The sequence below is a fragment of the Nakamurella sp. genome (assembly GCF_044224575.1).
Classification (GTDB): Bacteria; Actinomycetota; Actinomycetes; order Mycobacteriales; family Nakamurellaceae; genus Nakamurella.
On sequence record NZ_JBGAKE010000017.1, the window covers coordinates 1 to 57,671 of the forward strand.

Annotated in this window: 45 protein-coding genes, 1 pseudogene and 1 riboswitch (1 of these 47 running past the window's edge); of the genes and pseudogenes, 24 read left to right on the top strand and 22 right to left on the bottom strand. The window is 68.7% G+C overall.

From position 1 onward, the window contains the following. Both ACILSK_RS17925 and ACILSK_RS17930 read left to right on the top strand, forming a co-directional pair. Nucleotides 1-147: LUD domain-containing protein (locus ACILSK_RS17925; RefSeq protein ID WP_395728631.1), on the top strand; the 147-nt coding region annotated here is incomplete at its 5' end. A gap of 222 nt (nucleotides 148-369) precedes the next feature. Continuing rightward, the gene (locus tag ACILSK_RS17930; protein ID WP_395728545.1) at nucleotides 370-1,926 is read left to right on the top strand and encodes a M28 family peptidase; all 1,557 of its coding nucleotides are present in this window, start codon (nucleotides 370-372) and stop codon (nucleotides 1,924-1,926) included. A 94-nt stretch (nucleotides 1,927-2,020) separates the two neighbouring features. On the opposite strand, the gene ACILSK_RS17935 is transcribed toward ACILSK_RS17930, so the two are convergent. From ACILSK_RS17935 to ACILSK_RS17945, 3 genes are read right to left on the bottom strand one after another with little or no spacing between them, the layout of a single operon-like run. Then, a complete protein-coding gene (locus tag ACILSK_RS17935; protein WP_395728546.1) occupies nucleotides 2,021-2,680 on the bottom strand; it encodes a maleylpyruvate isomerase family mycothiol-dependent enzyme in 660 nt (219 codons plus the stop codon). Continuing rightward, nucleotides 2,670-3,299 (bottom strand): TetR/AcrR family transcriptional regulator, encoded by a 630-nt coding sequence (locus ACILSK_RS17940; protein WP_395728547.1) that lies wholly within the window; start codon nucleotides 3,297-3,299, stop codon nucleotides 2,670-2,672. Before ACILSK_RS17940 ends, ACILSK_RS17935 begins: the two co-directional genes overlap by 11 nt. Next, entirely contained in the window at nucleotides 3,299-4,492 is a 1,194-nt protein-coding gene (locus tag ACILSK_RS17945; RefSeq protein WP_395728548.1) for an aminoglycoside phosphotransferase, read from the bottom strand. The genes ACILSK_RS17940 and ACILSK_RS17945 overlap by 1 nt, the downstream gene beginning before the upstream one ends. Nucleotides 4,493-4,633: 141 nt before the next feature. Further along, nucleotides 4,634-4,865: riboswitch (cobalamin riboswitch) on the top strand. A gap of 116 nt (nucleotides 4,866-4,981) precedes the next feature. On the opposite strand from ACILSK_RS17945, the gene ACILSK_RS17950 reads away from it, so the two are divergent. The 3 genes from ACILSK_RS17950 to ACILSK_RS17960 all read left to right on the top strand — a co-directional run bounded on the left by ACILSK_RS17950 (nucleotide 4,982) and on the right by ACILSK_RS17960 (nucleotide 8,150). Then, nucleotides 4,982-6,229, top strand: a complete 1,248-nt coding sequence (locus tag ACILSK_RS17950; RefSeq protein ID WP_395728549.1) for an ABC transporter substrate-binding protein — start codon at nucleotides 4,982-4,984, stop codon at nucleotides 6,227-6,229. 107 nt (nucleotides 6,230-6,336) lie between these two features. Further along, nucleotides 6,337-7,374 carry a FecCD family ABC transporter permease gene (locus ACILSK_RS17955; RefSeq protein ID WP_395728550.1) on the top strand — a complete coding sequence of 346 codons (1,038 nt, stop codon included), beginning with the start codon at nucleotides 6,337-6,339 and terminating at the stop codon, nucleotides 7,372-7,374. After that, a complete protein-coding gene (locus ACILSK_RS17960) occupies nucleotides 7,371-8,150 on the top strand; it encodes an ABC transporter ATP-binding protein (protein ID WP_395728551.1) in 780 nt (259 codons plus the stop codon). Before ACILSK_RS17955 ends, ACILSK_RS17960 begins: the two co-directional genes overlap by 4 nt. An 18-nt stretch (nucleotides 8,151-8,168) precedes the next feature. Here the strand turns inward: ACILSK_RS17960 and ACILSK_RS17965 are convergent, their stop codons facing one another. Further along, complete coding sequence (locus tag ACILSK_RS17965; RefSeq protein ID WP_395728552.1) at nucleotides 8,169-9,899, bottom strand: putative nucleotidyltransferase substrate binding domain-containing protein; 1,731 nt, start codon at nucleotides 9,897-9,899, stop codon at nucleotides 8,169-8,171. A 728-nt stretch (nucleotides 9,900-10,627) separates the two neighbouring features. Between ACILSK_RS17965 and ACILSK_RS17970 the strand changes: the two genes are divergently transcribed. From ACILSK_RS17970 to ACILSK_RS17980, 3 genes are all read left to right on the top strand, one after another. Beyond that, nucleotides 10,628-12,217, top strand: a complete 1,590-nt coding sequence (locus ACILSK_RS17970; RefSeq protein ID WP_395728553.1) for an amino acid permease — start codon at nucleotides 10,628-10,630, stop codon at nucleotides 12,215-12,217. An 11-nt stretch (nucleotides 12,218-12,228) separates the two neighbouring features. Next, nucleotides 12,229-13,089, top strand: coding sequence for a glutamate ABC transporter substrate-binding protein (locus ACILSK_RS17975; protein WP_395728554.1), 861 nt, complete (start codon nucleotides 12,229-12,231; stop codon nucleotides 13,087-13,089). Nucleotides 13,090-13,169: 80 nt separating this feature from the next. Further along, the gene (locus ACILSK_RS17980) at nucleotides 13,170-13,904 is read left to right on the top strand and encodes a FadR/GntR family transcriptional regulator (protein WP_395728632.1); all 735 of its coding nucleotides are present in this window, start codon (nucleotides 13,170-13,172) and stop codon (nucleotides 13,902-13,904) included. Nucleotides 13,905-14,219: 315 nt separating this feature from the next. On the opposite strand, the gene ACILSK_RS17985 is transcribed toward ACILSK_RS17980, so the two are convergent. After that, complete coding sequence (locus ACILSK_RS17985) at nucleotides 14,220-15,266, bottom strand: hypothetical protein (RefSeq protein ID WP_395728555.1); 1,047 nt, start codon at nucleotides 15,264-15,266, stop codon at nucleotides 14,220-14,222. A 334-nt stretch (nucleotides 15,267-15,600) separates the two neighbouring features. Here ACILSK_RS17985 and ACILSK_RS17990 point away from each other — a divergent pair, with 334 nt between their 5' ends. Beyond that, nucleotides 15,601-17,061, top strand: a complete 1,461-nt coding sequence (locus tag ACILSK_RS17990; protein ID WP_395728556.1) for a dihydrolipoyl dehydrogenase family protein — start codon at nucleotides 15,601-15,603, stop codon at nucleotides 17,059-17,061. Between the two features lie 17 nt (nucleotides 17,062-17,078). On the opposite strand, the gene eda is transcribed toward ACILSK_RS17990, so the two are convergent. From eda to ACILSK_RS18010, 4 genes are all read right to left on the bottom strand, one after another. Further along, nucleotides 17,079-17,720, bottom strand: coding sequence for a bifunctional 4-hydroxy-2-oxoglutarate aldolase/2-dehydro-3-deoxy-phosphogluconate aldolase (gene eda, locus ACILSK_RS17995; RefSeq protein WP_395728557.1), 642 nt, complete (start codon nucleotides 17,718-17,720; stop codon nucleotides 17,079-17,081). A 34-nt stretch (nucleotides 17,721-17,754) separates the two neighbouring features. Next, on the bottom strand, nucleotides 17,755-19,593 hold the full coding sequence (edd, locus tag ACILSK_RS18000) for a phosphogluconate dehydratase (RefSeq protein ID WP_395728558.1): 1,839 nt from the start codon (nucleotides 19,591-19,593) through the stop codon (nucleotides 17,755-17,757). Nucleotides 19,594-19,745: 152 nt separating this feature from the next. Next, on the bottom strand, nucleotides 19,746-20,348 hold the full coding sequence (locus tag ACILSK_RS18005) for a gluconokinase (RefSeq protein ID WP_395728559.1): 603 nt from the start codon (nucleotides 20,346-20,348) through the stop codon (nucleotides 19,746-19,748). A 69-nt stretch (nucleotides 20,349-20,417) separates the two neighbouring features. Continuing rightward, nucleotides 20,418-21,815: a GntP family permease gene (locus ACILSK_RS18010; RefSeq protein WP_395728560.1), complete on the bottom strand. Its 1,398-nt coding sequence runs from the start codon at nucleotides 21,813-21,815 to the stop codon at nucleotides 20,418-20,420. Nucleotides 21,816-22,313: 498 nt separating this feature from the next. Here ACILSK_RS18010 and ACILSK_RS18015 point away from each other — a divergent pair, with 498 nt between their 5' ends. Then, entirely contained in the window at nucleotides 22,314-24,332 is a 2,019-nt protein-coding gene (locus ACILSK_RS18015) for a glycoside hydrolase family 15 protein (RefSeq protein WP_395728561.1), read from the top strand. A gap of 168 nt (nucleotides 24,333-24,500) precedes the next feature. On the opposite strand, the gene ACILSK_RS18020 is transcribed toward ACILSK_RS18015, so the two are convergent. Beyond that, nucleotides 24,501-27,548 (bottom strand): polymorphic toxin-type HINT domain-containing protein, encoded by a 3,048-nt coding sequence (locus tag ACILSK_RS18020; protein WP_395728562.1) that lies wholly within the window; start codon nucleotides 27,546-27,548, stop codon nucleotides 24,501-24,503. A 326-nt stretch (nucleotides 27,549-27,874) separates the two neighbouring features. On the opposite strand from ACILSK_RS18020, the gene ACILSK_RS18025 reads away from it, so the two are divergent. Then, complete coding sequence (locus ACILSK_RS18025; RefSeq protein ID WP_395728563.1) at nucleotides 27,875-29,935, top strand: TPM domain-containing protein; 2,061 nt, start codon at nucleotides 27,875-27,877, stop codon at nucleotides 29,933-29,935. A gap of 136 nt (nucleotides 29,936-30,071) precedes the next feature. Here the strand turns inward: ACILSK_RS18025 and ACILSK_RS18030 are convergent, their stop codons facing one another. Beyond that, complete coding sequence (locus ACILSK_RS18030) at nucleotides 30,072-30,848, bottom strand: hypothetical protein (RefSeq protein WP_395728564.1); 777 nt, start codon at nucleotides 30,846-30,848, stop codon at nucleotides 30,072-30,074. Nucleotides 30,849-30,951: 103 nt separating this feature from the next. Between ACILSK_RS18030 and ACILSK_RS18035 the strand changes: the two genes are divergently transcribed. Then, entirely contained in the window at nucleotides 30,952-31,314 is a 363-nt protein-coding gene (locus ACILSK_RS18035) for a hypothetical protein (RefSeq protein WP_395728565.1), read from the top strand. Between the two features lie 66 nt (nucleotides 31,315-31,380). On the opposite strand, the gene ACILSK_RS18040 is transcribed toward ACILSK_RS18035, so the two are convergent. Then, nucleotides 31,381-32,904 (bottom strand): polysaccharide biosynthesis tyrosine autokinase, encoded by a 1,524-nt coding sequence (locus ACILSK_RS18040; RefSeq protein ID WP_395728566.1) that lies wholly within the window; start codon nucleotides 32,902-32,904, stop codon nucleotides 31,381-31,383. Between the two features lie 326 nt (nucleotides 32,905-33,230). On the opposite strand from ACILSK_RS18040, the pseudogene ACILSK_RS18045 reads away from it, so the two are divergent. From ACILSK_RS18045 to ACILSK_RS18075, 7 genes and pseudogenes are all read left to right on the top strand, one after another. Continuing rightward, a pseudogene (locus tag ACILSK_RS18045) lies at nucleotides 33,231-33,602 on the top strand (nucleoside-diphosphate sugar epimerase/dehydratase); the annotation flags it as partial. Between the two features lie 61 nt (nucleotides 33,603-33,663). Continuing rightward, the gene (locus ACILSK_RS18050) at nucleotides 33,664-34,770 is read left to right on the top strand and encodes a polysaccharide biosynthesis protein (protein WP_395728567.1); all 1,107 of its coding nucleotides are present in this window, start codon (nucleotides 33,664-33,666) and stop codon (nucleotides 34,768-34,770) included. Further along, nucleotides 34,763-35,899, top strand: a complete 1,137-nt coding sequence (locus tag ACILSK_RS18055; protein ID WP_395728568.1) for a glycosyltransferase family 4 protein — start codon at nucleotides 34,763-34,765, stop codon at nucleotides 35,897-35,899. Before ACILSK_RS18050 ends, ACILSK_RS18055 begins: the two co-directional genes overlap by 8 nt. A gap of 35 nt (nucleotides 35,900-35,934) precedes the next feature. After that, the gene (locus tag ACILSK_RS18060; RefSeq protein ID WP_395728569.1) at nucleotides 35,935-37,164 is read left to right on the top strand and encodes an O-antigen ligase family protein; all 1,230 of its coding nucleotides are present in this window, start codon (nucleotides 35,935-35,937) and stop codon (nucleotides 37,162-37,164) included. A gap of 76 nt (nucleotides 37,165-37,240) precedes the next feature. After that, nucleotides 37,241-38,236, top strand: coding sequence for a hypothetical protein (locus ACILSK_RS18065; RefSeq protein WP_395728570.1), 996 nt, complete (start codon nucleotides 37,241-37,243; stop codon nucleotides 38,234-38,236). An 11-nt stretch (nucleotides 38,237-38,247) separates the two neighbouring features. Next, nucleotides 38,248-39,471: a lipopolysaccharide biosynthesis protein gene (locus ACILSK_RS18070; RefSeq protein ID WP_395728571.1), complete on the top strand. Its 1,224-nt coding sequence runs from the start codon at nucleotides 38,248-38,250 to the stop codon at nucleotides 39,469-39,471. 63 nt (nucleotides 39,472-39,534) lie between these two features. Further along, nucleotides 39,535-40,206: a hypothetical protein gene (locus ACILSK_RS18075; RefSeq protein ID WP_395728572.1), complete on the top strand. Its 672-nt coding sequence runs from the start codon at nucleotides 39,535-39,537 to the stop codon at nucleotides 40,204-40,206. A gap of 104 nt (nucleotides 40,207-40,310) precedes the next feature. On the opposite strand, the gene wecB is transcribed toward ACILSK_RS18075, so the two are convergent. Genes wecB through ACILSK_RS18110 form a run of 7 tightly spaced genes read right to left on the bottom strand, consistent with a single transcriptional unit; the run spans nucleotide 40,311 to nucleotide 47,259 of the window. Further along, entirely contained in the window at nucleotides 40,311-41,432 is a 1,122-nt protein-coding gene (wecB, locus tag ACILSK_RS18080) for a non-hydrolyzing UDP-N-acetylglucosamine 2-epimerase (RefSeq protein WP_395728633.1), read from the bottom strand. Further along, nucleotides 41,429-42,544: an NAD-dependent epimerase/dehydratase family protein gene (locus ACILSK_RS18085; protein WP_395728573.1), complete on the bottom strand. Its 1,116-nt coding sequence runs from the start codon at nucleotides 42,542-42,544 to the stop codon at nucleotides 41,429-41,431. Before ACILSK_RS18085 ends, wecB begins: the two co-directional genes overlap by 4 nt. Next, entirely contained in the window at nucleotides 42,541-43,821 is a 1,281-nt protein-coding gene (locus tag ACILSK_RS18090; RefSeq protein ID WP_395728574.1) for a glycosyltransferase family 4 protein, read from the bottom strand. The genes ACILSK_RS18085 and ACILSK_RS18090 overlap by 4 nt, the downstream gene beginning before the upstream one ends. Continuing rightward, nucleotides 43,818-44,450 carry an acetyltransferase gene (locus ACILSK_RS18095; RefSeq protein WP_395728575.1) on the bottom strand — a complete coding sequence of 211 codons (633 nt, stop codon included), beginning with the start codon at nucleotides 44,448-44,450 and terminating at the stop codon, nucleotides 43,818-43,820. Before ACILSK_RS18095 ends, ACILSK_RS18090 begins: the two co-directional genes overlap by 4 nt. Then, nucleotides 44,447-45,070 carry a sugar transferase gene (locus ACILSK_RS18100; RefSeq protein WP_395728576.1) on the bottom strand — a complete coding sequence of 208 codons (624 nt, stop codon included), beginning with the start codon at nucleotides 45,068-45,070 and terminating at the stop codon, nucleotides 44,447-44,449. Before ACILSK_RS18100 ends, ACILSK_RS18095 begins: the two co-directional genes overlap by 4 nt. Before the next feature lie 3 nt (nucleotides 45,071-45,073). Beyond that, the gene (locus ACILSK_RS18105; protein WP_395728577.1) at nucleotides 45,074-46,207 is read right to left on the bottom strand and encodes a DegT/DnrJ/EryC1/StrS family aminotransferase; all 1,134 of its coding nucleotides are present in this window, start codon (nucleotides 46,205-46,207) and stop codon (nucleotides 45,074-45,076) included. Between the two features lie 17 nt (nucleotides 46,208-46,224). Continuing rightward, nucleotides 46,225-47,259, bottom strand: coding sequence for a polysaccharide biosynthesis protein (locus ACILSK_RS18110; RefSeq protein WP_395728578.1), 1,035 nt, complete (start codon nucleotides 47,257-47,259; stop codon nucleotides 46,225-46,227). Between the two features lie 683 nt (nucleotides 47,260-47,942). Here ACILSK_RS18110 and ACILSK_RS18115 point away from each other — a divergent pair. From ACILSK_RS18115 to ACILSK_RS18135, 5 genes are all read left to right on the top strand, one after another. Further along, nucleotides 47,943-50,858, top strand: coding sequence for a DUF4012 domain-containing protein (locus tag ACILSK_RS18115; RefSeq protein WP_395728579.1), 2,916 nt, complete (start codon nucleotides 47,943-47,945; stop codon nucleotides 50,856-50,858). Between the two features lie 86 nt (nucleotides 50,859-50,944). Next, the gene (locus ACILSK_RS18120) at nucleotides 50,945-51,583 is read left to right on the top strand and encodes a hypothetical protein (RefSeq protein WP_395728580.1); all 639 of its coding nucleotides are present in this window, start codon (nucleotides 50,945-50,947) and stop codon (nucleotides 51,581-51,583) included. Between the two features lie 182 nt (nucleotides 51,584-51,765). Further along, nucleotides 51,766-53,652, top strand: a complete 1,887-nt coding sequence (locus ACILSK_RS18125) for a M6 family metalloprotease domain-containing protein (protein WP_395728581.1) — start codon at nucleotides 51,766-51,768, stop codon at nucleotides 53,650-53,652. Continuing rightward, nucleotides 53,649-54,542 (top strand): hypothetical protein, encoded by an 894-nt coding sequence (locus ACILSK_RS18130; protein ID WP_395728582.1) that lies wholly within the window; start codon nucleotides 53,649-53,651, stop codon nucleotides 54,540-54,542. The genes ACILSK_RS18125 and ACILSK_RS18130 overlap by 4 nt, the downstream gene beginning before the upstream one ends. Then, on the top strand, nucleotides 54,539-55,459 hold the full coding sequence (locus ACILSK_RS18135; RefSeq protein ID WP_395728583.1) for a RimK family alpha-L-glutamate ligase: 921 nt from the start codon (nucleotides 54,539-54,541) through the stop codon (nucleotides 55,457-55,459). The genes ACILSK_RS18130 and ACILSK_RS18135 overlap by 4 nt, the downstream gene beginning before the upstream one ends. Nucleotides 55,460-55,478: 19 nt before the next feature. Here ACILSK_RS18135 and ACILSK_RS18140 read toward each other — a convergent pair whose 3' ends face one another. The 3 genes from ACILSK_RS18140 to ggt form a co-directional block, all read right to left on the bottom strand. Beyond that, nucleotides 55,479-55,766: a hypothetical protein gene (locus ACILSK_RS18140; protein ID WP_395728584.1), complete on the bottom strand. Its 288-nt coding sequence runs from the start codon at nucleotides 55,764-55,766 to the stop codon at nucleotides 55,479-55,481. 145 nt (nucleotides 55,767-55,911) lie between these two features. Next, entirely contained in the window at nucleotides 55,912-57,261 is a 1,350-nt protein-coding gene (locus tag ACILSK_RS18145; protein ID WP_395728585.1) for a hypothetical protein, read from the bottom strand. Between the two features lie 156 nt (nucleotides 57,262-57,417). Then, a protein-coding gene (gene ggt, locus ACILSK_RS18150) for a gamma-glutamyltransferase (RefSeq protein ID WP_395728586.1) crosses the window boundary here: on the bottom strand, nucleotides 57,418-57,671 show its final stretch. The gene runs 1,606 nt beyond the window's last position; 254 of the gene's 1,860 nt are visible here — the last part of the coding sequence; its start codon lies off the right edge, out of view; the stop codon is at nucleotides 57,418-57,420.

Genomic DNA, 57,671 nt, shown 5'->3' on the forward strand with positions numbered 1-57,671 from the left:
CACACCGTCCCCGAAGCCATCAACCGCCTCGACCCCACCCGACCCCTCACCATGATCGCCGGCCCCTCCGCCACCAGCGACATCGAACTCGAACGCGTCGAAGGCGTCCACGGCCCCCGCACCCTGTCCGTCCTCATCGTGGGCTGAGCCGGCGGCCGGACGCCGAAAGCGGCTGCCCGGCCGGGGTTCATCGGCTGCGGGCCCGACCACCCGCATCATCCGTTACCAGAGTTAACTGTCCTTCACATTCGCGGCCGGGCCGTCTAGGTTTCTCAGACGCGGCGGCAATGGTGCCGGCGCGACCGGACTGGAAGGAACCGACTGGTGTCGCTCCGCAATCGAAGCGCGATCGTCGCGACGATCAGCAGTATGGCCCTCCTCCTCGCCACGGCCGGACCGGCGACGGCCGCTCCGAACAACAACTCGGTGGCCAAGCTGACCAAGGCGGTCACGGTGGCCGGGGTGCTGCACCATCTGGAGACGCTCCAAGGCGTGGCCGATGCCAACGGTGGAGATCGAGCGGCCGGCCGGCCCGGATACCGGGCCTCGGTCGACTACGTGGTCGGCCAGCTTCGGGCGGCCGGGTACGCACCCGTCGTCCAGGACTTCCAGTTCGATTACTACGAAGAGAACTCGACACTGGCCCGGATCAGCCCGCTCCCCCGGATCTTCGCCGAAGGCACCGATTTCCTGCGCAACAACTTCGACAGCGGGGCGCCCGAGGGCACCGCCACCGGCACCCTGGTTCCGGTAGATCTGGTGATCCCGCCCGGTCCGACCGCCAATTCGAGCACCAGTGGCTGCGAGGCCGCCGATTTCGCCGGGTTCCCCGCCGGCGGGATCGCGCTCATGCAACGCGGAACCTGCGGATTCACCGTGAAGACGCTGAACGCCCAGGCCGCCGGCGCATCGGCGGTGATCATCATGAACGAGGGGCAGCCGGGCCGCACCGGTCTGGTCAGCATGATCGGTGACGCGACCGGCCTGACCATCCCGGCGATCTTCACCACGTATGACGCCGGAGCGAACCTGGCGAGCTTGCCCGGGACCACCGTCAGGGTCTCCGTCGACTATGTCGAGGACGAGCGCACCGCGTACAACGTGCTGGCCGAGACGAAGGCCGGCAACGGCGCCAACGTCGTGATGGCCGGCGCGCACCTGGACAGCGTCCAGGGTGGAGCAGGCATCAACGACAACGGATCCGGCAGCGCCGCCCTGCTCGAAACCGCCATCCAGATGCAGAAGGTCAAGCCGAACAACACGGTGCGGTTCGCCTGGTGGGGGGCCGAGGAGGAGGGCCTGCTGGGCTCGGAGCACTACGTAGCGACGCTGCCCGAGGCCGATCAGGACAGGATCGCCCTCTACCTGAACTTCGACATGATCGCGTCGCCCAACTACTTCAACGGCGTGTACGACGGCGACAACTCCAGCGGGACCGCGCCGGCCGGCTTGGTCATCCCGCCGGGGTCGGCCCAGATCGAGGACGTCTTCGAGAAGTACTTCGCCGACCGTGGTGTCCCCTCCCAGGACACCGAGTTCTCCGGGCGCTCGGACTACGGTCCGTTCATCGCGGTGGGCATCCCGGCCGGTGGACTGTTCACCGGCGCCGAGGGCTTCAAGACGGCCGCGGAGGCGGAGCTATACGGCGGCCTCGCCGGAGCGGCCTACGACCCCTGCTACCACTTGTTCTGCGACAACCTGCGCGGTGACGGGCAAGATGCCGCGATCTACGATGAGCTGCGCGACGACTATTCGCTCGTCGGCAATGTCAACACCGAGGCGTTGGACGTCAACTCCGACGCCCTGGCCGCCGCGGTGATCACCTTCGCGTTCGACACATCGACGGTGAACGGGGTTCGGGCGCCGGGCAAGTCGCATGGCGCCGGCAACAGCGCGAACGCCCACGCAGGCGAGGCCGCCGCCTAGGATCACGAGGGCGGTCGGCGCTCCACCACTCCGGCGCGGTCGGCGCCGGGGTGGTGCTTCGCCACCGTACGGTTCCGCCACGACCGCCAGACGGTCAGGCCGTGGGCCGCGGCGTCCCGCTCACCAGGCCCGCCCGCAGTTTCGGCAGACCCGGGCCGGTGAGGTTGGCAAGCCCGGTCGGCCGGCCGGTCAGCACCAGCAGCAACGCGGCGATCGGACCGGTGACGTCGCTGCCCTCGCCCACCGCCCAGGCGACGTCGGTGGCGACGAACCGAAACCCGGTGAACCGGCGACGCGCATGAAACATCGCACCATTCCGCCAGACCGCGTCGGCGGCCACCGCGGCCGCGTCCGCGGGCATCGGGATGTCCCGCCCCAGCGGCAGGGCGATGTCCTGCGCGTGCACCAGGTAGTCAATCGCGCTCTGCCGGTAGGTCAGCGTCGGCAGCGGACGCCACACCCCGATCCGGTCGCGGATCTCGGCGACGATCGTTCCGGTCGGCAACCGGGCGTGCCGCCGCGCGGCCGCGTCGATGGCCCCGGCCATCCCCCCGGACCTAATCAGATCGGGCACCGCCCGTGGCAGCTCGGACCACCCGGTGTTCTGCCGGGCCACGTGGGCCGCCGCCTCCCGGACGGTCCAGCCCGCACACAGCGACGGTTCTCGCCACTCCCGCTCCGACAGGTCCTCCAGCAGGGCGACCAGCAGACGGCGCTGGTCGTCGATCGCCATCCACACCTCGTCACGATTCATCGGCTCCTCCGATCACAGCCACTTGATGACGGGCAGCCCCTTCGACGTCACCGGACCGGGATCCGGCTCCGACGAGAGCCTGCAGCAGCGCAACGATCTGGCTGGCGGGATCGAAATGCGGGTCCGGGATGGCCAATTGGTGTAGCACCAATCCGGTCACATAATTGCCCAGCACGTGGACGTGGTAGTCCGGGTCGGTCGAGCCGATCAGCCGCAACCAGTTCGCGATCCACGCGCTGACCCGCGCGCCGGTGTTGGCCATGTGCTCCCGCAGGGCTGGATTGTTGGCCGATTCCACCAGCAGCGCATACCGGGACAGGGTCAGGGACCGGTTCGGGCCGGCACTGTCCTGCGCGACCGCACCGAGGGCCCGCCCCAACTCGGCCGGACCGACCGGGCACACGGATGCGGCCAGCTCGTCAAAACCGCGTCGTTCCCGGTCGGACACCCGCACCACGATCGCCGCGAACAACGCCTCCCGAGTCGGAAACCAGTTGGCCGTCGACCCGAGCGGCAACCCTGCCTCCGCATCCACCGCACGATGGGTGACGGCGCGCACGCCGCGCTCCCCCAGAACCGCAATGGCAGCGTCCAGCAAGGACTCTCGACGATCCGGCATCATGTGATACTACAGTTGTTGTTCGTTCGCCGGGCCGGTCCGGCGGACATCGCGAGGCCGACGTCGACCAGGTACCGGGTCAGCTCGACCCGCCGCGCCGCGAGCGCGACCAGGTCCGGGGTGACCGGCTCGGGCAGCCGATCCAGCGGCAGGGACTGGAAGGCGTTGCGCACCACCAGGGTCGCCTCGAACGCGAAGACGACCTCGGCCATCGGCACCTCGCACGACTCCAAGGCGAGCCCGTGCATGAAGCCGTCGACGATCACGTCATGGATGGCCGGCAGCGCGCCGACCGACAGGTCACCGGTGTGGGCGTGCCCGATCAGGAGCTGGCCCAGGTCGAACCCGATCGCCTCGGGATAGGGCCACGTCAGGTCGATCGCCACCAGGGTTTGCGGTTCGTCGACCGGGGTCAACAGGTTCTGCGGGCAGGCATCACCGTGTCCGAGCGATCTGGGCAGGGTGTCGAAATGGTCCAGCAGGGCGGGCAGCCGGCCAGCCAGCGTGCGCAGGTCGTGCAGCAACTCGTCCAGGGCGGTCCCGGCGAACATCGGGTGCCCGGCCAACCCGGGCTCGGCGAGGCGCGGCACAAGCCAACCGTTGATCGGACCATCGACGACCGCGCGCAGCGGGGTGCCTGGACCCGCACCGGACCGGTGCACCTCGGCCCGGCCGCGGCACCGCGCCGTCAGCCGGCCCAGGGCCACGGCGGCCCGGTGATAGCGCTCGCGATCCCAATCGCCGGGAGCGGTCTCGATCCATTCCAGCCACAGGGCGACGCGGTCGTCCCCGAGCTCGTCCCGCCGGTACAGCACGGGCAACCGCAAGCCGGGCGGCATGAGCCCGGCCACGCCGGCATCACGCATGTCCAACTCCGCCCGCCAGGGGTACCCCGCGATCCCCGCATCCCGAAACGAGTTCGGAACCTGGTTCAGCAGCGGCCAATGCCGGGGCGAGCGGATGATCTTCACCAGCACGTCCCATGGCACCGGGTCCGACCGGGAGCCGGACGACTGGGCGGTCCCCTGCAGGTGCAGCACCGCCTCCGTGCCGATCGCGTCCACCGGAATTGCCGTGGTGGAGCATCGCTCAACGACCACCGGCTCGCCCACCAGCATCCCGACCACGCAGACCAGTCCGGCGCCGCTCGGCGCCACCACATCGTGGGCCGGTACGAGTCCCTCACCGTCCATGCCTGCCTCCGAGATGTCGATGACTGCCGACGATCGCGACGAGATCTGGACTGATACTACATATGTTGTTTAATCGACAGCAAGTGTTTTGTTCATCCGACGACCTCCACTCTCCGGCTGAAGCCCTCCCGCAAAGCCAGTAGTCTGTTTCCCGCAGATGGTCCGCCGAGCCCCAGGCCCGGCGGGACAACAGGGAACCCGGTGCGAGTCCGGGACTGCCCCGCAGCGGTGATCGGGAACGACCGCCATCACCCCGCCCTCGGGCGGGGTCCAGCACTGGGTGCTTCAGGCCCGGGAAGCGATGGCCAGTAGGCACGTCCGACCGGACGACCGCCCGAGAGTCCGAAGACCTGCCATCGGTGCGTGGGCCGCCGGCCCGCTGCGTTCGGGACCGCGAGGGACGGTCGCGCGCGAACGGGTGCCCCTCGGGGCGGCCCGGGCTCGCTGGCTCCGAACCCGCCCGTATCGGAACGGTCCAGGAGCCGCCCCGTGATATTCCCCCGTCCGACCCCCCGCCGGTTGACCGGCGCCCTGCTGAGCGTTGCGCTGCTCGGCGCCGCTCTCGCCGGCTGCGCCGCCACGCCCGCCGCCCCCTCGACGAGCACGACGATGGACGCGAGCCCGAGCGCCGGCGCCGCCACCCTCGACGCCAACGGCTGCATCACGAACTACCAGGCGGGCGTCGACTACTTCCCGGTCAAGTCCGAGATCACCCACGCCAAGAACTTCAGCCTCAGCTACCACGACTCGTACCAGGTGCTGACCGTGCCGCAGCCCACCGAGGGCGGCACTCCGGAGGAGTATGTGCTGGTCAAGTGCGGCGCACCCGTCCCCGAGCTGACCGGCGAGCTGGCCGGCGCCCCGGTCGTCACCACCCCGGTGACCGCCCTGTACTCCGCGTCGACCACGCACCTGCCGTTCCTCGTCGAACTCGACGCGCTGGATGCGTTGACCGGCGTCGGCACCAAGGGCTTCATCTCCGAGAAGCAGGTGCAGGACCGGGTCGCCGAGCCGGGCGTCGTCGAGTTCTCCCCCACCGGCACGATCGATGCGGAAACCGTCATCGCCGGAAAGCCGCAGGTGCTCATCACCGCCGGCTACGACGACCCCGCCTATGCGGTCATCTCCGCCGCCGGAATCCCGGTTGTGGCCAACGCCGACTGGCTGGAGAACGACCCGCTCGGGCGCGCCGAGTACCTCAAGTTCTTTGCGGCCCTGACCGGCACCGAGCAGCGGGCGGCGGAAGCGTTCGCCACCGTCGAGCAGAGATATCAGCAGATCGCCGCCTCGGCGGCGAACGCGAGCAAGGTGGCGGTCGTGCCCGGCCAGCCGTTCCAGGGAACCTGGTACATCCCCGGCGGTGATTCGTACACCAACCGGCTGATCGAGGATGCGGGTGGCACCACCGCCTGGGCCGACGACACCACCACCGGCAGCATTCCCTCCGACCTGGAAACCGTGTTGGCCAAAGCCGGCACCGCGCCGGTCGCGCTCGCCAGCACCACCTGGACCACCAAGGCCGAGGCCCTGGCCGACGAGCCCCGGCTGGCCGAATTCGCCGCCTACCAGGCTGGCGACGCATGGAACGCGGCCAAGGACGTCACTCCGGCCGGCGGCAACAACTTCTACGAGCTCGGCGTCGCCCGGCCCGACCTGGTGCTCGGCGATCTGGTGGCGATCCTGCACCCGGAGCTGGCGCCGAACCACGACTTTGCCTTCTACCTGCAGCTGGGCTGACGTGACCAGGGTCGGCGGACGCGAGTCGGCCATACGCATGATGGGCACCGGGGCATCGCTCCCTGTCGGGGCGCGGAGCCGGCGCGCGCCCCGATGAGAGCGGATCGATGAAGTCCCGGCCGGCACTGGTGCTCGGCACCCTGGTGGTGCTGACGCTGATGTCGGCCGTGCTCGCGGTGGGGGTCGGCTCCGTGCCGATCCCGCCGGTCACCACCCTGCGCTACTTCACCGGCGGTCAGGTCGATCCGACCGCGGCCGCGCTGCTGCACCAGGTCCGGCTGCCCCGGGCGATCACCGCGATGCTGGCCGGCATCGGGCTGGCCGTCGCCGGGCTGCTGATGCAGACGATCTTCGCCAACCCGCTGGCCGATCCGTACATCCTCGGGGTGTCCTCCGGCGCCAGCCTCGGCGTGGCGATCGCGGTGCTCGGCGGCGGCACCCTGGCCGGCGGCTTCGTCGCCGGGCTGGGCCTGACCGGCCGGGTCGGCGTGGTGACTGCCGCTGCCGTCGGGGCGCTGGCGGTGCTGCTGCTGGTGCTGCTGTTCGGCCGGTGGGTGCGGTCGGTGGTGGCGCTGCTGCTGATCGGCGTGATGATCGGGTCGGCCACGACGGCACTGGTGGCGTTGCTGCTGGCGTTCTCCGCCCCCGACCGGATCCAGAAGTACGTGCTCTGGGGTCTCGGTTCGGTCGGCGGCACCACCTGGCCGGACCTGGCGTTCCTCGCCCCCGTGGTCCTGCTCGGGGTGGCCCTGGCGGGATGGATCGCGCCGTCGCTCAACGCGATGCTGCTCGGCGAGAAGTACGCCGCGTCGATGGGTGTCGCGGTGGGCCGGATTCGTGTGGTCGCGATCGTCTCGACCGCGGTGATGGCCGGGGCGGTGACGGCGTTCTGCGGACCGATCGCCTTCGTCGGCATCGCGGTGCCGCACCTGGCCCGGATGGCGGTGGGCCGGGCCGACCACCGCTGGCTGGTACCGGCATCGGCGCTGATGGGCGCGGTGGTACTGCAATTGTGCGCGGTGATCGCCCAGTTGCCCGGTTCCGAGGGAGTGCTGCCCCTGAACGTGGTGACGGCCGCGATCGGCGCGCCTGTCGTGATCATCGCGCTGCTGCGCAGCCGCACCCTGGCCGCCGGGGCGTCATGAGCCGGGACCTGGTGGTGGAGAAACTGACGGTGGGCTACCCGCACCGGCGGCGGGCCCGGGTGGTCCTGGCCGGCGTCTCGGTGCGGGCCGTCGCCGGCCGACTCACGCTGTTGCTCGGGCCGAACGGTGCCGGCAAGTCGACGCTGCTGCGATCGATCGCCGGGCTGCAACACCCGCTGGCCGGCTCAGCGGCCCTGGGCGGGGAGCCGTTGGCCGACCTCGACCCGCGGGAGCGGGCCGCGAAACTCGCGGTGGTGCTGACCGAACGGTTCGACCCCGGTCTGCTGCGGGGCCGGGACGTGGTCGAGCTCGGCCGCTTCCCGCACCGCACCCGGGCCGGATCGTTCACCGAACAAGACAGAAGAGCGGTCGACGAGGCGTTCGCCGCCGTGCATGCCGCCGACTTGGCCGAGGTGTTGCTGGCCCGGATGTCGGACGGGCAACGTCAGCGGATCATGATCGCCCGCGCGCTCGCGCAGGCGCCGCAACTGTTGCTGCTCGACGAGCCGTCCGCGTTCCTGGACGCGCCGGCCCGGATCGAGCTGCTCGCGGTGCTGCGCCGGATCGCCCGCGAACGGGAGATCCCGGTCGTTGCCTCCACCCACGACGTCGAGGCGGCCGTCCAACTCGGTCAGGACGGCTGGCTGATCGGTCCGGGTGACCAGGTGACGAGCGGGCCGGTCACCGACCTCGCCCGGGGTGGCGCGATCGGCGCGGCGTTCGACACCGCCGATGTCGAGTTCGATCGGGCCACCGGGCGGTTCGGCCTGCGCTGAACCCCGATGGAGCGCGGCTCACCACTCGTCGACGGGCACATACTGGGCGATCCGATCCATCCGGCGTTGCGCCGCGGCGACCTCCCGGACGGCCTGGGCCAGGACGCTGCGGTCGATCGGGCTCATCGCGTCCAGGTCCACCTGGTCCGACGGCTCCGCGCCGTCGCGCAGTTGGCGGAGCTGATGCTGCAACCGGAGTCGCTGGAGCACCCGGAACGATTCGATCAGGGTGTCCGCCCGGTCGGCCGGCACCATCTCGGACCCGGCGGCCGACCGCAACCGGTCGACCGTCGGCAGGGCCGTCGAGCCGGCATTCAACGCCGCCCACCGACCGATGTTCACGATCGGCAGGACGCCGTGGGCCTTGAGGTCGAACGGGCCGGACCGGAGCCGAAGCGCGTCGCGCAGGGGATGCAGCTGCGCCCGCCGGGAGAGCATCTCCCGCAGCAGCAACCGGTTGGTGCCGGGGTGCCGGCGAAGGTCGCCGAATACGCGGTTCACCTCGGACAACCCGGGGTCGCCGTGGATCGGCCGGCCGTCGACCATCAACGACGTCATGATCGCGCCGCTGTCCTTCTCGGGGGCCGCCATCCAGTCCAGCGCGGCGGCGTGCCAGTCCCGGTTGGTCCGGGCGAAGCGCGGATTCTCCGGGTTGGTGCCGTGCCGGTCACGGCGCAGTCCGGCCCCGTCCAGCAGGTCGTTCACCTCGGCGAACACCGCCCGGTAGGCATCGGCCAGGTCGGGCCCGACGGAGTCGTCGAAAGCCACCGCGCAGTCGATGTCGGAGGACAGGACGGCCTCGTGGCGGCCGTTGCTGCCCAGGGACAACCAGGTGAACGAGTCGGTGGACAACTCGGGGTGCCGGTCGAAGACCAGGCCGATCGCCCGCCGGATGATCGTGTCGATGACGGCCGAATGCACCTGGATGACCATCCCCGCGTCCAGCCCGCGGACCAGCAGGTCACCGACGAGGGCGGGCAGCCGCCGGGCCCGCTGGCACAGCTCGTCGCCGGTCTGCGCCCGGCGGATCTGCTCGTGCAGCGACACCCCGGCGGTGGTCGCGGACACCATGAAGTCCCGGGGCGCGACCACCCCGGACAGCTCGCCCGCCGCATCGACGACGAGGACGAAGTCCGCATCGCGGTCGAGCAACAGCAGCAGGGCCTGGGCGGAGGAGTCGCCACGCGCGACCGTCGGCGGATCGAGGTCGGCGACCCGGTCGACCGGCACCGGCGGCAGCGCGCCGGCGGGGTTGAGGGATCGGCGCAGCATGGCGTCGGTGACCATGCCGAACCCGCCGGACGGCAGCCGGACCGCCGCGCACGGGAGGTCACGCGCGGCCATCGCGGCGGCCACGCCGGCGACCGGTTCGTCGGCGGCAACGACCAGCGGCTGAGTGACGATCAGATCGTCGACCGCGCTGTAGGCGGTCAGCCGGGGAATCTGCCGCCCGATGGTGGGCACCCGCTCGACCAGGTACCGCGCTCCACCCATCGGGGCGAAGGCGGCGGTGACCGCCGATGCCGGGAAGGCGGCAACCCGCACCGGGGTGGCCGCCACGGCGAGCGGCCCGACCGGCCGCTGGGACAGCACCGAGGAGAATCCGATGACGCCGCCCGCGGCGCGTTCCTCGTCCGGCTGCCCGACCGGCCGGTTGTCCTCCGGTCCGATCCGAGTCCACAGGTCGACCCGGCCGTCCAGGACGAGCAGCACCTCGCGTTGCGGCGCGGAGAACGCGTCGAAAACCACCTCGGCCCGCTCGAATCGGGCGAACCTCGCTCGCGCCGCCAGCTCGGCCCGCCGAGCCGGGTCGAGCCGGGCGAACGGCGGATGGTGACGGAACAGTTCGGTGAGCTCGCTCGTATCCAGCGGGGGTAACTCCGTTTCGGGTTCGGACGATCGCGGCCGGAGGCGGTGCCGCCTACTCCGAACCGGCCGTGATCGTACCGGCCTTCGCCCCCCGGCGCCCACCGAACCGGTGCGAATCCGGACATTTCCGGACGTGCGGCCCGGGCCCCGGAAATGGTGTCGAATAGCGATAACGGAGGTTCACAATCGCCGACGGTCACCGCAGAATTGTTAAATCCAAAAACTAACCCGCACCATCGCACCATGGGCGACAACGCTGTCGGGGCTACCGGGCGTCGGCCCGGCGCAGGTCGTTACAATTCGGTAAACCATTGCTATAGAACAACTTCAGGCACCCGGCCGACCGGAATGGACGATCGTCCCAGGTAGAGATCGATCGGGAACACCGGCCCCCGCGGAGCGTTCGGTCGCTCGGACCGGCGCTTCCCCGCCATTTCCCGGCCCACCGCCGCCCCGTTCATCAGGCCGTTACAGCGAATGGTCGAGCAGGTCTTGTCCTCGAAGAGGATGGGGCACATACTCATCGTCGCCCGTGCTGACAGCCAGTCAGACAGGTAGTCGAATTGGCAGCCCGCCGAACGCCGAACCCCGGCGTCAAGGGAGGTTCCGTGACCCAGACCCAACCCCGCCCCCCGTCCGCGTCGTCGTTGGACGCCGAGAACGAGGGCTACAAGCAGAGCCTCACCCGCCGTCAGGTCCAGATGATCGCCATCGGTGGCGCCATCGGCACCGGCCTGTTCCTCGGCTCGGCCTCCCGGCTGCACAGCACCGGGCCCGCCCTGTTGTTCAGCTACGCCTTCGTCGGCGTCATCGCCTTCTTCCTGATGCGGGCCCTCGGCGAGCTCATCTTGCACCGCCCCACGTCCGGCGCCTTCGTCTCCTACATGCGAGAGTTCTATGGCGAGGCCGGCGCGTACGTCACCGGCTGGATGTACTGGCTGAACTGGGCGCTCACGGGCATCGCCGAGCTGTCGGCGGTGGGTCTGTACGTGCAGTTCTGGTGGCCGAACATGCCCGCCTGGGCGACCGTGCTCATCGCCCTGGCCGTGGTGCTGGTCATCAACCTGCTGTCTGCCAAGGCGTTCGGTGAGTTCGAGTTCTGGGCCTCGGTGCTCAAGGTGCTCGCCATCGTGGTGTTCCTTGCGGTGGGCGTGGTCGTAGTGTCTTTCGCCATGAACGTCGGCGACCACGTCGCCGGGTTCTCCAACCTCTGGAGCAACCCGGGCGGGTTCTGGCCGACCGAAAGCCCGTACTACTGGTACGGCCCGATCCTGGTGATGTCCGGGGTGGTCTTCGCCTACGCGGCCATCGAGATGGTCGGGGTCGCCGCCGGCGAGATGGAGAACCCGCGCCGCGAGGTGCCCAAGGCGGTCAACGCGGTCATCTTCCGGATCGGCGTCTTCTACTGCGGCTCGATCCTGCTGCTCGTGTGCATGCTGCCGACCAGCGAGTACACCGCCGGCACCAGCCCGTTCGTGACGGTGTTCGAACGAATGGGCTTGAGCTGGATGAGCGCCCTGATCCAGGGCATCCTGATCGTGGCCGCCATGTCCAGCCTGAACTCCGGGCTGTACTCCACCGGACGCGTGCTGCGAAGCCTCGGTGTGTCGAAGCAGGCGCCCAGGTTCACCATGAAGATGAGCAAGTCCGGGGTCCCGTGGGCCGGCATCGTCATGACGTCCGTCGTCTACGTGTTCGGCGCGGTGCTGAATGCCATCGCCCCCGACGCGTTCGAGATCGCTCTGGAGGCCGCCGCGATCGGCGTGGTCTTCACCTGGGGCACGATCTTCGCCTGCCAGCTGCGACTGCGCCGGCTGACCGACCGGGGGGTGATCCCGGCCAGCACGTTCCCGATGCCCGGATCGCCGTGGACCAGCGTCTTCGGCCTGATCTTCCTGGCCTTGGTGCTCATCGGCTTGGCCGTGTCCGGGTGGCAGAGCTCGCCGTACTTCTGGCACAAGACCGCGTTCGTCGTCGTCACCATCGGCATCCCGGTCATTGTCGTGGCCCTATGGGTCGGGTGGCTGATCGTGCGCCCGAAGGTGGTGGAGCACACCGGCGACCGGATGGGATCGGTGTGGACCGACGACGGCCCCCGGTACGGCGGCGACGACGTGGCCGGCGAACTCGACCCGGACGACCGCAACGCCCACGACGACGTCCCGCCGGACGAGTCCTACCGGGACATCAGGCCATGAGGAGGGCACCCATGACGCGACTCATCGACTCGATCCGGCGCGGCGTCGCCCTGTCCCTGGTGGTCGGGCTGACCGCAGTGGGGGCCGTTGCCTGCGGCTCGAGTGGCACCGTCCAGACGCCGACCACGGTCTCCGGCGCGCAGGAGGGTGGCAAGCTCACCATCGGCATCTCCTTCGACCAGCCCGGTCTGGGCCTGCGGGACGGCGACACCTACTCCGGATTCGACGTACTCACCGCGACCTACGTCGCCCAGGCGCTCGGCGTGCCCAAGGAGAACATCACCTGGCAGCGGGCTGACCCGGCCGAGCGGGAGAAGCTGCTGGCGGACGGCGACGTCGACCTGGTGTTCTCCACCTATTCGATCACCGACGAGCGCAAGCAGAAGGTCGATTTCGCCGGCCCCTATTTCCTGGCCCACCAGGACCTGCTGGTCCGGCGCAACGAAACCGACATCACCGGCCCGGACACGCTGGACGGCCGGGTGCTGTGCTCGGTCACCGGCACGACATCGTCGGCCTACGTCACGGCGAACTTCCTGGGCAACATCCAGCTCGTCGAGAAGCCCCGGTTCTCCGACTGCGTCGCGGCGCTGGCCAACAGCGAGGTGGACGCGGTCACCACGGACGACGTCATCCTGGCCGGCTTCGCGGCCCAGCCCGAGTACAAGGGCAAGCTCAAGGTGGTCGGCAAGGGCTTCACCGACGAGTACTACGGCGTGGGCGTGCCCAAGGGGGATGACGAGATGGTCGCCAAGGTCAACGATGCGCTCAAGCAGTACATCGCGGACGGTTCCTGGAAGGCGGCGCTGGACCAGACGGTCGGCCCGTCCGGCTACTCGATTCCGAGCCCGCCGACGCCCGGTAGCGTGTGATGCGGGGCAACGACCCAACGGAAGGGTGAGGCGTGGGAGCGACCGACGCGTTCGCCGGTCGGCCCGTCGTCGGGCAGCGGATGAGCGCGGTCGACTACGTGCTCCGCGATCTGCGGGACGCCGTCGAGTCCGGGGTGATCCACGTCGGCGAGCGGCTGCCGTCGGAATCGGCGCTGGCCACTCGCTACTCGGTCAGCCGGACGGTCATCCGGGAGGTGCTCCGCGCGCTGGAGGCGAAGGGCCTGACCGTCACCCGGGACGGCAAGGGCACCTTCGTGGTGGCCACCCACCCGCACGACGTGATGTTCGAGGGATACTCGGCCGCGCACCTGATGGAGGCGCGGCCGGGTGTCGAGATCCCGGCCGCCGCGCTGGCGGCACTCCGGCGGACCGACGAGCAGCTCGACACCATCGCGGAGCTCATCGAGCGGATGGAGAAGGAGAGGGACGAGACCGTCTGGACCCGGCTGGACGCCTCGTTCCACCTGGCCATCGCGCAGGCGTCGGGAAATCCGGTCTTCGCGGACGTGGTCGCCAGCCTCGCGGCCGCGCTGGCCGGCCAGTCGGAGATGCTCAACATCCAGCCGCTGCGGCGGGCGGCGTCCCAGGCCGAGCACCGCACCATCGCCACGGCGGTCGCGCGCGGTTCCGCCGTCGAGGCCGAGGACGCCATGCGCTTCCACCTCGAACAGGTCAGGGAAGCGGTGAGCGTGACCCTCACCGCTTCCCCCTCGGCGGCACCGGCTCCGTCGGCGGCGCGTGCCGCAGCGGCTGCGGCGCCGGTCAAGCGGTCCGACCGGAAGCGGCGGCACTGACCGTCGGATCCTCCAGGGCCGGCCGGCTCGTGCGCCGGTTCATCGACGATGTGGCCAGCCACCTCATGCGCCCGGCCGCCCGGCGCTTCGCTGATCCAAGTCCCACACGCGCACCCGCCATGTCGGTTTTCATGGGTTTTTGATCAGCGGAGCCGACCTCCCGCGGCCGGGGCAAGACCCGCCGCGCCTCCTCCCCCGGGCCGGACCACTTCGCTGATCCAAGTCCCACACGCGCACCCGCCATGTCGGTTTTCATGGGTCTTTGATCAGCGGAGGGGCCGTCGCCGAGCAGGAGGCACTCGCGAGCGCCCGGAGTCACCGCACGTACAGCGTTTTCGGTCGGGAACGAACTCCCGGGCCGAGCCCCAAGAGGGCGCGACCCTCGCTGCTGGACCATGTCCGCAGGCGACCGGTCGGCAGCGGTGCGGTATTCAGGAGCTGACGCACCTGGCCGGCCAGCGCATCCGGCGAGCCGACGGCGACCGCCCATCCGTAGCGCAACACCCGGATGCCCAACTGCTGGATCCGCCATTCTCGACGCTTCTCCTCGCGGATCGCGGCAGCGGGGTCGTCGACGTACTTGCTCAGGCCGTCGGCCTCGACGCCGACGCGGTGCGCGGCCCAGTAGTGATCGAGCCGAAACTCGGGCAGGTACTCGCCCACCCACACATTCGACGCGCTGGGCGGCAATCCGGCCTCGATGAATGCGAGCCGGCCGGCCGATTCCAGGGCCGATTCGACATCGGGGTCGCAATGCCGGACGGCCCAGGCGGCGCGGGCCGCACCCGGCCAACCGTCGATGTCCGCGAGTGCGGCCGCCAGCGGTTCGCGGGTCTGGTCGCGCGCGGCGACGGCGTCGGCGACGACGAGCGACGCCAGCCGGTCGGCGCGTCGACCGATATCGACGGCGGCGAATGCCGGCCCCACGACCGCGATCCCGTCGACCTCCCCGAGCCATCGACTCGGGACCGCTGCAAATCGGGTACGGCCGTTGACGGTTCGGTTGGAGCCGCTCTGGGCGGGACCCGGACGGACCACGCTCGGGACGTCCGGAGGATCGCCCATCGTGGACAGCCGGTGCATCGTCATCGCCGACCACTCGACGGCGTGCGCATTCGGCGGGCTCACCATCACGAACGCTCGCGTCCGGAGGCGGAACCGATCCCAGGGATCGAGCGACTCGACCAGAGCCGGATCGGCATAGATGCCGTTGGCCAAGGGCAGGAGCATGCCGTCGTGCAGCCAGCGGCTCATCGTGCTCCTCGTGACGCCGAGCCGCATCAACTCGCCGCGGCGGACCAGCCCGTCACCGGCGGTCAGGGCGCGACCGACGGAGGTGGGAATGCCGGACACTCGACGCATCCGCGAAGCTTGACGGACGGGGCGGCCAGGCAGGGCACGTCATTGCAATTCGGTGGATAAGTCCTGTGGACAACTCCGAGGTGGCCGGCTCCCTGGTTCGTGCCATCCTCGGGCCGGACCCCCGCCGCACCGAGCTCCGCTGATCGAAGTCCCACTCCGGCGCCCGAAACGGGCGATTCCGCCAGACTTGGATCAGCGAACCGGGAACCGGCACCTGGATCAGCGGACCGGGAACCTGCACCTGCGCCTGCACCGGGAACCGTCCGGCCGCCCGGGCGAGGCGGATCTCGGCCCCTACCCGGCACACGCCGCGTCACCCCCGCACACTGACGCGATGAAGCTTCTGGTGATCGGCGGCGGACCCGCCGGAGTGTCCGCCGCGCTACAGGGCGCCGAGCTCGGGGCCCAGGTGACGTTGGTCGAACGCAAGCGGGTCGGTGGCACCAGCATCAACGAGGGCCCGGCGCCGGTCCGCACCCTGGCCCGAGCCGCGCGACTGGTCCGCGACGCCCGGTCATGGGAGACGTTCGGCCTGCGCGGCAGCGCCCCGGAGGTCGACGTCGGCGCCGCGGTGGCCAATGCGATGCGCGTGGCCGACTACTCCCACGACGTCAAGCGGATGAGCGACTACATCGCCAGTTGCGGCGTCGACGTCGTCCAGGGGGTGGGTGAGGCGTGGTTCGTCGACGAGCACACGATCCGCATCGCCGACGGTCGTGAATTCACCGCGGACGCGATCGTCATCGCGGTCGGCGGGCATGCCGGGCGGTTGCCGATCCCCGGCGCCGAGCTGGCTCTGACCTACGAGGACATCCGCGAGCTGCGCGAGCTTCCGGTGTCCACCGTGGTGGTCGGCGGCTCGGACACCGGTTGCCAGCTCGCCTCGATCCTTGTCGACTTCGGTTCACAGGTCACCGTTCTCGAATTCGCCGAGCGGATCAAGCCGCGGTCCGACCGGGACGTGTCGGCCGGCCTGACGGCCGCGTTCGAGGAGAAGGGGATGCGGGTGATCACCGGCACCCGGGCCAGCGGGATAGAGCAAGCGGGTGACGTCTTCCTGGTCCACCACGTCAAGGACGGCGTGCAGCGCACCGAAGCCGCGGACCTGGTGTTCTTCGCGGTCGGCTGGCCGGGCAACGCTGACCTCCTGCGGCCCGAGACGATCGGGCTACGCACCGAGCGCGGCTACGTCACCGTCGACGACCGGCTGGTCAGCAACCTCGACCACATCTTCGCGGCCGGCGACGCGAACGGCCTGTCCATGCTCGTGCCCAGCGCCCGGCAGCAGGGGTTGATCGCCGCCGAGAACGCGGTGATGGGCACCCGCCGACGCAATACCCACGAGATCGTGCCGACCGGTTCGTTCACCGACCCCGAGTACGGCAGCGTCGGCCTGACCGAGGAACAGGCCCGCGCCCGGTACGACTGCGAGGTTGCCATCGTCCGGTACGACGACCTGCTGCGGCCGGTCGTCGACGCCCGGTCCGGCGGGTTCTGCAAGCTGATCGTCGAGTCGAACCGCCGGTACATCCTCGGCGCGCACGTGCTCGGCGAATACTCCGCCGAGATCATCCAGATGGTCGCGACCTGCATGGCGACCAACATGCGCATCGAGCAGCTGGCCGACCTGCAGTTCGCCTTCCCGACGTTCACCGAGGCGGTCGGGATGGCCGCGCAGAAGTGCGTGCGGCAACTCGGTATCGCCCGGCTCGCGCAGCAATGGAGCGAACTGCGCCCGCAGGCCGGGCCGGATTCCCCACTCGACCGGCCCGGCCCGGCCGGGTCACCCCGCTGACGCCGGCCGTCGCCCGATCATGGCCGGGACAGTCCGGCGGCCTCCCGGGCCAACGATTCGATCCGGGCCCAGTCTCCGGCCGCAACGGCGTCGTCCGGGGTGATCCAGGAGCCGCCGACGCACGCCACATTGGGCAGGGCGAGAAACTCCGGGGCGCCGGCCAGATCGATCCCGCCGGTCGGGCAGAACCGGAACTCCGGCATCGGGCCGGAGAGTCCCTTGAGGTAGGCGGTGCCGCCGGCGGGCTTGGCCGGGAAGAACTTTCCGTGATCCAGGCCGCGTTCCATCAGTCCGATGACCTCGGATGCGGTCGCCGCCGCGGGCAGCGGCGCCGCCCCGCTGTCCAGCATCGAATCGAGCAGTCGGGGGGTCGAGCCGGGGCTGACCAGGAACTGCGCGCCGGCCTTGACCGAGAGCCTGACGTCGTCGGGGTTCAGCACGGTACCGGCGCCGACGATCGCGCCGGGCACCTCCTGGGCGATGCGCTCGATGGCGTCGAGGGCACACGACGTCCGCAGGGTGACCTCGAGGACGGTCAGACCGCCGGCGACCAGGGCCGCGGCCAGCGGAACGGCAACCGAGCTGTCCTTGATCACGATCACCGGGATGACCGGCGCGCGATCGAGCAGTTCGCCGATTCCGGATGGGGATGATGACATGGTGGTCTCCACAGTGGTTGGTTGAGTGACTGGTTCAGTTGAGGTGGGTGCCGACGAGTTGCGGCTGCTGAGGGGTCGCGGCGGGCAGGCCGAAAACGGCGGCACCGGTGTCGGCATCGCCAGCCGCATGACGGAACACGTTGAAAAGTTCACGGCCGGTGCCGGCGTAGCTCTCGTCGTCCGGGGGCGCACCTGTGGACGCCCGGTCGACCAGACAATCGACCGTTTCGACATGCAGAGTGCCGGTGTCGCTGTCCAGCCGGATGAGGTCGCCGTCCCGCACACGGCTCAGCACCCCGCCGACCGCAGCCTCCGGCGTCACGTGGATGGCCGCGGGCACCTTGCCGGACGCGCCGGACATGCGGCCGTCGGTCACCAGCGCGACCCGGTGTCCACGATCCTGCAGCACCCCCAGGATCGGGGTGAGCTTGTGCAATTCGGGCATCCCGTTGGCCCGCGGGCCCTGATAGCGGACGACGACAATGACGTCGCGGTCCAGTTCGCCCCGCCGGAAGGCCTCGACGACCTGCGCCTGATCGTCGAACACGCGGGCCGGCGCGGTGACGACCCGGTGGGCGGGGGCCACGGCGGAGACCTTGATGACCGCCCGGCCGAGATTGCCGGTCAGTACGCGCAACCCGCCGTCCGCGGTAAACGGATCGTCGACCGGCCGCAGGACGTCGAGGTCCAGGCTGCGGAACGGCTCCTGCCGGTACCGGTCCAGGCCCGGCCCGGCGACGGTCTGCACGTCGGGGTGCAGCAGTCCGGCGTCCAGGAGCTGCCCGATGAGAAAGGCCATGCCGCCGGCCGCCTGGAAGTGGTTCACGTCGGCCCCACCGTTCGGGTAGACGCGCGCGAGCAGTGGCACGACGGCGGACAGGTCGCCGAAGTCCTCCCACGTCAGGCTGATTCCGGCGGCCGCCGCGACGGCGACCAGGTGCATGGTGTGGTTGGTCGATCCGCCGGTCGCGAGGAGACCGACAACCGCATTGACGATCACCTTCTCGTCGACGACCCGGCCCATCGGGGTGTACGACGTTCCCGTTGCGGTGATCTCGGTGACCCGCGCGGCGGCCGCCGCGGTGAGCGCTTCCCGCAGCGGAGTTCCGGGATTGACGAAGCTGGCGCCGGGCAGGTGCAGGCCCATGATCTCGACGAGCATCTGGTTGGAGTTGGCGGTGCCGTAGAAGGTGCAGGTGCCCGGCCCGTGATAGGACGCGGCTTCGGCCTCCAGCAGGTCTTCCCGGCTGGCCTTGCCCTCGGCGTAGAGCTGGCGGATCCGGCTCTTCTCGGCGTTCGCCAGACCGGAGGTCATCGGCCCACCGGGAACCAGGATGGTCGGCAGGTGACCGAAGGCCAGACCGCCGATCAACAGCCCGGGCACGATCTTGTCGCAGATGCCGAGAAGGAGTGTGCCGTCGAACATGTCGTGGGACAGGGCGACCGCGGTGGACATCGCGATGACGTCCCGGCTGAACAGCGACAGCTCCATCCCGGCGCGGCCCTGGGTCACGCCGTCGCACATGGCCGGTACGCCGCCGGCGAACTGGGCCAGTCCCCCGGCGTTGAAGATCGCCCGCTTCAGGGCCGCCGGGTAGGTCTCGTACGGCTTGTGTGCGGAGAGCATGTCGTTGTAGGAGGACACGATCGCGACGTTCACCTTGTGTCCGCGGCGCAGCCCCAGCTTCGTCTCCGGCTCCGCGGCCGCGAAGCCGTGGGCGAGATTCGCGCAGCCGAGCCCCGTCCGGGCCGGGCGCCGCTGAGCCGCGGCATCGATCCGGTCCAGGTACCGCCGGCGGGTGACGGTGCTACGGGCCACGATCCGGTCGGTCACTGCCGACATCACGGGATGTAAGGGCGCAGGCGCGGTCATTCTGTGGTTGCTCCTTCAAGGGTTGGGCCGGCGGCCTGCACGCATGGCGAAGCGGCAGGTGAGGGCGGGCCGGGACGATCCAGCTCGGTCGTCCGCCGGATTGACGCTGTCCGGCGGCGGGGTGCGCGGTTGCGGTCTCGCGGGCCGGCCGGCTACGTGAGCAGGTCGCCGATGGGTGGGGCGGATGAGGTGCCGGGGTGGGTGGAGCCGAGGGCGCTGGAGCCGTGTTCGGGTGTCAGCCGGAGTCGGGTGATGATTTCGGCGGCTTCTTCGGCGGGGGGCCGGCCGAGGTCGATCTGGAGGACGTTCTCGTCGGGGCTGGGGGGTTCGAGGGTGGCGATCTGGGTGTCGAGGAGGGCGGCGGGCATGAAGTGGTCCTGGCGGGCGTTCATGCGTCGGCCGATGGTGTCCTTGTCGCCGGTGAGGTGGACGAACACGACGTGTGGGCCGCGCATCCGGTCCCGGTAGATCTTTTTGAGGGCGGAGCAGGTGATGATGCCGGGCAGGCCGGCGGCGGTGTGTTCGGTGATCCATTCGGTGACCCGGTCGAGCCAGGGCCACCGGTCGTCGTCGGTCAGCGGGGTGCCGGCGCTCATCTTGGCGACGTTGGCCGGGGGGTGCAGGTCGTCGCCCTCTTCCAGGTCCCAGCCGAGTTGGCCGGCCAGGATCCCGGCGACGGTCGATTTGCCGGACCCGGACACGCCCATGATGACCAGCACCGGCTGTTGCGTGGCCGCGTCGTGGTCGATCGTCATGGCGGAACCGTGCTTTCGGGTCGGGGACTGCGGCGGGCGGGACACGTTGGGGTGGGTGGTCATCGGGGGTTAGACGACCAGGGACAGCAGCAGGACACCGACGAGGCCGCAGACCGAGATGAGGCATTCCATCACGGTCCAGGTCTTGAGGGTTTGCCCGATGCTGGTGCCCAGGTAGCCCTTGACGAGCCAGAACCCGGCGTCGTTGACGTGGGACAGGAACAGGGAGCCGGCGCCGATGGCCAGGACCATCAGGGCGACGTGCGGGCTGCTCAGTTCGGCGGCGACCGGGGCCAGGATCCCGGCCGCGGTGACGGTCGCGACGGTGGCCGATCCGGTGGCGACGCGGATCAGGACGGCCACCACCCAGGCCAGGAACAGCACGGACAGGCCGGAGCCCTGGACGGCGTCGGCGATGACCTGGCCGATGCCGGTGCTGATCAGTACCTGTTTGAAGCCGCCGCCGGCGCCGACGATGAACACGATCCCGGCGATCGGCGGCAGCGAGGTCTCCAACGTGCTGGCGATCGCGTCGCGGTTCATCTGGCCGCCGCGGCCCAGGATGAAGATGCCGGCGATGACCGCGATGAGCAGGGCCATCGCGGGCAGCCCGAGGAAGTGCACCACGGTCCGGGCGGCCGAGTCCGAGCCCGGGGCGACGACGTCCCACAGGGCGCTGGCCAGCATGAGCACGACCGGGATCAGGATGCTGACCAGGGCGGCCAGGAACGAGGGGCGGGGCTTGTGGGTGACGTCTTCGCCTTCGTCCTCGGCGGTGACGAACAGGGCGGGCACCGGCACCGGCGCCCATTTCGCGGCCAGGGTGCTGAACAGGGGTCCGGCGATGATGACGGTCGGGATCGCGACGAGCACGCCCAACGCCAGGGTCAGGCCCAGGTTCGCGCCCAACGCGCTGATCGCGACGAGCGGCCCGGGATGCGGCGGGACCAGGCCGTGCATCGCGGACAGCCCGGCCAGCGTCGGGATCGCGACCCGCATCAGCGACAGGCCGGAGCGGCGGGCGACCAGGATGATCACCGGCATCAGCAGGACCAGGCCGACCTCGAAGAACATCGGCAACCCGATCAGCGCGCCGACCAACGCCATCATCCAGGGCAGCGACCGGGTGCTGGCCCGGTTGACCAGGGTGTCCACGATCCGGTCCGCGCCGCCGGAATCGGCCAGCAGTTTGCCGTACATCGCGCCCAGCCCGATCAGGATCCCGACGCCGCCCATCGTGTCGCCGAACCCCTTGGCGAACGCGGTGACCGACGCGGTCAACCCCAGGCCGGCGGCGATCCCGACCGAGATCGCGCCGATCATCAACGCCAGGAACGCATGCAACTTGAAATACGTGATCAGCAGCACGATCACCGCGATCCCACCCAACGCGGCCACGACCAACTGCGCGTTCGACCCGGTCGGCACCACCGGATCAGGAGCGGCCATCAGAAACGGCACGGACATTGGGCCTCCTACGGCTCAGGGGTTGACGCTCGGGCGACAGGCACCAGGTCCAGCGCGAATACGCATGTGACTGACGTGAACGTGCGGCATACAACATGTGTGTTCTCGTTCTGGAACTGAAAGATACTACGAATCAGCCGAACGGGCAAGAGGCGACCTGACGCCGAACGGACCGGCGACTGAACCTGCGTTGCGCATGCAAGCGCCCGGATGCGCATCCACGGTTCAGCGACTGCCTCAGGTCGGGACCGCCGCCGTCGACGACGCCACCACCGCGAGCGGCGGTTCGCTCCTACCTGATCGACGTCCTGCCCAGCACCCGGGCCACCGGCGGCATCATCGACAACATCACCACTCGGTGCCCCCGGACCACAGATGATCATGGTGACGGCCGGACAACGGCCGGCCCCACCGGTGCAGCGAGATCACCCCAACGGCGTCATCTATCCGTGACCTGTTCGCCATACCGGCTCGGAAAACGTGACGGACAATGCACGGATGACCGACACCGACGCCGCCACCGACGTCAGCCTCGACGCCGTGACCACCTCCGCGGACGGGAACGTCCAACTCCTCGGACCGGTCGGTTCCGACGGCACCGATACCGGGGTGGCACCGCTGCACGAGATGCACCCCACCAACGGCAACTTCCCCGGCATCGGCGACTACGCGTTCCTGTCGGACTGTGAGGCCAACTGCCTGATCGCGCCGTCCGGCGCGGTCGAGTGGATGTGCGCGCCGCGCCCGGACTCACCGAGTTTCTTCACCGCGCTGCTGGACCGGGCCGGTGGGTCGTTCCGGGTCGCCCCGTTCGGCGTCGCGGTGCCCGCGGCCCGCCGATATCTACCCGGCACGATGGTGCTGGAGACCACCTGGCAGACGCCGACGGGCTGGCTGGTGGTGCGGGACGCGCTGATCATGGCCGAGTGGCACAACACCGACGAGCGGTCCAAGACCCACCGCCGCTCGCCCACCGACTACGACGCCGCGCACGTGCTGCTGCGCACCATCAAATGCGTCTACGGCAACGTCGACCTGCAGATGACCTGCGAACCGGTGTTCGACTATGCCCGCAAGGGCGCGAAGTGGACGTACCCGCGCAAGGACTACTCGGAGGTGGTGGCCACCGCGAAGGGACAGCCGACCCTGCGGCTGACCAGCTCCCTGCGAATCGGCCTGGAGGGTCGAACCGCGCTGGCTCGCACCAAGATGAAGCGGGACGAGGTGCACTACGTCTCGCTCGCCTTTTCCGACCTGCCCGGACCGGCCACGACCGCCGAGGCCGAGGACTGGATGTGGCGGACCGGCGAGTACTGGCGGCAATGGCTGTCCCAGGGCACCTTCCCCGACCATCCGTGGCGGGCGTACCTGCAGTCGTCGGCGTTGGCGCTGAAGGGCCTGTCATATGCGCCGACCGGCGCGCTGCTCGCCGCGGCGACCACGTCGTTGCCGGAAACCCCGGGCGGCGAACGGAACTGGGACTACCGGTACACCTGGATCCGCGACTCCACATTCGCGCTGTGGGGCCTGTACACGCTGGGCTTCGACCGGGAGGCCAACGACTTCTTCTACTTCATCCACGACGTGTGCCGGGACAACCCGAACGACCTGCAGATCATGTACGGGGTCGGCGGGGAGCGGCATCTCGAGGAGGGCACGCTCGACCACCTGACCGGGTACGACGACGCCCGCCCGGTGCGGATCGGCAACGGCGCGTTCAACCAGCAGCAGCACGACGTGTGGGGCGCCCTGCTCGACTCGATCTACCTGCACACCCGGTCCCGCGAGCAGATGCCCGAGGAGCTGTGGCCGATCGTCATCGCGCAGGTCGAGCAGGCCTCGGCGCACTGGCGGGCCCCCGACCGCGGCATCTGGGAGGTCCGCGGCGAGCCGCAGCACTTCACCGCGTCGAAGATCATGTGCTGGGTGGCGTTGGATCGCGGGGTGCGGCTGGCCCGGTTGCACGACTCACCGGAGATCGCCGAGAAGTGGCAGAAGATCGCCGACGAGATCCACGAGGACGTGCTGGCCAACGGTGTCGACGACCGCGGCGCTCTGGTGCAGCGGTACGGCGACACCGCGCTGGACGCGTCGCTGCTGCTGGCCCCGCTGGTCCGGTTCCTGCCACCGGACGACTACCGGATCCGGGCGACGGTGCTGGCGATCGCCGACGAGCTGACGCATGACGGGTTGGTGCTGCGCTACCGGGTCGAGGAGACGGACGACGGCCTGGCCGGCGAGGAGGGCACCTTCACCATCTGCTCGTTCTGGCTGGTCTCGGCGCTGGTCGAGATCGGCGAGGAGGAACGCGCGCACGCGCTGTGCGAACGGCTGCTCTCGCACGCGTCGGCGCTCGGGTTGTACGCCGAGGAGCTCGACCCGGTCAGCGGTCGGCACCTGGGCAATTTCCCGCAGGCGTTCACCCACCTGGCGCTGATCAACGCGGTCACCCACGTGATCCGGGCCGAGGAGCGGCGCCGCTCGCACGGGTTCGCGCCGGCCAACCGGCAGGCCTGAAGCAGTCCGAGGTCGGCCGACCGGGCGAGGCCGACCATCGGCACAGACGGAGCGCGTCACGGCAAATCGTGAACCTCGCCATGAACGTTCTCCCTGAGTTCTTCTGAGTCACCCGGGGTTTGGCCGGCGCCGGTCGGCGCGGCAGAGTCGAGCATGCGCATGGCACATCTACTGGCGAACGGATTTCCCGCCCGACAGGTGCATATCCTCGAAAGTGCCGGTGTTCCGGTCGAAAATGACGCTGACCTCGACCTTGACCGGGTCCTGGCCCGGGGCACGGCCGGTCAGGTTCAGCTTTCGTTTGGCCTCGTGCGGGGTATTCGACGTCATGTCCTCAGCGAGCTCCGCAGACCATTCGCGGCCCGGGTTCTTCCTGGTGATGTCGGCCCACAGACGGCGGCGCTGGAGGGCCCGAAACGCGCCGTCCGCCGTCAGCGACTCGGTCGGCGTCGGTTCGACCTGCGGGGGTTCCGGCAGCTGCTGTTCGATCGGGTGGAGGTCGTTGTCGATCCCATTGGCCCAGTCGCTCAGGTCCTCGACATCCGGTTCAGGGGCGTTCGATTCCTTTTGAAGTTGCTCGATCGCCTTCTGAATTTCGCGCAGGCGACGGATAGTTGCATCGCGGCCGGCTGTCTCCGGTGGCTGCGCCTCCGCCGACCGCAGGGCGGTCCGTACCCGGGCCGACAAGGACTCGACATGTCCTCGAAGGGAGCCGACAGGGTCGGCGGCCGCGCCCTTGTTGTGCACCAGAATGCGCAGGTCTGAGACGAGATAAGTGTGCGCACCGGCAACCGTGATGTTGTGCACGGTGTGCTCGTCCCCGGGCCGGCGGCTGATCTGCCGGACGCGTGCCGGCTCGCGATCGCCGCCGTACAACCCGCTGCCCTCGCGCAGGGATCCGGCGGCCGTCCAGCCGCTGTCGAGGTCCCAGAACGGGTGTTCCGGGCTGACGCCGATCGTCACGTCGTTGATCGTGATATCGAGCACGCGGTCGACGGTGGCAGTCATCGTTGCGCTGACTCGGTGCGCTTCGCGCACCCCGGTTCCGGGATCGACAGTGTTCACTATCGACCCGACGCCCAGCGATTCGATCGGTACCAGCCCCGCTGGGGTCGCGACGAGAGTGCCCGGCACGAAACAGCTCCGGGCCGGGGGCCGAGGAGTGTTGGGGTCGACAACGGGGGCGTTGGGATCAACCGCGGGAGCGTGCGGATCCACCGGAACAGGAGCATGCGGATCCACCGGGACGGGAGCATGCGGATCCACCGGGACGGGAGCGTGCGGATCCACCGGGACCGCGGGATGTACCTCCGATCCGCCGATCACCTTCTTGCCCCCACCGATCACCATGAGCGCGAGGTTCACCACGCCCTGAGTTCCGCGCTCCCAGCGTTCGAAGGTGCTCATGGGCTTCGGGGAGAACGCGCGCTGACCCACGCTCGCCTCAACGATGTAAGGGATGCCCGTGATGTCAAGGGCACCGAGCACGACCAGACCGATGCCTGCGCCCCATCCCGGACCCTCGCCACCGTGGTCGGCCTTGTACTCACTGAATCTCGAATAGATGCCGAGTCCAACCCCGACGATGATCAGCGCTGCGAGGACGCCCCAGCCGACCGGCCCGGCAGCGAGGAGCGCGATGGCGATGGCGATGGCCGGCAGCGACAAGATCAGGCCGGAAACGATTCCGCCAGCGATGTCGCCGAGTTTGTCGCGAAGCCAGGCTCGCATGGAACCGATGAATGCGTCGAATATCCGCTGGACCGGCTGTTGATGATCTCGCGACAGCCTCTCGGCCTCGGCGGCCACCCTGCTCGTTCCTGCCTCGCCCTGCCGGCGAGCGTTGGCTGTCCAGGCCTGTTGCGCCTGGTCGGCCTCGTCGACGGTGGTGGACAGGTCCGCCACGCCCTTGTCGATATGCGGCGTCAGACCTTGGGATGCGCGCTGCGGCGCCTGCTGGAGTTCGCTCGACGTCGCGGCGCGGACCGTGGCGGCATGCAGGCCGAATGCACTGGCGCCCTGGGCCATGGCGGTGCCGGTCGTGACGGCGGCCCGATTGAACCCCTGGGCGGCCTGTCCACCGACAGCGCCGACTGCTTGAGTATGTCCTTGGGTGATCTCGTCGGCGCCGTCGGCGAGGCCCTGACCGGTCTCGGCGATCGCTGCCACCACGTGGCCCCCAGCCTCTTGCAGGCCCACGACGGCACCTGCGGTGCCGCGCCGTCCCCGCCCCACCCGCCGGGCGCCGATCACCGTGGCCAACGCCGTTCCGTGCGCGACGAGCGTGCTGGCCAGCCGTTGCGCTGTCGCCCGGATTCGCGACTTGCTCTGTTCGGCCCAGGTATCGAGGTCGTTTCGTGCTGTGCTGCTGCCGGCTGAGATGGCTCCGGTCAGAGCCTTGTGCGCATGTGTGGCGGCCTGCCGAGCCTGGGCTCCGAGCTGCCCGATCTCATCGGTGGCGACGGCGCCGGCGTCGGCGATCGCAGACTCGGATTGCGTTGTGACCGTCCGGATCTGCTCACCGGCCCGCTGGCGGGACGGTGCGATCAATTGCTGCTTCATCCTGGCCGTGTGGCTGCGCACCGCTGCTGTGGTACGCGACCCCGACTCCTGGATTTCGCGGCGCGCCTTCCCCGAGACCGCATCAGCCACCTTCTGCTGGCTCGCCGCAACATCGGGGTCGGACGTCCCATTCGCCGGCCGGGAGTTCGCGACCTCCGCAGAACCAGCACTCTGCGCGCGACGGGCCTCGGCGTCGCCTTTGCCGTCGACCTTGGCCGCGCCCGCGTCGATGATCTCATCCGTGGCGGCCTGGGCGGCCTCGGCGTCGGTGCGCACACCGGCCGCCGAGTTGGCGCCCTCCGTGACGGCCTTGGCGCTGTTCGCCGCGAGCGATGCACCGACGACCGCAAAGTGACCGTGCAGCGCGGTCGTTGCCTGCTGCCGTTGGGAAGCGAAGACCGTACCCAACGTGCCGCGGCGGGTCGCAGCAGTCGCATCGATCTGCGCAACTTGCGCGGCCGCGGCCCGTTCGATCTGGTCGTGCTGCCGAGCCGTCTCTGCCAACACCTCGGGATCGGCGGCGGCCGACGGTTCGACGGCGATCTCGCCGGCGGACAGTTCCGGGAGCTCCGGCGGCGGCCCGGGGTCGAGGCGGGCTGCCCGGATTGCCCGGACCACCGCTGCGTTGCCGGCCGTCTGCTGAAGCAGCAGCACTGCCTGTCCTGGCGCTCTAGCGATCTGCGCAGGCCGGCCCACCTTCGCCGGTGGTGTGCCGGCGTCAGGACGGTGCTGATGAAATTCGGACACAGATTCCCCCACCGCACTGGCCGACCACCTGACTGTCCCATCCCGCATCGACAGCTGAGTTGTCCGGCGGCGCCGACCATGGGGTTGCCTTTGGTGCCCGAAGGGGCGGCGCCGGGGATGGCGAACTGCGCCTACCCGAAAGCGCCGCCCCGGCCGAGCCCCGCTCGGTAGGGTCGGATCACGGTGGGCCGGTCGAGCGGCGGCACCGCGGCTGGGAAGGGTCGAACATGCGCATGGCACGAGGACTGAAGCGGGCGGCGGGCGCGCTGGCGGTCGTCACGATCGTCGGGCTGGGCGGGTCCGCACCCGTGTCGGCCGAGCCGCCGTTCCGGCTGCCGAACCAGATCACCGACCAGTCCGGGGTGCTGTCCGGGTCCGACCGCAGCGACGTGCAGGCCGCACTCGACCAGCTGTCCGCGGAGGACAACATCGACCTGTGGGTGGTGTACGTCGACACGTTCGACAACCCGAGCGCCGCGACGGACTGGGCGGCGCAGACCTGGCAGGCGTCCGACCTGGGGACCAACCAGATGCTGCTGGCCGTCGCGACCGGGGGCCGGGCGTACGCGGTGCATGTGCCGAACAACTTCAAGATCAGTGACGCGCAGCTCCAACAGGTCGCCACCAACGACATCGTGCCCGCACTGAAGAACGACAACTGGGCCGGCGCAGCCATCGCCGCCGCCAACGGTTACCGCGACGCGTTGAGCGGCTCGTCGACGGTGTGGTGGTGGATCGCCGGTGGCATCGTGGTCATCGGCGTCGGCGGATACCTCATCTACCGGCGCCGCAACAAGGCCGCCGACACGGGCGGCCGCCCGGGACCGGCCGGTCCGGGCGGGGCTCCGGTCGAACCGCCGGAGCCGCTCGAGCAGTTGTCCGCGCGCAGCGTTCAGGCGCTCATCGACACCGACAACGCCGTCCGGGCGAGCGAATTCGAACTGAGCGCGGCCGAGTCGGACTTCGGCAAGGACGCCGTCGCCCAATTCCGCACGGCGTTCGACGCGGCCCGCGAGGCGCTCACCCGGGCGTTCGAGATCCGCCAGCTGGTCGACGACGACCAGCCCGAGGACGACGCCACCAAGCGCAAGATGATGAACGACATCCTGGGACTGTGCGCCCAGGCGTCGGCGAAGCTGGATGAACAGAGCGACCGGTTCGACGACCTGCGCGACCTGCGGTCCCGGCTGCCGCGGGTGCTCTCCGAACTCCCGGGCGCGATCGACACCCAACTGGCGCGGGTACCCGCCGCCGCGACCACCCTGCAACGGCTGCAGCAGCAGTTCGCGCCGGCGGCGTTGGCCACCGTCGCCGCGAACGTCGACCAGGCCCGCGAGCGGTTGGAGTTCGCCCGCACCAGCCTGGACCAGGCCCGGCAGGCGGCCACCGGCGCCGCACCCGCCGAGAGCACCCTGCCGCTGCCCGGCCAGCCACCGGCGCCGTCGACGCAGCCCAATCCGGCGGCGGTGCTGGCCGCGGGCGCCGCGCAAGAGGCGGTCGACCAGGGCAGGACGTTGCTGGACGCCATCGACCGCGCCTCCGCCGACCTGGGCACCGCGGTCAACCAACTGACCACCGCGACCGCCGCCGTCGACCGGGAACTGGCCACCGTCCGCGGCGCGCTGGACTCCGCCGACGCCGGCGCCGGTGCCGCGTCGATCCGCGCCCAACTGGACCAGATCCAGGCGATCCTCGGCCTGGCCCGCTCGCCGCAGGGTTCGGCCGACCCGATGACCGCGCTGCACAAGGTCGAGGAGGCCGACCTGGCGTTGGACGGACTGCTCGCCAGCACCCGCGACGCCCAGCAGCAGGAGCAGCGCAGTCGGGCGGCACTGACGCAGACACTGACCACCGCGCGCGCCGAGGTGTCCGCCGCGGAGGACTTCGTGAACACCCGCCGCGGCGCCGTCGGCAGCCAGGCCCGGACCCGGCTGGCCGAGGCGAAGCGGCACCTGGCGAACGCCGAGTCGATGGTGGGCGGCGCGGCCGCCGCGCTGGCGGAGGCCCAGCAGGCCGCGGCATTGGCTCGGGAGGCGTCGGACCTGGCCCAGCGGGACGTCGGCGGGTTCGGCGGGGGCGGTGGCGGATCCCGCAGCAATGGGGGTCTGGCCGGCGCTGTGCTCGGCGGGATCATCCTGAACTCGGTGCTTAACTCCGGCCGGAGCGGGCGCGGTGGTGGCGGGTGGGGCGGCGGCGGCGGCTGGGGCGGCGGCGGATTCGGTGGTGGTGGCGGAGGCTTCGGTGGTGGCGGCGGTGCGGGGGGCGGGCACAGCGGCGGCAGCGGGCGGTTCTGACCCGCCGCCGGGAAGTCACCGAGCAAGTCCGCCGGACCGGAACCGGCGGACTTCAGCGAGCTTCCCGGTCAACACACGCGAATCGGCCGGCTCCCCCGCGGAGCCGGCCGATTCTCGTCGACGATCTGTGTGGAACTCAGCCCGCGGTGCCGGATTTGGCTCCCCTGCGGCGCAGCACCCCGCGAGTTCCGAAGAACAGCAACGTCAACCCGGCGAGCAGGGCGCCGATACCGATTGCCAGCGGAGCGCCGATGCTGGCGCCGGTGGACGCCAGGCCCGCGTATCCGGAGGACACATCGCCGCTGGCATAGCCCGAGCTGTAGTTCTGGTTGGATCCGCTGCCGGACCCGGAGCCGGACCCCGATCCGGAACCGGTGTTGCCGGATCCGGTCTGGCCCGGCACTCCGGGCGGGTTGGCCAGGAACACGGTCAGATCGTCACCGCTCGGGCTACCGACGGCGCGCACGTACACGTCGCCGTCCTGGGTGAGCCTGTATGTCACGGAGAAGTTGCCGTCGGCATTCGGCTCCGCCGTCAGCGCGGCTGCCGCGCCGGCAGCGCTCAGGCCGGCGCTAGAGCGCAGCCCCGACGGACCGCCATAGCTCACGGTGATGGACGCGGACGTATCCGGTCCGCTCTCGTCACCGTAATTCGTTCCGGTGATGACGATCTGGTTGTCGCCGATGTAGACGGCCGAAAGTCCCGGCGGTGCATACACCGGGGCCGCCGCAGCGGTCCCCGCGGCGACGATCAACCCGGTCGCGGCGACCGCGACAATCGTGCCGATTCGCTTGAGCATCAAAGAAATCCCCCATCCGTCACCTTCGCGAGAACCCCTGACGGTCAACGCTGGAGCGAATCGGAGCATATGACAGAGCGTTGTTCTTCTCAGCTTTCGCGAGCGCGTGATCATGAACCGCGAATGCCCACGGTGACGGGCGATCCGGCGTTACCTATCTTACTGATGATCTCTGTGGGGCATGGCCGTCATCTCGTGATTACGCATGGTTAAGGGCATGACTGATACGGTCCGTCACCACCCGGAAGCGGCCACTGATGTGACGAACTTGCCCCCGTTCGTGGACGGACGGTGCCTTCGCCGCCGGGTGATCCATCTACCATCCGTAGTGTCTCCGAACGGCAGCGTGATTTCGGTGAAGTGCGCCGTCGACGGCGCGGCAGGCACACCCGACACCCGGCTCGGTCGGCTCACGGCAGCGTTCGACCCGCCATTACCGTCGGCAGTCTTCGCCCTCTGCAGCGGGCCTCCGAACGGCCCTGTCAAAGCCCAGAACTACGGTCGGTGGCGAGTTCCGGCCCACCCGCGGGCGTTGATGCTGATGAAATTCGTGGCCTTTCATGACCGCTACATGAATTGACGAAGAAATTCCGTCGCGCACCGCGCCCTCGGGTCCGACCGGGCCGGCACACCAGCAGCCCAACGATCAGCTGGAGGCGCGGTGGAGGGCGCCGGAGGCGTCGCCGTTGCGATGCGCCTGCAGCGGTTCGACGAGCGGTTCGGCGGTAGGCCCCGGGAGCTCTGCCTCGTCCACAAGGTCAGGGGCGCCCTCGGGATGCGCTTGGTGGTCGGGCTCGGCTTGGACGGGTGTGGTGGGGGCATATCCGTAGCCGTACCCGTAGCCGTAGGACGAGATCGCCCGCTGCGGAACGAAATTGAACACTGTCCCGAGCACCTGCGCACCGACCGAATCCAGTCGCTGCCGAGCCTGGGCGGCCTGGTCCCGGGTCGTCCGGCCGTGCCGGACCACCAGGATCGCCCCGCTGGTCTGCGCCGCGATCAACGCCGCATCGGTGACCGGCAGGATCGGCGGCGCATCGACGATCACCACGTCGTACCGCTGCCGCAGCTCGGCCATCACCGCAGCCATCGCCTTCGACTGCAGCAATTCCGCGGGATTTGGCGGCAACGTGCCGCTGGTGATCACGTCCAGCCCGGACCGTCCCCAGGGCTGAATGGCGTCGGCCAGCGTGGCCTCGCCGATCAACACCGTGGTCAGCCCGACCTCACCCTCGAGGTCGAGGTATTCACCAAACTTCGGCCGGCGCAGATCTCCTTCCACCAGCAGGGTTCGCCGGCCGCCCTCAGCCAGCGCGATCGCGATGTTGATCGATGTCGTCGATTTGCCGTCGCCCGGCAGCGGGCTCGTGATCGCGTAGGTCTTGGACTCACCGTCCACATCGAGGAACTGCAGATTCGTCCGCAACACCCGGAACGATTCCACCCGCGGCGCATGGGGGGACAAGCCCGAGATCAGCGGCTTCTTCACCGCGCCGGGGTCGAAGAACACCGAGCCGAGCATCGATGCCCCGGTGACCTTCTGCACGTCATCGATCGTCTTGAGGGAGGTGTCCAGCGTTTCCCGCAGCCAGGCGGCGGCCAGGCCGACCAGCAGGCCGATGATCGCGCCGAGGCCGATCGTGATCAAGGGCCGGGGGTAGACCGGACTGGTCGGCAGGTTGGCGTCATCCACGATGGCGGCCCGGATCGGCGAGCGCGCCGGATCCTCGGAACTTTCCAGCTCCCCGACGTACTCGGTGAAGACCTGGGCGGTGGTCTGGGCCAGCAACTGGGCCCGCGCCGGGCTGGGGTCGGTCACGGCCACCTGCAGGATCACCGAATTGGGATCCGCGGTCGCGGAGATCTGGTTGACCAGCGCCGCCGGCACCTCATCGGAACCGATTCGGGCCAGGACCTTCTCGGCCACGGTCGAGCCCTTGATCAGATCGGCATACGAGGCCACGCGCTGCTGCGAGAACAGGCCACCCTGGTACATCTGGGCGTTGGCCGTGTCGCTGCCCGGGGTCGACACGAACAATCGCACCGTGGACGAATAGAGCGGAGTCGCGCGCAGGACCAGGAAGATGCCGACGCACGTGCCGAGGAGCAGGCCGACGAGCACCAGAACCCACTGGCGCCGCAGCACACGCAGATACTCCCGAAGATCCACTACTCCCCCTTGAGCCGAAGCCGCTCATTCGACTGCCGCTTGCACCGCACGCAGCTTGTCACCCAGCGAGGCGGTGATACGCTCCGTAGTGGTCGTGGAACTGAACGTAATCAGTATGAGCCACGGGCCACTATAGGCCAAGGGGGGCCGCAGAATTGCGCCTGACCGCTAGCAGGGCGATCGAGGGTCTTTCCCGACGTCGCCACTTCTGGTTGTTGGTGTTCGACTCGGTGGTGTGGATCATCGCCGTCGCGTTTGCGGCCGTGGCTCGAATGGACTTCCAGTTCGGCAGTGTCGAATGGGGCCCCACCATGGCGATCGCCGCCATGGCCGCCTTCCTGTTCGCCGTGGTGGCCTGGGTGACCCGGCTGCACGACGGCCGTTCCCCCCTGGGCAGTCTGGACGAGACGATCCGCTTGGCGGCCTCGGCGATCTGCGTGGGTGTCGCCGTCTACCTGGCCAATCTGCTCGTTATCCACCTCGTTCCCCGTTCGGTCCCGCTGATCGCCACCCTCTGCGCCGTCGTCACGATGGCGTGGGGGCGGGCACTGGTGCGGGCGATCCGAGAGAACGCGACCCTGGTCGACCACGCCCGACGGGGACAGCCGGTGCTGGTCATCGGAGCGGGCTCGGGCGGCCGGCAGCTGGTGAAATCGATGCGGCGGGACCCGGCCTCCCGCTGGTCGCCGGTCGGCATTCTCGACGACGATCGGCACAAACGTCATCTGCAGATCGACGGGGTGCCGGTGATCGGCCCCATTGTCCGCCGAGCTGCTGCGGGACATCTCGGCCCGGGCCTCGGACGCGCACCTGACGGTCAAGGTCCTTCCCGGTGTGAACGAGCTGCTCGGCGGCCGGGTCGGCATCCAGGACGTGCGGGACATCAACATCCCCGACCTGCTGGGACGGCGGCAGATAGATACCGACATCGCCTCGATCGCCGGATATCTGACCGGGCAGCGGGTCCTGGTCACCGGGGCCGGTGGGTCCATCGGCTCCGAGCTCTGCCGGCAGATCAGCCGGTGGAATCCGGCCCACCTGATCATGCTGGATCGCGACGAGTCAGCGCTGCACGCGGTCCAGCTGTCCATCGAGGGCCGCGCGCTGCTGGACAGCAGCGACATCGTGCTCGCCGACATCCGGGACCGGGACAGGATCTTCGAGATCTTCACCGAAAATGTGTGGGGAACCCAGACCGTGCTCGAAGCCGCCGAGGCGGCCGGCGTGGAACGGTTCGTCAACATCTCCACCGACAAAGCCGCCAACCCCACCAGCGTGCTCGGCTACTCCAAGCGCATCGCCGAGGGCCTGACCGCGGCGATGGCTCAGCGAGCCAGTGGCACCTATCTCAGCGTTCGTTTCGGGAACGTCCTCGGCAGCCGGGGTTCGGTGCTCACCGCGTTCGCCGCGCAGATCGCCGCCGGTGGTCCGGTCACCGTCACCCATCCCGACGTCACCCGCTACTTCATGACCGTCGACGAGGCGGTGCAGCTGGTCATCCAGGCCGCGGTGCTGGGCCGGGGTGGCCAGGCACTGGTGCTGGACATGGGCGAGCCCGTAAGGATCGACGCGATAGCCAGGCAGCTCATCTCCATGTCTCGCCGGGATATCCCGATCGTGTACACCGGCTTACGATCGGGCGAAAAGATGAGCGAATGTCTCTTGGCGGGCGGCGAGACCGACCTACGACCGTTCCATCCACTTGTGTCGCACGTCGAGGTTCCGCCGCTGCGACATGACGAGCTGCGCCTCTTGACCCCATCAGAAGCGCTGGACCCGCGAAACGCGATGGTTTCTCTCTGCCTTCGCCAACCTGGAGCAAACGTCCAGGCTCAGTCCTCGACGGAAGAGCATTCCTTTGGGTGAGGAAGCCATCCGGCCACAGCCGCACGACGAGACCCAGAAGGCGGAACAGACCTCCGCTTTGGTCGTCTACCCATTCCTGCAGCATTACAGGAGGGGAGTCTTTCGCGAGCTCGACAGGACCGAGGGCCTGAGCGTCACGTTCGCAGCCGACACCCACGGTCGGGACGGCATCGAGAGCATGGAACCCTCGGGGCTCGAAAGATTCTACCCTATCCGAACCCATCGATTTCTCCGGGTAGAAGCCCAGACGGGCCTCATGAAAGTACTGTCAAACCAATTTGATTCCGTCGTCTTCTACGGTGATGTGAAAAGCCTATCGACGTGGGTCGCCGCAGCCTATGCTCGCCTGAGGGGGATGCGCGTCTACTTCTGGACCATTGGATGGCATCGGCCCGAGCGTGGGCTCAAACGCGCGGTACGCCTGTCCTTCTACCGCCTATCGCATTCCTTGCTGGTGTACGGTCACACTGCCCGAGAGATAGGAGTTCAAATCGGGTTTCCCGGCGAACGGATCCACGTCATCGGGAACAGCATCTCTCTGGAACACGATTGCCAAACCGATCCCGCACTGCCATGCCGGCCAGCTGGCGAACGGACGCTGACGGTCGGTGCCGTAGCGCGATTGACCGAGGTCAAGCGATTCGACCTCTTGGTCGAAGCTTGTGCGATTCTCCGGAATCGTGGCGTCGATATTCGAATTACGTTGGCCGGGTCCGGTCGCTGTCAGGAATCTCTGGAACTTCGCGCAACAAAGGCCTCGGTGCCGATCCACTTTTCCGGATCGATCTATTCCGGGCCGGAGCTCGCCCAGTTCTACGGTGACCTTGACGTGACGGTGGTGCCCCAGGCGGTCGGTCTCACGGCAATCCAAAGCCTGGGCTACGGCGTTCCGGTGATCAGCGACGATGACGTTTATGGTCAGATGCCCGAATGGGAGTCAATCGTGCCCGGAGTGACCGGTGATCTATACCGTCACGGCGATCCTGAAGACCTGGCTGAAGCGATTCTTCGGGTCGCATCGTGGACCGCCACTCCGAGTCAGATCAGTAAAACCTGCGTCACGGAGTACACGACTCGTTGGTCACCCACCGTGCACGCTAACAACATCGCCAAGGTCTTGGTGCCATGAGTCCCCGTACCCCACCCTCTCCTTTTCTCCACGATGTGGCCAAACCGACCGGCCGCACGTTGGACAGCCTCCTGGCCGCGGCGCTGAGCGTCTTCGCAGTCGGCAACCTGGCCCTCCCTGAAGCCTCCCAAACCATTCTGGGCGTCGACTACTTGGTGCTGGTCGCCGTGTCATTCTCCGCGATCATCGTTCTCCGTTTCACACAGTTGCTCGATCAGAACTACGTGTGGGTCGCCGGCTTCGTTCTCCTGCTGAGTATCGTGCCAGGCCTGCTGATGTTGGCGCCCACGGCTTACGGAAGCGAAAAAGCCCAGTCATTGCTCCTCACGGCTATTGCCATATTTGCATCGGCCTGTTTCCACGACAAGATCGCTGGAGTTCGACGGACCCTGGTCTGGACCTCGGCCGCATCGCTTCTCTTCGCCTTGTTCCTCTTGATCGACAGAACGGTAACCGCGTCCGGCCGAGTATCGGTCTTCAGCCTGAATCCGGTGGGAGCGGCCAGGATGACCGGAATCTTCGTCGTGACGGGCCTGGCGATGATCATGAGTTCGCATATCCGTGCGTCGCTCCGCCTGGCCATTCTGGCCGGCGCAGTCCTTTGCTCGATCGCAACGCTCATGACTGGTAGCCGAGGGCCCGCGCTGTCCGCCCTGCTGGCGCTCATCGCCGTGGTTACCCTCACCATGCGCTCCCGCGACGTCCGGCTCCGAACGCTGATCGTCGGGGTTGGCGCCATGGGTGCAGCGATGGTCGTAATCCTTGATTCCAATATGGCCGGTATCTCGCGAGTCCTCGACGGCGGGGACTCGGGACGCTCCGGAATCTACAGCTTCACCATTGCCCAAGCTTGGGCGAATCCCACCGGTGTTGGCTGGGGCGGCTTCGCCGGGGTCGCCTGGCGGTGGGGTTCGCGCGCCGATCGCATCTACCCCCACAACTTGATGCTGGAAGTTTTCGTCGAGGGTGGGTTTATCGCCCTGTTCGGGTTCGCCGCGATCCTGTTGTATGCACTTTGGCACGGATCACGCTCGTATCTGCGGACAAAGAATCGCGTGGAATGCATTGCGATCGGACTTTACATCTACGCCCTGGTGAATTCTCAGTTCTCATCCGATCTCGTCGGCAACCGCCTGCTCTGGGTGACTCTCGGACTGGTACTGGTTCTGTCCCATCCGATGAGGAATGCACAGCCCAAGACTGCGCCTGGTCAGCAGCCGGTGCACATCGGTCGCCCGCACGATGGGGCGACTCGTGAAACGTAGAATTCTCATCGTTGAGGAGCGATCAAGCGGTCACCTCCTCGTGTTTGTTCGTCTGATCGTGAGTGAGGCTCTCGCAATGGGCGAGGATGTGTTCCTAGCGATTGGACGCTCCGTGCCGGACTCACCCGAGTTCGCCCAGAATTTGGCTGATCTCGAGTTGCCCTGCATGATTTTCGAGGGGCCGCTGACGCGTGCGTTGATCGCCGATCTGGCGATCGACATCCGGGCAGACCTCGTCGTCGTTCCCCATGGCGACGAACTCGCTGCACGCTTGGGTGGCGCCGTCCGATCGCTTCCGAGTCGAACCGTCGCGCTCATCATGCGGGATCCGCGCTGGGAACGTCCCGCTCCACTTCGCCGACGGACTAAGAATATGGTCAAACTCGCCCTGCTGTTCGCGGCGGGGCGCCGTCGCAATGTCGACGTCGTTTGGTTACGTCACTACGGGTACTCCGGGCCTGGCCGCTACGCAATCGATCCCTTTATCCTCGACGGAACGCTCGATGACGTCGAAGCGGCCGGGCTGGCCGTCCGGGACAATCTCCTAGTCGGCAGCAACACATTCTGGTTCGTCGTGACCGGGGCGATCACCGACAGAAAGAACGTCCGGATGATCGCTGGCGCCATATCAGAAGTACAGCGCACCTCCCCGGAGAGGCAATTCGGACTTGCCTTGATCGGCCCACACCGGACGACTTACCCGATTGACCGGGAATCCGTCCGTGCGATGTCCGGATTCCGATGCCCGGTCGTGAGTGAGGACCGACTCCTGAGCAACTTCGAGATGAATGCTGTCGTCGCGAGCGCCGACGCGGTCGTCATGGCCTACGACACTCACTCACCGAATTCCACGATGCTGAAGGCACGTGCGTTGGGCACGCGGCTCGTCGTCGCTGGGCCTCCGAGTATACGATCTTTCGCCCTAGACATGGGTTTCACCATCGTGTCATGCCTGACATTGGAGAATCTGGCTCAGGCAATGCGCACGGTGGCGCTGTCACCCGCTCCCGCCTCGTGTCCCGCCGTGCCGGATGGCGTCGAATTCGCTCGAGCACTGCTCGCCGGCCGGTAGGGTAGGACAAAGTGAGGAGGAGGTACGTCACATCGGCGGCGATCAATCTCGCCTCGAATGCGACGGCCTCATTACTGTCAGCGGTCTCGATCCTGATCGTTATCCGCACGCTGAACATTGTCGACTGGGGACGTACCGCGGTGCTGCTCGGGTTGGGGCAGCTGATGGGCAATGTGCTGAGTTTCGGGACGCCGGCGCGTCTCATCCGTGAACTCAGCACTCAGACACTTGCCACATATCGAAAAGTCGCATTCAGCCTGACCCTCGCTCGGACTCTGACGGGGTCAGCGATCCTGATAGCAGGATTTCTGATCCTGACGGCAATCAACGCTGATGTCGGTTCCGTGCTGGTCCTGGCGGCAGGAGTATTCGTCAGTCTCGGATCCACTGCCGCCTTTATCGCCCGCCGTCGCTACGTCGCCGCGGCGATCCTACTCCTGAGCGAGAAGCTCTCGGCCCTCGCAAGCCTGGCCATCTTGGCCAGATCCGAGGTGCTGACTCCGGCAATGTTCCTGTGCGTCCTGGGCTTGGCGGGGGTACTAGCAGGCTGGTTGGCCGCCGGCATGCTTCACAACGGATGTCCGTCCTTCAGAGGTTTGACCAGCGCCATACGCGGCCAGTGGGTCGGGTCCCTGCACTTCGGCATCGCAGCGGTCGCACCGGCCTTTCTGCTTCTTGACACCGTCATCGTCGCTCATGCCTCCGGCGCTGCCGAGGCAGGTGCGTATGCAGTCGGATCTCGCTTGCTCGCGCCACTGTCGGTCGTTTCGACCACGCTGGCGCAGACCCTGATGCCGGTACTCGCTGTCCAGGGTCCTGCCGCCAGGCTGGCATTTCCTGCTCGCCGCCAGCTGATCATCCTCCTTACCTGCGTGCTGTGTGCATTGTCCGCGCTGACCGTGATAGTGCCGAGCCTCGCGGTCGTCGTTCTCGGCCCGGAGTACTCGGCCTCCTCCTGGCCCATCAGGTTTTTCATTCTCAATGCCATGGCCGTCTTGTTCACTCGGGCGTTGGCCACTGCTCTCCAGGCATGGCATTACGAGTCGTTGGTCTCCAAGTTGATCGGTATCAATGTCGTGGTTGCTCTGATCGCGGTGCTTCTCGGAGCGTTCTACGGCGGTGCTGGCCCCGCAGCAGCAGGTATCCTGGCCGCGAACATTGTTCTCGCGGCGTCCTTGGCGATCGCGGCTTGCCGCGTTCGCCGGCGAAGTTTGGAAACGGTTGCTTCCCCCTAAAGGACCCACCCAGGCCCCGCTGGCCGACGGCGGGCGCCTGGTCGATGGAGAGAGAGTTGAGAAATGATTATTGATTCGCGCCGAATCATTAGCGACGCACGGATGGCGTTGCTGGGTGTAAAACCTGTGGCCGACTCTCCCTACGCCACCCACCTTCCAGTCCTCATGGGCCTGGCAAGGGTCCGCCGTGTACGACGGGTGTTGGAGTTGGGCTCTGGCATCCACAGCACCTCCATCTTCCTCAACCGCTCCTTCTTCCCAGACCTCGACCACTTGGCTTCTTTCGAGGACGACCCCGTGTGGGCTGAGACTGTCGGATCGACTGCAGGAACCGACAGCCGATTGGACCTCCGGTTGGCGCCAGCCATCGCATCCGCAGTTCCCCCGGACGTCGATGTTTTCGACCTGATCTTCGTCGACGACTCCCGAACGTCCGCGGAGCGATCCCGAACGATCCGGGAAGTTGGATACCGCAATCCTTTGGGCGTTGTGGCCGTCCATGACTTCGAGCAACGCTGCTATCGGCGGGCCGCCCAGCGCTTCTCCCACAGATTTATCTTCGGATCCCTGACACCTCAGGTGGGTCTGGTGTGGTCGCGCGCCGATGTGAATCGCCGCGATTTGGCCTGGATTCGCCAGACCATCGACGACAACGCTTCACTCGCGCCCACGGATCTGGTCGGCTGGGGCCAGGTATTTGATTCCTCCGCACCTGACCATCAGGTGCGCGACTAGCATCGCCGTTGCTTCCCGGATCAGGACCGATGTGATTCCGGCGAATCCAGCTCGCTGCCGAGGTATCCGGTCCCCGGCAATTGCGAACTCAAGGCGGGCGGAGCTCAGTCTTCCCGTGCCAGCCACTCCTTGTGACGACGAGTACTCGAAAGGATGAAGCGGGAGACCCTTTCCGACGTGTTCTCGATCCTGTACGCACCGACGTCCGGTGGTCCGTCACCGAGGTCGGCTGAACGCAGCGTGGCCTGGATACCTACCGTGACCTCCGGCTCGTACACATCTGTCGTGACGATGCCACCCGCGTCGATAAACTCCGGTCGCTCGATCGCCGACCGCAGAGTGATGGCCGGAAACCTGAGGATGCTGCTCTCCTCGGAGATCGAACCCGAGTCCGACAGCACGCACCGGGCGTTGCGCTGCAACTGGTTGTACGCGAAGAAACCGAAGGGCTTGTGGAACCTCAGACTCTGGCCCGGAATCCAGTTGTCCAGTGCCTCCATCCGAGCTCGCGTCCGCGGGTGGGTCGATACCAGTACCGGCAACTGCCACCGGTCGCTGACGGCCGCCAGGGAGTCCATCACGGCGGCCAACCGGCGGGGCACGTCGACGTTCTCCTGACGGTGCACGCTGGCGAGGAAGTACCCGCCCGGGGCCAGGCCGAGCTCGTCCAGAATGGGCGATGCATCGATCGCCGGCCGGTAGTACGTCAAAACCTCACGCAGAGGGCTACCCGTCAGCACAATCCGGTTCGCCGGCAGACCCTCAGCGAGCAGATTCCTGCGCGCGTGCTCGGTGTAGACCAGGTTGAAATCCGCCACGTGGTCGACCATCCGGCGGTTGGTCTCCTCCGGCACCCGGTCGTCGAAGCACCGGTTCCCTGCCTCCATGTGGTAGACGGGTATCCGCATTCGCTTCGCCATGAGCGCGGCGATACAGCTGTTGGTGTCCCCGAGCACGAGTACGGCGTCCGGCTTTTCGAGGTTCAGAACCTCCTCGGTCTTGATCAACGTCTCACCCAGCACCGTGCCCAGGCTCGAGGTGTCCACCCCCAGCAGGTGATCGGGCCGGCGAATGCCCAGTTCCTCGAAGAAGATCTCGTTGAGCGTGTAGTCGTAGTTCTGCCCGGTGTGTACCAGCACGTGGTCGACGGTCTCGTCCAGCTTGGCGATCACGCGGGACAGCCTGATCAGCTCCGGCCTGGTGCCGACGATCGTCATCACCTTCAGCACGGTGCGGCCTCCTTGATCGGAACCGAGACCGGCTCAGGGTAGGTATCAGGTTGATCCGGGTCGAACAGTTCGTTCGTCCAGAACAATGTGACCAGGTCTTGGTCACCGATGTTGGTGATGTTGTGGACCCACATCGTCGGCATGTCGACCGCGACCGGATTTCGCCCATCGACGTCAAAATGCACGACCCGGTCCGTCAGGACCCGCCGCAAGGAGATCCGAGCCTGTCCGCCGAGGACGACGAATCTCTCGATCTTCCGCAGGTGGAAGTGCTCGCCCCGGGTGATGCCCGGCTTGGTGGTGGAGACGAAGGTCTGCCCGGCGCTGCCGTGGGCGCGCACGGTCTCCACCAGGCGCCCTCGGTCGTCCGTCCGTGGCGTCAGGGCGATCGGGTACCCGGCCGGGAATCGCGCCGCCCGCAGCGTGTTGAACAGGTCGACGTCCAGGCGGCTACGAAGCACGGGAATGTCCCCGCCGTCCGAATAGACGGCATTGAACTCCCGCAGCGTGTCAAGGACCGCGGCGACGGATGTCATTGTCGGTGCCGGGTCGGTGCGCTTCTGCTGCGAGGTCAGGCCGTCGATCAGTACCTGCGCGGCGTCCTGCGCGTGCAACAGCCCGACCGGGCGGTCGACCACGGTCGGGGCGATGCCGCCGACGACGGCGTGGACGAACGTCGCGACAAACGAGTTGTAGCGCGGCCGACCGTTCTCGCCGAACAGGTTCGGCAGCCGGACGTCGACGCAGTGTCCGCCGATGTGCGCCACGGCGTCGGCGAGAATCTCCGCGGCCATCGCCTTTCCGGTCCCGTAGGCGGACCCGTTGCCACACTGGGTGGAGTTGGCGAACACCAGCCTGGACGGGGCGCCCGACCGCCGCACCGCCACGGCGACATCGGACGCCAGGTCGATGTTGCCTCGCACCACCGCCGAGTCAGGGCCCCGGTTCACCCCCGCGACGTGGATGATCGCGTCTGCGCCGGCCACCAGGTCGGGCAGCTCGGCCCAGTTGTCCCGCGTGACCGGCACCACGTCATCGCCGGTCAGGCGCAGCCGAACGCGCAGATGCCAACCCAGAAAGCCGGCGGCCCCCGTCACCACGATTCTCACGCCGCCGCCCCCGTCGGATCTCGGTCCGGCCGCCGGACATGTGCGCGCCGGCTGTCGATCGCCGCGACGAGCATGTCCTCCAGCCGCCTTACCCCGGCCGCGGGCGAGAACCGCTCGTCATAGCACCGGCGGGCGGCCTGCCCCCACTGCCGGAGCTGATCGGCGTCCACCGCACAGAACTGCCGGATCGCCGCTGTGGTGCGCTCGACGTCGCCGGACGACGCCGCCAGGCCCGCCCCCGCCCCCACCACGAGATCGGCCACGTCACCCGGAGCATGCGCCAGCACCGGTCGCCCCGCCGCCAGCGACGCCTGCACCTTGCTGGGCATGGTGGCGCGCAGCAGCGGGGTGTCCTTCAACGACACGATCTGGACGTCCGACGCTGCGATGTACCGGCCGATCTGCGAGATGTCCTGGGGCGGTGCAAAGTGCACATTCGGCAGCCGCTGTTCCGCGCAGATTCGTTGCAGGTCGGGTTTGGCGACCCCGTCACCGACCAGGACCAATTGAGCCGCTGGACATTGCGCGAACGCTTCCACCAGCGGTTCGAGCCCCTGCAGCTCGCCGAGGTTCCCGGCAAACATGAACAGTCGACCGGCCGGCAATCCGAGGATGTCGCGCTGCTCGCGATCGGTGGTCTGCTCCGGTCGGAGATGCGCGTCGTCGATCCAGTTCGGCGTGTCGTGGATCTTCCATGGTGGGACCCCACGGTCGATCAGGATGTGCCGCATCCCCGGCGAGATCACTCCGATGGCATCCGAACGGCGATAGGTCCATTCGCAGAAGCGGGTCAGTGCATTCTCCATACCTCGCCCGAGACGGCCGCCGACAAAGCCGCTCTCGGTCACGCTGTCCGGCCACAGGTCCTGGATGATCAGGCACGACGGCGCCCGCAGCCGGCGCGGCGCGGTGGCCGCGGCGACCGCGGCGGTCGCGGGCGAGGAGTACGTCAGCCAGACGTCAGGCCGGCGGATCCGACGCCGGGACGTCCAGGCCGACGAGACCGCGAAACTGGTGTAGTTCGCGATTCGCTGGACCGGATTGGCATTGTGACTGGGGTACAGCGGGCCGCGGTGCACCGTCACCCGTTCCGCGGGTTCGTCGCGTCGATAGGGCCGCAGGGGGTAATCGGGATGGATCTTTCCGGTCGGGTAGTTCGGGAATCCGGTCACGACGTCGACCTCATGCCCCCGGCTTGCCAGCCCGTCGGCGACGGCCGCGGAGACCAAGGTCCCGCGTTCGGGTGGAAACCACTGCGTGACGAACGCAATCCTCATCGGGCCGGCACCCCCTTGACGACGCTGCCCGCGGCCACGTCTCGCACGACAACGGCGCCGGCGCCGATGACCGCGCCGTCTCCGACGGTCAGGCCGGGCAGGATCGTGGCGTTCGCACCCGCCAGGACCTCCTCGCCCAGGGATACCTCTCCGGAGAGGCAGACCTGCGGGTTGAGCCGGGAGTACGCGCCGATGCTGCTGTCGTGCCCGACGGTCGCATTCTGGTCGACGTGCACGTGCCGGCCCACCTGGACGTTCACGCTGAGGCGGGCTCCGGCGGCAATGACCGTGCCGGCCGTGACCGAGACATCCGGTCCGACGGTGGCGTGGGGGTGGATGAGCACTGGCCACTCCAGGTCGGCGCCGGCCAGCCCCTCGACGATCCGCCGTCGGGTGGTCGGATCACCGACGGCCGCCACGGCGGCGTGCTCACCCCCAGCGAGCACGTCGACGGCTCCGATCACCGCCGACCCCAGTCGCTCGACCAGACGAAGGTTGACCGGCGAGGGGTCGTCGTCGACGAAGCCCGCCACCCGCCAGCACGAGCCCGCCTCCCGTAATGCCGCCACCAGGCCCCACACCTCCCGGCCGAAGCCACCGCAGCCGATGATGACGAGATCGCGGTTCATGGCGCCGATACCAGCGCGCTGGCGCTGCCCATGAACTCGGTGGTGGTCACCTGTCCGTCCGCGGTGATGCCCTCCCGGCGGACCACCTGCCGGGCGGTGGCGACCAGGATCCGCACATCGGTCCCGAGCGACTGATGATCGACGTACGTCACGTCGAGGGCGAGCTTCTCGTCCCACCCAATCGCGTTGCGTCCCGAGACCTGGGCCAAGCCGGTCATCCCGGGCCGGACCTCATGGCGACGGGCCTGCTCGGGGGTGTAGCGGTCCAGATACTGCATCAGCAAGGGGCGTGGGCCGACCAATGACATGTCACCGCGGATCACGTTGAACAGGGTCGGCAGTTCATCCAGGCTGGTCGACCGAAGGGTGGCGCCGAAAGCAGTCATGCGGGCGGCGTCGTCCAGTCGCCCGCTGCGCGGATCGGGCGGCAGCATCGTGCGGAACTTGATGAGTTCGAACGGCTCTCCGCCGAGCCCGGGCCGCACCTGCCGGAACAGGATCGGGCGGCCGAGCTTGCGCGCCACCAGTACCGCCACCACGGCTTGTACCGGCAGGGTGAGCACCAGCGCCGGAATGGCGATGGCGAGGTCGAACAACCGTTTGCGCCGACAATGCCGCATCCGCTATCGCGCTCCCAGACCGGTCCGCACAGCCCGGATGACTCGGTCGATGTCCGAGTCGGACAGCGCCGATCCGCTCGGCAACGCCACTCCGTTGTCGAACAGGAATTCCGAGTTTCCGTTCACGAAGGCGCGCGCGGCGTCGAACACCGGCTGCAGGTGCATCGGCTTCCACAGCCGCCTGGCCTCGATGCACTCCGCCGCCATGGATTTGATCAAGCCGTCCGCCGATATCGGCGTCGCAGAGTCCAGCACCACGCAGGTCAGCCAGCAATTGTCCCGGTCGTCATCGGCGTCGCTACCGCCCAGAAACCGGATCTCGGCCAGATCCCCAAGGCCTTCCCGGTACCTCCGCCGGATCTGCCGGCGCCGGTTGATCATGCCGTCCAGGCGCGCCAGTTGGGCCCGGCCCAACGCAGCCAGGATATTCGAGAGCCGGTAGTTATAACCGATCTCGGTGTGCTCGTAGTACGAGCACGGTTGCCGGGCCTGGGTGGACAGGTATCGGCAACGCTCCAGGAATGACCCGTCATTGCTCAGCAGCATCCCGCCGCCGGAGGTGGTCATGATCTTGTTTCCGTTGAAGGACAGCACGGCGGCCGCACCGAGCGAACCGGCCGGTCCGGCGCTGGAATGCGCGCCGAGCGACTCCGCCGCATCCTCCAGCAGCGGAACAGCGCGGTCCGCGAGACCGCCGACGACTGCGCCGTAGTCTGCGCATCGACCGAACAGGTCCACGGCCATCACCGCGGCCACCGGCCGGCCCTCGGCGTGCAGTGTGTCCACGGCCTCCAAGAGCAATGCGGGATCGACGTTGCCATCGCTCAGCTGGGAATCGACGAAGACCGGCTCGGCCCCCGTGTAGGCGACGGCGTTGGCGGAAGCCGTGAAGGTCATCGAGGAGACGACAACCGCCGTCCCCGGCTTGGCTCCAAGCTCGAGCAACGCAAGATGCAACGCCGCCGTGCCGGACGACAGGGCGAGCGCACCAGCCACACCGACCCGCTCGGCCACCTCGGCTTCGAACGCGTCGACCTCGGGACCCAATGGAGTGACCCAACCGGACCGCAGAGCCGCGAGGACATACCGTTCCTCGACCTCGGTGACGTCGGCCTTCGACAGCCAGATCTGGTCCACGGATCGGGCCCGGCCGTTCACAGCGCCAGGTCGGGCAACGGGGCAAACTCCGGGAGCGAACGCAGCAGCGTCATCGTCGCGTCCACGTCGAGCCGTTCGGTGTTCTCGGACGTGAAGTCGTCGGTCCGGACGGTGTCCTGGCTGCCCTCGTCGAAGTACAGCTCGTACTGCAGGGATCGGCTGTCCAGCGGAACCCGGAAGTAGTCACCCTCATCGGTCGACTTGACCATTTCCTCCCGACTCAGCAGCGTCTCGTGCAACTTTTCCCCATGCCGGGTGCCGATCAGCTTGACGACCGGGTCGTGATAGCCCAGCACGCCCGCCACGGCGCGGGCCAGCACGTCCAGCGTCGCGGCCGGCGCCTTGCGGACGAAGAGATCGCCCGGTTCGGCATGCAGGAATGCATGCTCCACCAGGTCCACCGATTCGCCCAGCGACATCAGGAATCTCGTCATTCGGGGTTCGGTGATCGTCAGCGGTTGACCGAGCTGCAACTGCCGCATGAACAGCGGGATGACGGACCCTCGCGAGCACATGACGTTGCCGTACCGGGTTACCGACACCACCGTCTTGGATCGCGGGTTGTTCCGCGCGAACGCCTGCGCCGTCTTCTCCATCAACGCCTTCGACATGCCCATCGCATTGACCGGGTAGACCGCCTTGTCGGTGCTCAAGAAGACCACCGATCGGACCCCCGCCGCACCGGCTGCCTCCACCACGTTGTGACTGCCCACGACGTTCGTCTTGACCGCCTGCTGGGGGAAGAACTCGCACGACGGAACCTGCTTGAGTGCCGCGGCGTGGAAGACGAAGTCGACTCCCGCCATGGACGCGGCGACGCTGTCGTAGTCCCGGACGTCACCCAGGAAGAAGCGCAACCGGCCATCGTCGAAGCGCCGGCGCATGTCGTCCTGCTTGGCTTCGTCCCGGCTGAGGATGTGCACGGCCGCGACCCCACGTCGAAGCAGGTGGTCGACCATGGTGGACCCGAACGATCCGGTTCCCCCGGTGATGCCCACCGTCGCGCCGTGGACCGCATTCGTGACCGTCACACCGACTCCCCCTCGCTGGTTCACCCCTGCGTGTCCCGCTCACCCGACCGAGTCGAGATGCCCGTGCCATCTCTGCCGCGACCGGTCCACGGCGAGTGACCCGCACCCCGTGCGCACGCTGCGTTACGATCAGTGACAGTATGCATCGTGCCCGATGCTCTTTGGTACGGTCAATCCGGGTTTCGCTCAGAGTTCGGTCATTTGCTGGGGGCAATGGTTGGCGCGGCATATTTTGTCTCCGGTAGGCGGTCAGCGAAGCGATCACCGGGGCAGCCCTCAGCCGCTGGGCGACCAGTCGGAGCGGGTCCGCGCTGCGTCTCCGAGCGGATGCGAGCGCCGCACAACTCACCTCGTAGTACTGGCAGCTCAACAGCTTTGCCGGCCGACGTGGGTCAATGGGGCCTACCGGACCGGGATCTCCACGGACCGGTGCCGTTCATTCCCGTCAGGCCCCGGCCCGAACGGGTCACACTCCGGACCGCTATGACCATTCTCGAAACAATTCCCGCGCAACGAGTCACCAACATGCCGGGCAAAGACGCAGAATATCGCCCGAACGTGGATGAGCTATCGGCTTCGCCAGGAGTGCAAGCTACGTTCGGTCACCATCGCCTATCGGAGGTCTCCACGCTCCCGATCCGGTCGAGGAGTGCGCTCAGGCACACGGTGCACGGACGCCTGCGGTGACCGACCCCGTCGAAGACACCAACGCCGCCGACGGGCCGGTAGCCGAGGTCGCTCCAGTTCGGCGGCGCCGACCGATCATCCCCTGGATCATGCTCGGCGTCGGCGCAATCTTCCTGCTGACGACCGCGTGGGTCGGTTGGCGGACGTACCAGGCCTACCGCGACCTTCAGGCCGCCGCGGTTCAGGTCAGCGCGCTGCAGCAGGAGTTCGCCGACCCGTCACAGCTCGGCCCGGCGAACGACCGGCCGGCGATCATCGCCGATCTGCAGGCCGACGCGGCGTCGGCCCGGTCCGCGGTCGACGACCCGGTGTACCGCTTGGCCACCGGCGTTCCGTTCGTCGGGCCGAATCTGGATGCCATCCGGCAGGTCAGCCTGACCGTGGACACCCTGGCCAGCGACGTCATCCCGTCCCTGGACAGCATCGCGCGGACACTGGATCCGTCGGCCCTCGCGCCGAGGGACGGTGCGGTCGAGCTGGCGCCGATCGTTGCCGTCGCGCCGCAACTGCAGCAGGCGGACGCCACCGTTCAGGCCGCGCGAGCCGAGTTGGCGCAGATCGACCGGGCAGCCGTGGTGGCCCCGGTCGGCGACGCGGTGGCGTCCCTACAGCGCAAGCTCGACTCCGCGGCCGACCTCACCGAGCCGACGGCCCGGGTCGCCCGGATGCTGCCGGCCGCGCTCGGCGCGGACGGTCCCCGCAGCTATCTCGTCGTGTTCCAGAATCTGGCCGAGCCCCGGGCCACCGGCGGCATCTTCGGTTCCTACGCGCTCGTCACGGCCGATCACGGCAAGGTGTCCATGGTCGATCAGGGCCCGGCGCGGGACCTGCGGTACTTCACGCCCCCGGTCAGCGGGTTGTCCGACGACCAGCGGCGCCTGTTCGGGCCCGAGCTGGTCACGTTCCCCGCCGACGTGAACCTGACTCCCGATTTCCCCACGGCGGCGCAACTGTTCGTCGAGATGTATCAGGCCCGCGGTGGCGGCCCGGTCGACGGCGTGCTGGCCGTCGATCCCGTCGCCCTGGCGTACCTGATGAAGGGATCTCCGGCGTTGAACGTCGAGGGTGTTTCCGTCGACGCCGACAACGTCGTGGCGACCTTGCTGTCCACCGCCTACCAGCAGTTCGACGACGCCAGCCAGGAACCCCGGGACCGGTTCCTCGCCGCGGCCACCGCCGCGGCGTTCGGGCAGGTGATGTCCGGCGCGGCCGACCCCGAGTCGGTCGTCGCCGGTCTGCGCCAGGCCGGGACGGAACGTCGGCTGCTGTACTACAGCACCCATTCCGACGAGCAGGCCGACCTGGCCGCCACCGGGCTGAGTGGCGCGCTCGACGGATCGACCGAGGAATCGTCGATCGGGGTCTTCCTCAACGACGCGGTCGGCTCCAAGCTGGGCTATTACCTCACCGGCCGGGCCGATGTCTCCGGTGGCCAATGTCAGGCCGATGGATCCCAGCTGGCCGCCGTGGCGGTCACCCTCGGGTACCGGCCGACGCCCGGTCTGCCGGCCTACGTCACCGGCGGCAGTACGGACGGTGCCTACCGGACGCACGTGCTGGGCAACCGGTCAGCCTGCGGCCCGGCACGGACCGCGGCCGGGCCATGGGCATCGCGGTCGTCGACCTGCCCGCCGGTGCCGAATCCACGGTCACCTTCTACGTGCGAGTGCCACCGGGGGTCGCTGCCCCGGCGTTGGTACACACCCCCACCGTCACGGACTGGCCGGTGGCCGTCGACGGAATCGGCGGGTGCGGCCGGTGACCGCGCCCGACGGCTTCGGCCCGGGCGGGCACCGGCCGGCGCACCGATCCTTCCTGTGCACCCGGGGTCGAAGATGACGACCACCGGCCGGACCGTCCGGATTCTGGTGGGATCGGCGGGGCGACGCACGTACCTGCTGCAATGGTTCCGGGATTCCCTGGAGCGATGGGGGTATCGCGCCGAAGTCGCGATCACCGAGGCGGATCCGCGGGCCGTGGCCACGGCCTACGCCGACGCCGTCCATCGGGTGCCGGCCTACGCGGACCCGGGGTACGTGGACGCGATGGTCGCCGTGTTCGACCGAGTCCGGCCCGATCTCTTCCTGTCGGTCAATGATCACGAGCTCACCTGCCTGGCCGGTCCCGTCGCGGACAAGCTGCGCGGATACGGCGGTGTCGTACTCGCCCTGGACGCGGATCGACAGCAGGTGGTGGCCGACAAGTACGCCATGGCCAGGACCTTCGGTGCACTAGGAATCGGCTGCCCCACGACGGTTCTCGGGTCCGACTCCGACGGGCTGGCGAGGCTGGCAGCGTCCGCGGCGCGGCTCGTGATCAAGGATCGGTACGGAAGCGGCTCCTCCGGCTTTGCGGTGGTCCGTGCGGCGAACGTCGGCGCCGCCATCGCGCTGCACGGTGGGCCGCACGGCCGGCGCGATCCCGACCTGCTGGTGGTGCAACCGTTCCTGTCCGGGGTCGAGTTCGGCCTGGACATCGTCGGCGACCTGACCGATTCCGCGGAGGTCACCGCGGTCCTGGCCCGCCGCAAGGAATCCGCCAGCCAAGGAGTGACGACCCGGGTCGTGACGGTGGACCCGGTCGGATTCCACCCGCTGGCTGATCGAGACCGAGGAGTCCGGGCTGCAGGTGCTGGACGTGAACCCCCGGATCGGCGGCGGGTATCCGTTCAGTCACTGCGCCGGCAGCGACGTCCCGGGTTACCTGATCGCGGAGCTGCTGGGCCGGTCCGCACCGGCCGGCTGGAACACCTACCGCATCGGCGTCACCATCGGTCGACACGATTCGTTCGTGTCCATCGACTGACCGCATTCGTTCGCCTCCGCGGTCACCGCCGGCTCCGGTCCAGAACCCGCCCAGGGGTGTCGATCTCGAGCCGGCCGATCCCGACCTGCTGGTTCCGCAGCCACTAATTCGAGTGCGCTTCGGCCACGCCGTGCCCACACTGGGACGAGCTGAGGGCGGTCCGCACGGACGCCCGCACGAGGGGAGCGAAGCGATGTCAAACGTCTTCTACGGGGCCTGGCTCGCGCGCACGGGTTCGCTCGGCTGGGCCACGCACACCGCCCGATTCCAGACGACGCCGATCCTGGCCACCATCCAACTGAGCTCGTTCTCGACGCAGCACGGCGACCGGTTCGACGCGTTCCAACCGCACTACGCGCTGGCCTACATCGAGACGGTCAACACGCCGATCATTGTCGTTGGCGGGATCGCCATACCCAACCCCAACAAGCTGACCGACAACAACGTCTGGCTCACCACCGACCATGTGACGTTCCAGCTGCAGGCCGACAACGCCAATGGATCGGCGTCCGCGTTCGGTCTCATCCACGACCGCAGCTCCGTGCTGGCCGGCCTGGACATCCGGCGCACCCTCGACTTCGCCGTGCACGACGACGAGGGCGTGGTGGTCGGCACGCACCGCGAGGTGCAACTGGAGGGCGGCGCCGCCCTCGATCCGGACGCGGTGCAGGAGCGGATCCTCGCGCGCGCCGCTGCCGCATCGGAACGGCCCCTGTCCATCACCCCGGTCGACCTGACCGATCTGCCGGCCGGTGTGCCGTTCCGGGTCGATCCGCGCACCAATCGCGTCGTGCCGGAGGAGGGAAGCAGCGGAACGCCGTACCAGGCCTGATCGGCCGGCCCTCTGCGCCGAGCTGGGAGCAGGTGGTCAGCGCAACCCGGGCGTCGTCGCCCTCACGCACCGCAGAGCTGATTGGTGTAATTCGGGTGATTCGTCCCGTTACGTCCTTGACGTCCGATATCGTGCGGTTCACAGTTCAGGGGTCCGCATCGTCCTGAGTCAAAGGGGCCACAGTGACTGAGACGACCAACCATGTCCGTGCCGTTGACCGCGAGGCGTGCTTCGTCGCGCCGAGTCCGGAGTTGGCGGAACGGTGGAAGACCGAGCTGGCCGACCTGCGGGAGGGCGGGGCTGACTCGGCCGTCGCCTCGGTCCTGGCGATCGGCCGCCAGCCCCGCCCGTTGGGTTTCGACGACGGGGTGATCCTGCCCCCCGACGAGTTCCCGTTGGACACCCCGCTGGCGGCCATCCGCAGCGCCGCCGCCGACCGCGCGCCGCTGCGTGGCTCCGTGCGGGTCATCGTGGTGCTGGTCGACTTCAGTGACAAGAAGATGGCCGCGACCGCTGACCATTTCCGGGACCTGTTCTTCTCCACCGGGAAGCTGCCCCACGGCAGTGTCCGGGAGTACTACCGGGACGTCACCAACAACCTGATCGATCTGGACGGCGAGGTGGTCGGGCCGTTCCGGATGCCGCAGACCCTGGCCTGGTACGCCAACGGCAACTTCGGGATCGGTCGGCCGACCGGTACGACGCGCGCCCGGGACATGGCCCAGGACGCATTCGCCGCCGCCAACCCGACGGTGAACTTCGGGCCGTACGACAACGACGGCAACGGCTACGTCGACGCGTTCATCGTCATCCACGCCGGCACCGGTGGGGAGGCATCCGGCAACAGCGGCGACATCTGGTCACACAAGTGGGTGCTGGCGTCACCCCAGAATGCCGACGGCACCAAGGTGTACGGGTACCTGACCATCCCCGAGGACGCCAAGATCGGCGTCTGCGCCCATGAACTCGGTCATCTGCTGTTCGGGTTCCCCGATCTCTACGACACCGACAACACCTCCGAGGGCATCGGCAATTGGTGCCTGATGGCGGCGGGGTCGTGGGGCGGTGGCGGTGACGTGCCGGTGCACCCGTCGGCCTGGTGCAAGGCAAACCAGGGTTGGGCATCGGTCACCAACATCACCGCGAACGGTCCGGCGACGATCGCGGACGTCAAGGCCAGCCGGAACGTGCTGCGTCTGTGGAAGGACGGCGCCGGCGGCACCGAGTACTTCCTGCTGGAGAACCGGCAACAGAGCGGGTACGACGTGAGCCTGCCCGGTGGGGGCCTGCTCATCTGGCACATCGACGACGCCCAGCCGGGGAACACCGACGAGAACCACTACAAGGTCGGCTTGATGCAGGCCGATGGCCGCCGCGATCTGGAACTCGACCACAATCGGGGCGACGCCGGCGATCCGTATCCCGGTTCCAGCTCCAACTCCAGCTTCTCCACGACGTCCACGCCGAACTCCCACTCCTACGCCAGCGTGGACACCTGCGTGTCGGTCACCGGTATCTCCGCGTCCGGGCCGAGCATGACCGCCCACCTCACCGTCAGCTGCGGCAAGTCGGTGACCAAGGACATCAAGGACCACAAGGACCTCAAGGAGCCGGTCAAGGAACGCAAGGACGCCAAGGACCGCAAGGACGGCATCAAGGACGCCAAGGAACCGGTCAAGGAACGCAAGGACGCCAAAGACCGCAAGGACGGCATCAAAGATGCCAAGGAACCGGTCAAGGAACGCAAGGACATCAAGGACCGCATCGAGAACAAGGGCCTGCTGCCCGACCGGCCGCCGCCCGGCGGCGATCCGTTCGGCGGGGGCGCCGCGGTGCCGGCCGGGGACGACATGTCCGCCGCGCTGGCCGAGCTGACCGAGCGGGTGGCGCTGCTCGAGCAGTTGGCCTTCGGCGGTGGCGACGGTGCCGGGTCGGGCGGGGCGGAGCCGTTCATCGGCGCCGACCTGCGGCCGGACCTGCTCGGTGGGCCGTCCTACGGTCCGGCACCGTCGGACATGCCCGGGGACCGTTCGACCAAGCGGCACCTGGACACTCCCCCGGTGCGGTGACCGCTGCCCGCTCGATCCTGCTGCTCGGGCACCCGTATGACCCCGGCACCCGCCGGTTGCGGTCCGAGATACGTTCCCGCTCGAGCTGTCCGGTGATGATTGCGCCGCCCGAGCTGCTCGCCGCGGCCGGCTGGCGGCACCATGTCGATGCCGCCGGCCGGGCCCGGACCCAGCTGCGACTGCCGAACGGCCACTGGCTGACCGACGAGGACGTGGGGTGCGTGGTGAACCGGTGGGACTACCTGCCGGCGCCGCGCCTGCGGAACCCGACCCCCCGCGACGCCGAGTACGGCGCACTGGAATTCCAGGCCTTGATCGCCAGCTGGCTGGCCGGCCTCGCCGACCGGGTCCTGAATCCGGTCGGCGGGCACGCCATCGACGTGGGACCCCGGTCGCCCCGGGCCTGGCTGGCGTTGGCCGGCCGGGCCGGGCTGCCGGTCGCCCCGTCGGCACTGGCCACCGCGGCGCGCTGGCTGCCCGCCGCCATGGCCGCGGGCGGCCGGCCCCGACCCCTAGGGCCGTATACGCCGCCCGACACGGCCGCCAGCGGAAGGATTCCCGTCGAGGTCGGCCGGCCGGAAACGGACATCACCGCGGGGGCCCGGACCGAATGGAGCGTGGCCGCGGCCCCCGAGGAGGAGGTGCTGGTCGCCGGCCGCCGTGCGGTCGACCCGCCGACGGCGGCCATCGGTGACGCCTGCATCGAGGTCACCGCCCGGGCCGGATGCGCGATCGCCGCCTTCCACTTCGAGCGGGCGGACGGCCGGCGGCGGCTGTGCCGGGTGACCACCCGACCCGCACTGACCGGACGCGGTCACGCCGCGGCCGTCGCCGAGCTGTGCCTGACGGTGGCGTCGGGGGCGGGAGCGGGAGCGGGAGCGCGCCGATGATCCTGTTCTACGGGCGGATGGATGATTCACCCCTCCGGCGCGCCGTCGAGGCCGCCCAGGAGCGGGGCGTGCCGTACGTGCTGATCGAGCAGCGGCACCTCGCCCAGCACGATCTGGCGCTCGCGGTCGACGACTCCGGTGTGGCGGGCACGATCGTCGCGGCCGGGGCCATGCTGGACCTGGCCACGGTGCACGCGGTCTACCTGCGGCCGCTGGACCTGCCCGCGGTCGGGGACCGGGTCGACCGGTTGCGGGCCGAGGCGTTTCACACGGGCCTGCTCGAATGGGCCGAGATCGCCGACTGCGTGGTGCTCAACCGGCCGTCGGCGATGGAATCCAACTCGTCCAAGCCGTTCCAGCAGCAACATATCGCTCGGTTCGGGTTTCGCGTCCCGGAGACGTTGGTGACCAGCGACCCGGACGCGGCACGCGACTTCCGGGACCGGCACGGTCGGACAGTCTTCAAGTCGGTGAGCGGAATCCGGTCCATCGTGCGGGAGTTCGACGATGACGCGGCCGCCCGGCTGGAGCGGATCAGACTGCTCCCCACCCTGTTCCAGCAGTACGTCCCGGGCGTCGACGTCCGCGTCCACGTCGTCGGCGCACAGGTGTTCGCCACCGAGATCCGATCGCCGGCCACCGACTACCGGTATGCCGCCCGGGACGGGGCCGACGTCGACCTGGCCGCCACCGACCTCCCCAGCAACCTCGCCGACCGCTGCCTCCGGCTCGCCGACGGGCTGGGGCTTCCCCTGTGCGGTATCGACCTGCGGCATCGGCCGGACGGGCAGTGGTTCTGCTTCGAGGTGAACCCCATGCCCGCCTACAGCTACTACGAATCGAACACCGGCCAAGCCATCGCCGACGCCATCATCGACACCTGCCTGAGCCGAACCCCGGCCACCGCCGGACATTGACCCCGGGCCTCCGGAACGCTCACGGCCCGAGCAGCCGCACGGAACCCGGATCGCGGTCGGCCATCGCGCCGTCGGGGGTGCGTTGCACCACGCAGACGACGCCGGTCCCCGGCTGCACCGCCGGGTCCAACAGCGACCGGTCGACGGTCACCAGAACCCGTGAGCCCACCGTCGAGGCCAGCAGATCCGGTCGCTCGTCGACTGGGGACGTCTCATCGACGTCGACCTCCAGCACGTCGAACTGTGCCAGCGAAGGATGCGGTACCCGGCCGGCCACGACGCCCCGCAACCGGCTGCGATTGTCCACCGACGGCACCACCGCGCGCTCCCTTCACGGTCACGGCCCCACCGTCATCATCCACCCACCGAAGCGGGTGCGCGGTGCTCGTCCGGCCCGAACCGGGACCGTGCGTGGCGAGCGGCGGCCGGATCTTGTCCGGGGGCGCGGACCCTCAGTGGGCGCCGAAAACGAAGACCGGTGCGGGATTCCCGGTGGGTGCGGTGGGTGGTGCGGTGGCTGCGGCGACGTCGGCCTCGTCCTGCCGCTGATCGAGTTTGGTCAGGAAGGCGATGCCGCGGGCGCGGGTCGGCGTTCCGTCGACGATGCCGTAGGCGGCCGGCGCGAGCCCGAGGACCATCAACACCGAGCCGGCCTCGGCGCTTTCCGAGGTCAGTTTCGGATCGACGTCGCGGGTCGGCGCCATCCGCGGCTTCTCCCCCTTGGCCCACCGCTGACGTCGACCCCGCCCGGCGGCTCCCACCGTCCGGCGGTGGCTGCTGTACATCGTGTGGAGGTTGCGGTTGAACCAGGTGAAGACGCCGGCGCGGGCCTCGCCGTCCGGATCCGTGCCCGAGTCTCCCCGCTGGTTCGCCGCCGACGGCGCCACCTCCAGGCGGAACGGCGCCGCGTACGCCGTCTTCCAGCGTGCGATGTCCTGCCGGAGCTTGGCCTCCGCGGCGCGGACGCTCGCCTGGATCGCGTTCGCGTCGACCTGGGCGGCGGGCGGGTTGCCGGTCATCTCCAGCTTGGCGTTGGCGACCATCGTGGCCATCACGCCGCCGGACATCGGTGGATAGACGACCTCCGCATGCGGGTACGGACAGACGTTGCTGCGATCCCAGCGTTTGATCGTGTAGATGTGGGCCACGCTCAGCGCAGAGTCGGCGGTGAGATCAAGCCACACCTGCCGGGTCCCCTTGGTGGCGACGATGTCGGGTCGGGTCGAACCGGAGGCGATCTGGTAGTCCAGGGTCCAGCCCGCCTGGCTGGTTCCCAGCAGATGGCAGGCCAGAGTCTCGATGGCGTAACCGAACTGGGCCGAGGACAATCCGGCGGCGTACCCCTTGGTGATCGCGTCCTTCATCTTGCGCACCCACAGGGCCAGGTAGCCGCTGGCGTCCACCAGCTCTTCCAGTCCGGTGAACAGCGGCCGGTTGATGATCTGGTTCAGCGCGGTGCCGGTGGTGGTGTCGACGATCGTCAGCAAGTTCTCCGCGTCCTGATCGAACGCCGTCGGGGCCGGATTCATCAGCGAACGCCCGAACACGTCGAGCGGGCCGTGCGCCCCACGAACCGAAACCCGTCGTCGAATCAGGCTCGCCGCACCCGTCGAGACGGGGTGCGCGGCCGCCGTCTCCCCGTCCGGAAAGGTCCGGGCCGTCACCAACCCGGCGACCGGCAGCGCCCCACCGAACTCCTCGGCGGACTCGGGACCGGCCGTGGGCTCCGGGGCCGCGGCGCGCTCGTCGGACCGGACGGACCGGCGGACGTCACGCAGCGGTTCGGCTCCGTGCCTGCTCACCACGCCACCTCCGCCCGTTCCCCACCCGATCACGGCGCCACCGAGCGAACCACAGCGCGAGGCCACCGGCAAGGCGCCGGCCGGGTGGCCGTCACGGCGCATCCGCGCCGATCACCATTACCTTCGGCCTTTGCGCCCTCGGTCCGGCACTCGGCCTCAGCGCTGGGACACCACCATCGCCGAGCCGCCACCGCGGCGTGATGTTTCAGCGGCCGCCACGAACCGGCCGTCGCCCAGGAGCCGGATCGCCGTGGCCGCCCCGATCTCGGGGGTACCGGCCAGCTGGTGGCCCATGGCCGTGAGCCCCTTCCCCAGGTCGCCGTCGACGATCACCGGTTCGGCCTGGATCGTGCCGTTGCGCGAGGACAGCCGTGGGGCGGCGATGGCATCCACCAGGGACAGGTCCCGGT

Excerpts from the sequence above, each read along its gene's own strand:
- ACILSK_RS17930 (WP_395728545.1), top strand. The coding sequence starts at position 370 with ATGGCCCTCCTCCTCGCCACGGCCGGACCGGCGACGGCCGCTCCGAAC.
- ACILSK_RS17935 (WP_395728546.1), bottom strand. The coding sequence starts at position 2,680 with ATGAATCGTGACGAGGTGTGGATGGCGATCGACGACCAGCGCCGTCTG.
- ACILSK_RS17940 (WP_395728547.1), bottom strand. The coding sequence starts at position 3,299 with ATGCCGGATCGTCGAGAGTCCTTGCTGGACGCTGCCATTGCGGTTCTG.
- ACILSK_RS17945 (WP_395728548.1), bottom strand. The coding sequence starts at position 4,492 with ATGGACGGTGAGGGACTCGTACCGGCCCACGATGTGGTGGCGCCGAGC.
- ACILSK_RS17955 (WP_395728550.1), top strand. The coding sequence starts at position 6,337 with ATGAAGTCCCGGCCGGCACTGGTGCTCGGCACCCTGGTGGTGCTGACG.
- ACILSK_RS17960 (WP_395728551.1), top strand. The coding sequence starts at position 7,371 with ATGAGCCGGGACCTGGTGGTGGAGAAACTGACGGTGGGCTACCCGCAC.
- ACILSK_RS17975 (WP_395728554.1), top strand. The coding sequence starts at position 12,229 with ATGACGCGACTCATCGACTCGATCCGGCGCGGCGTCGCCCTGTCCCTG.
- ACILSK_RS17980 (WP_395728632.1), top strand. The coding sequence starts at position 13,170 with ATGAGCGCGGTCGACTACGTGCTCCGCGATCTGCGGGACGCCGTCGAG.
- ACILSK_RS17985 (WP_395728555.1), bottom strand. The coding sequence starts at position 15,266 with ATGCGTCGAGTGTCCGGCATTCCCACCTCCGTCGGTCGCGCCCTGACC.
- ACILSK_RS17990 (WP_395728556.1), top strand. The coding sequence starts at position 15,601 with ATGAAGCTTCTGGTGATCGGCGGCGGACCCGCCGGAGTGTCCGCCGCG.
- eda (WP_395728557.1), bottom strand. The coding sequence starts at position 17,720 with ATGTCATCATCCCCATCCGGAATCGGCGAACTGCTCGATCGCGCGCCG.
- edd (WP_395728558.1), bottom strand. The coding sequence starts at position 19,593 with ATGACCGCGCCTGCGCCCTTACATCCCGTGATGTCGGCAGTGACCGAC.
- ACILSK_RS18005 (WP_395728559.1), bottom strand. The coding sequence starts at position 20,348 with ATGACGATCGACCACGACGCGGCCACGCAACAGCCGGTGCTGGTCATC.
- ACILSK_RS18010 (WP_395728560.1), bottom strand. The coding sequence starts at position 21,815 with ATGTCCGTGCCGTTTCTGATGGCCGCTCCTGATCCGGTGGTGCCGACC.
- ACILSK_RS18015 (WP_395728561.1), top strand. The coding sequence starts at position 22,314 with ATGACCGACACCGACGCCGCCACCGACGTCAGCCTCGACGCCGTGACC.
- ACILSK_RS18025 (WP_395728563.1), top strand. The coding sequence starts at position 27,875 with ATGGCACGAGGACTGAAGCGGGCGGCGGGCGCGCTGGCGGTCGTCACG.
- ACILSK_RS18030 (WP_395728564.1), bottom strand. The coding sequence starts at position 30,848 with ATGATCACGCGCTCGCGAAAGCTGAGAAGAACAACGCTCTGTCATATG.
- ACILSK_RS18035 (WP_395728565.1), top strand. The coding sequence starts at position 30,952 with ATGACTGATACGGTCCGTCACCACCCGGAAGCGGCCACTGATGTGACG.
- ACILSK_RS18065 (WP_395728570.1), top strand. The coding sequence starts at position 37,241 with ATGGGCGAGGATGTGTTCCTAGCGATTGGACGCTCCGTGCCGGACTCA.
- ACILSK_RS18075 (WP_395728572.1), top strand. The coding sequence starts at position 39,535 with ATGATTATTGATTCGCGCCGAATCATTAGCGACGCACGGATGGCGTTG.
- ACILSK_RS18090 (WP_395728574.1), bottom strand. The coding sequence starts at position 43,821 with ATGAGGATTGCGTTCGTCACGCAGTGGTTTCCACCCGAACGCGGGACC.
- ACILSK_RS18095 (WP_395728575.1), bottom strand. The coding sequence starts at position 44,450 with ATGAACCGCGATCTCGTCATCATCGGCTGCGGTGGCTTCGGCCGGGAG.
- ACILSK_RS18100 (WP_395728576.1), bottom strand. The coding sequence starts at position 45,070 with ATGCGGCATTGTCGGCGCAAACGGTTGTTCGACCTCGCCATCGCCATT.
- ACILSK_RS18120 (WP_395728580.1), top strand. The coding sequence starts at position 50,945 with ATGTCAAACGTCTTCTACGGGGCCTGGCTCGCGCGCACGGGTTCGCTC.
- ACILSK_RS18135 (WP_395728583.1), top strand. The coding sequence starts at position 54,539 with ATGATCCTGTTCTACGGGCGGATGGATGATTCACCCCTCCGGCGCGCC.